A 57,671-nucleotide genomic window follows, 5' to 3' on the forward strand; every position below is an offset into this window, starting at 1 on the left:
CGACAAAGCTTTAGCAAACTCGTATGCCCTATCCCAGCAAACGAATTAAAGTATTCTTCATAGCTTAATTTATTTTGATACTCTTTAGACAAAAAATTATATGCAATAGGAAACGGTATACGCGCCTGACCAATGGAACCGCAACTCCTCTCTCCCATATTTTCAGCTTCACGCAAAATACTAAAATAGTTAAGAAGGGTATCTTCGGGGGTTCTAGTCAATTCTGTAGGCACTTGGATTTCTTTTTGGGTTTTATTATAATAAGGAGCAAAAAATTCCCAATTGCTAAATCTTAAATTTAAAGCTTTCAAGCAAGATGGACGAAAATATTTTTGAGGATAAGAAGTTATGTCCTGTTGATTATGTTTTAGCATTTTTATCACCCTAGTTTCAGTTTATGGGTGACTTAAGGGTTTGTGAAGAACTGTATCTCCTTCTAATAAAATAAAAACATTTCATAAAAGACATCAGATACTTTTCGAACACTAATTCTTTTTTTTCATAAAAAAACGCCACCTCTAAATTCATTCCAAAAGGAAAGAAAATATAGACGACGTTTTAACATATTTTAGATGGTAATATGTTGGATAAAGATGTATTAAAAAATCCGTTTAACCTGCAAAGTTTTTTACGCTTCTCTTACTGCACTTTGCATCGGAACGGGTTCTTCTTTTACTTTCACTTTACGCTGCGGCACCATATTAAACACGATATTTAACAATACTGCTGATGCACTTCCAAGTACAATTCCGTTATCTGTTAAGATTCGAATGTTTTCAGGAAGCTGTGAGAATAACGTTGGAACGACTGTAACACCAAGTCCGATTCCGACAGAACATGCTACAATTAATAAGTTTTCTTGTTTACCAAAATCAACGCTACTTAACATTTTAATACCATAAGCCATAACCATACCAAACATTGCTAGCATAGCACCGCCAAGTACTGATTTCGGAATGATTGTTGTAATAGCTGCGATTTTAGGAATAAATCCAAGAACGATTAACATACCACCACAAGTATAAATAATAACGCGATTTCTTACTCCAGTTAATTGAACAAGCCCTACGTTTTGAGAATACGTTGTATATGGAAATGCGTTAAAAATACCACCTAACACCATCGCTAACCCTTCTGCACGATAACCTTTTGTTAATTCCTTTTCACCAATTTTTTTATTGCAAATATCAGATAATGCAAAGTATACACCTGTTGCTTCTACAATCCCTACACAAGCGACGAGAATCATCGTAATAATTGGCGTTAATTCAAATGTCGGTGTACCGAAGTAAAATGGCTGAATACCGTGGAACCAATCAGCCTCTCCAACCGCTTGGAAACTTACTTTCCCCATAAAAGCTGCAACGATTGTACCGAACAAAAGTCCTAGTAAAATAGAGATTGAACGGATAAATCCGTCAAAGAAACGATACATAATGATAATAAACAATAATACTCCAAATGCTAACGCTAAGTTTTCAAGACTTCCGAAATCTTTGCTTCCTACTCCTCCAGCCATATCATTAATCGCTGCTGGAACAAGTGTAACTCCAATTACTGTAACAACAGATCCTGTTACAACAGGCGGGAAAAGCTTTACAAGTTTCCCGAATAGCTTTGCAAAAATAACAACGAATAATCCAGCAGCAATAATCGCTCCATATATGGAAGACACGCCGTATTGTTTGCCAATTGCAATCATCGGCCCAACCGCTGTAAATGTACAACCAAGTACAACAGGAAGTCCAATACCGAAAAAGCGATTTGATAATGCTTGTAAAATTGTCGCAACGCCGCACATTAATAAATCAATTGAGACTAAATATGTTAATTCTTTTTGATTTAAACCAAGTCCGCCGCCGACAATAAGCGGAACTATAATTGCACCCGCATACATAGCAAGCATATGCTGTATACCAAGCGATGCGATTTTAAATGGATGTTGCTTCATCGTTTATTTCACCTCCGCAGTTTCTTGCTGTACAAATGTAACTGTGCCGTTATCAAGTGATGCAATTTCTGCTAGTGATTCAACACGAACGCCTTGTTCACGAAGCTTCTTTCCTCCATCTTGAAATGCTTTTTCAATAACAATCCCAATTCCAGCAATACTTGCTCCTGCTTGCTCTACTAAACTCATTAAGCCTAAAGCAGCTTGGCCGTTTGCTAAAAAGTCATCAATGATTAAAACGCGATCACTTTCATCGATATGATTTCGAGATAATGAAATTTCATTCGTTTCTTGTTTTGTAAATGAATATACGTTTGCAACATACATATTATCTTGTAACGTTAACGATTTACGTTTTCTTGCAAAGATTACTTTTACACCAAGCTCTAATGCAGCCATAACCGCTGGTGCAATGCCTGAAGATTCAATCGTCACGATTTTTGTAATGTTATCTTCTTTAAAACGTTTAGCAAATTCTTTTCCAATCTCTTGCATAAGTACTGGATCAATTTGGTGATTTAAAAACGCATCTACCTTTAATACATCACCAGATAAAACCTTTCCTTCGTTCAAAATCTTTTCTTGTAATACTTTCATGTTTGTTCCCCCTCTTATGCAATAAAAAAACTCCAAAAGCCGCCACCACTCGTTACAAGTGAGAGACGCGCTTTTGGAGTTTCGCAAAAAAGAATGCTAAACAAGCAAATATATTCGTCCTCACTCATAGTCAAAGTATTTACGGTACTTCGGTAGAAACTTGCAGGCCATATCCCCGCGATTATATGAGTGTAGCTAACTATTTATTTTATAGAAGGATTATAACGCACTTTTTGTACTTTGAAAAGCATTTATTAATAAAACACGTACAAATTTTACAAAAACACCATTTTCGTTCGAGTTTTGCAAACTCTTACATTCCATCTCAAAGCGTCGTTAAAATGATTGGTCCATCTTTTGTAATCGCAATTGTATGCTCATATTGAGCTGATAATTTCCCGTCCATCGTTCTTGCAGTCCATCCATTTAAATCCACTTTAGAATATCGCATCCCTACATTTACAATCGGCTCAATTGTAATTACCATACCTTCTTGTAACTGAGGTCCTTGTCCTGGCTTTCCAAAATGGAAAATTGCTGGTTCTTCATGAATCTCTTTCCCAATCCCATGCCCCGTAAAGTCTCTTGCAACAGAAAAACCTTCATTAGATACATAACTTTCAATTGCATAACCAATATCTCCTACATGATTACCAATTATCGCCTGATCAATCCCTTTATATAAAGCACTCTCTGCTACTAACAATAAACTTTTCGCTTCATCAGAACTATCCCCCACTATATGAGTCCATGCAGAATCTGAAAGCGCACCATTTAAGTTTACTACCATATCAATTGTCACAATATCTCCCTCATTTAAAGGAACATCGGCCGGAAACCCATGACACATTTCATCATTTACAGATGCACATGTTGCGTATGGATACCCGTTGTAACCTTTCTGCTCAGACGTTGCACCATGCTTTTCTAAATACGCTTCAACAAACGTATCAATTTCTTTTGTAGTTACACCTGGTCTCATTATTTTCGCAATTTCTCTATGACAAGAAGCTAGTAATTTCCCAGATTCATGCATCAAATCTATTTCATTTTTCGTTTTAATTGTAATCATGCTACCTCTCCTTACTAAACTTGCTATTTGCTACTAAAATTCAATCATACACATCCTCTTCCAAAATTTCAAAACTTCTAATTACAACAAGTATCATTTATTTCTAGGTCAAAATAAAAAACAGAAGAGCCCTTCTGCTTTTTTACTCATTCTTACATATATAATTCATTTTCAAAAATTCAAAACAACTGCCATTTGTTTTCTGTATAAACGTTCCAACTGCTTCGAATCCTGCTTTTTTATATACTTTAATCGCTCTCTCATTAAATGCTGCTACTGATAATGTTATATAGTCACAGTCGTAGTTTTCTTTACTAAAATCTAATCCAGTTTTTACGAACTGTAAACCTAATCCATTACCTGTTATATTAGGTCTCATCCCAAGCCCTATATCAACCGTTCGATTATTTATTTTACAGAAGCTAAAGAACCCAATGAGAATACCATTTTCCTTCACAGAAAATGTATGATCTCCTCTACTCTCATCACGTAAAAACTCAGCTAAATCTTCTTGATCTGCCTCCATATCGTAAAAAGAATATTCCCCTTCATAATGCCAGTTGTATGCAATTTCCTCCGCTTCTTTTTGCGTCATTATTGTATATGTATAACCCATTTTTCCATCCCCTTCAAAAAAGAGCTGCAATTAAGCAGCTCTCTTTTACAACCCATAAATTTCTTTATACTTCGCTTCTAAATAATCTGCTAAGTAGTTTGCATTTAATCCTTCACCTGTTACATCTTCTAAAATTTCAAGTGGTTTTTTCGTTTTACCATATTGGTGAATATTTTCTGTTAACCATTCACGAATTGGTGTTACGTTTCCTTCTTCTAATAATGCATCAAAGTTTGGAATATCCGTTAGCATCCTTTGTTTAAATTGCGCTGCGTACATATAACCAAGCGCATAAGATGGGAAGTATCCAAATGAACCGCCAGCCCAGTGAACATCTTGCAATACACCTTGTGCGTCATTTTCCGGACGAATTCCTAAATATGCTTCCATCTTATCATTCCAAGCTGTTGGTAAATCCTTCACTTGTAATGTGCCATCAAATAATTCTTTCTCTAGTTCATAACGAACCATAACATGAAGCGGATATGTAAGCTCATCTGCTTCTATACGAATGAATGATGGCTTTGATTCGTTAATCGCATCGTAAAACTCATCGACTGATATATCGTCAAATTGACCATCGCTATACTCTTTTAATAAATCATAATTTTTCTTCCAGAATGATTTATTACGGCCAATAAAGTTCTCAAAGAATAATGATTGTGACTCGTGAATTCCCATAGATGTGCCACTGCAAAGTGGTGTACCTTCAAATTTCTCTGCAATATTTTGTTCATATACAGCATGACCACATTCATGAATTGTTCCAAACACAGCCATCCGGAAATCTTTTTCATCATAGCGTGTCGTAATACGAACATCCCCTCTATTTAATGTAATTTCGAAAGGATGGACTGTTTCATCAAGACGACCTGCTTCAAAGTCATAATTCAATTGCTTTAATAGCTCTAATGTAAAGTTCTTTTGTTTTTCTTTTGAAAAACGTTCAGCTAAAGCATTTGTTTTTAATTCTTTTTTAGACTCAGAGATTTCTTTTACAAGCGGAACGATACGCTCACGAAGTTGACCAAATACGTGATCTAATACTTCTACTGTGATTCCTGGCTCATACATGTCTAATAATGTATTATATTTATATGTTTCGTAACCCCAATATGTAATAAATTTCTTTTTGAATTCAACAATTTTCTCTAAATACGGGCGGAACATTTCGAAATCAGATTTTTCGCGTGCTTCTTCCCACACACTTTCCGCTTTCGCTTCTAATTTCACATATGCTTCGTATTCAGCTTGTGGAATCTTCTTATTTCTATCATATTCTTTACGACACTCTTCAACCATTTTCTTCGTCGTTTCAGAAAGTTTATCTTCACGTATTAAAGCTTCCAGCTCTGTTAAATAGTTTCCCATCTCATCTGAAGTCGACATTACAAACACTTCTGATGAAAGCATGCCGATTACTTCTGAACGCTGGTCCACACCTTTTTTAGGCGCACCTGTTCTTAAGTCCCAAAACATTAAGCTTAATGCTTCTCCGTAATTCTCTATCTTCTTCACATATGTTAAAAATTGTTTTTCTACTTCATATGTAACAACTGTCATAGTATAAAAAACCTCCTTTTTCTACCTCAAACTTAATTCGACATGGCGACTTAAATTCCTTTTATAATAGAAAAAAAGCTTGGCAAGTACCAAGCTTTTTCCTTATAATTCTTTACCTTCTACTGGCAGTACATTTTTCACTGCTGCAATCACTTTCTCATCTTCTGTATCAGATAAGAAGATTGATATAGCACCTTTATCGTCACTCGTACGAATTAAACGTCCAATTCCTTGACGAAGACGTAAAATCATATATGGTACATCTACATCCCAGAATGGATCGTTTACGTGCTTGCGCTTCGCTTCAAACACAGGATCGTTTGGAGGGAATGGTAGTGACCAAATAATAACATGTGATAATGATGAACCAGGAATATCTAAACCTTCCCATAAATGAACGGCACAAAGTACAGTCTCTTCTTCATTTTGGAAGCGAGAAACGAGCTGACTAATTTCTTGATCCCCTTCATATAGGAACGGAACTGACATTTGCTCTTTACTTACATATTCTTTGAACGCTGCAAGCTCTTGCGTTGTACGGAATAATACAAGTGTACGTCCATTTGTTTTCTGTATATTTTCAAGTGTATATTGGCACTTTCTTTCCCATTCATTTTCTTTCGTATGCGATAGTAAGTTTACTGCCATTTGTTCTTCATATTCAAATGGTGAGGCAACTGAGAATGATAAATAATCTTTTACCCCTAAACTATTTGCTGTAAATGCGAATGAATCGTTATCAGATAATGTTGCAGAAGAGAAAATATAAGGGATTTTCTTCGAGAATACTTTCTCTTGTAACACTTCTTCAACTGCACGCGGCATAATCACTAATGTGAAGGCACCATCACCTTCTTCACCCCATGTAATTACATTTTTCTCATGCATGAAAAGACGAAGTGAATGTTCTAACACATCTAAATGCTCATCAACGATATTTAAATCATATGTGTTTACTGTATGCATTTCACTTTCAAACACTAATGCATCACCGACTTCACCAATTTTCGCATAAAGTCGCTTCGCTTCAGCTGTTACCTTTTCTGTCACAGTAATTTTCAAACGATCAGAACCAGCAATTTCCTTTTTGTTCTCTTGTAATACATCAAAGAATCGCTCTGTTTGCCAAATTGTTTCTTCTACTAAATGTGCAAACTCTTCACGAATATCATTTTGCAACAATCTCGTTAAAAGTTGCTCCATCATCGTTTGTTTTAAACGATACGTTAAAGCTTTTTGAGCTGCATACTCTACAAGGTGACCTTCATCGAATACAACACAGCTACTTTCAGGTAATAACGGGATTTGCCCTTCACGCTTACGAGCATCATATGTCCAAATATGATCCATATAGAAATCTTGAGAACAAATGATTAAATCTGCCGCTTTACGATAATGTTCACGTGAAAGAGTTTGACCACAACGATGACGAGAATCACATGTGAAGCAATCTTGGAAGTAATCCCAGTTTACTTTTGACCATTCCTCATCATTTAAAAGTGGAAATTCTTTTCTATCACCATAGTGAGTAAAGTTTTGCATCGTACCATGATCAAATACAAACTGTGGTAATTCATAATATACATCTTCAATTACTTCTGGAGCTCGTCCACTCATAACGTCTTCAAGTTTACGTAAACATAAATAATTATCCATCGATTTCGCAAGTCTTACATCAACAGATAGTCCTAATGCTTCAGATAATTTAGCAATATCCCCTTCTTCTTTTACAAGCTGCTCAATTAACGTTTCATCTGCACAAGCGATAATAGCAGGCTTCCCTGTATAACGCGCATAACAAATTGCATATAAAAGATATACAATTGTTTTCCCTGTTCCTACACCTGCTTCTGCGAACATAACTTTCTTCTCTTGAAAAGCACGCTCTAATTGAAACGCCATAAAAATTTGTTCATCACGCTCTTCAAAGCCTTTTTCCGGAAGGATGTCGTAAAACACATCTCCAATCCACTCATTCAACTTATCATAAAAATTATCTTGTTTCCCTACTTCAAATGGTAATCTCTTCTCAGTAAACATCCTTAGCCTCCAACCAAAAAGTTTTTCTATAAAAAGACACAGTAACTGCTACTCATATGTATGCAGTTACTTTCCCCTGTTGCAATACATAGAAATACACGAAAAAAAATTTCCCTTTCGAAAAAGGAAAATTTTTTTCTATATTAATGACTTTAAATACCGTTTATCAATCGCTATTTCATGTGAAAGAGCTGATAAATATTCTTCTTGTGCTTTTTGTATTTCATCTACAATTGCACCTTGACTATCCACTTCTTTTCCGATCTCATCATACGTACGGTGAATAGCTTTTTGAATCATTGATAATTGAAAACTATCCATATCAGTTCCTCCTTTACGCATTACATAATAGCCAGTATATGCGTGCTGGAGGAGTTTTATACTATGAGTTACGCGGTGGACGTTTTCCGAAGTATTGGTAGTAGTCTGTACGGATAAAACCGTTAAACAACTTACGCTTTTTCGACGCATCTTTTCCGTAACACTTTTCAAATGCTTCGTAACTTGTTAATACATATGCTGACCATGTATCTAATGGGCGGAATACTTGTCCCATTTCTTTATACAATTGCTCAACAAGTGCTTTTTCACTTAAACGTTCTCCGTATGGAGGATTCGTTACAACGTAGCCATAATCCTCTTTTGTTGTGAAATCTTTTACTTGCATTTGTTTAAATGTGATTAAATCACCTAAACCTACTTCTTCTGCGTTATCTTGAGCAACTCGAATCATACGATGATCAATATCTGATCCGATGATTTGTAATGGTTGATCATAGTTCGCTAAATCTTCAGCTTCTTGACGAGCTTCACGCCAGTTTTGTTTACCTACCCAGCCCCACTCATCTGATGCGAAGCCACGGTTAAATCCTGGTGCGATATTTTGTCCAATTAATGCTGCTTCAATCGGAATTGTACCTGATCCACAGAATGGATCGACAAATGGACGATCTGGCTTCCAGTTCGTTAATTTAATTAAAGATGCAGCTAATGTTTCTTTTAGAGGAGCTTCCCCTTGATCCATACGGTATCCACGTTTATGAAGTCCAACACCACTTGCATCAATTGTTAACGTTGCGATATCCTTGAGCATAGCAATTTCAATACGGAATAAAGGACCATCTTCTTCAAACCAAGTTGTACGTTTATATGTTGTTTTTAATTTTTCAACGACAGCTTTTTTAACGATACGTTGGCAATCCGAAACACTGAATAACTCGGATTTTAAAGATTTACCGATAACCGGGAACTCCCCATTCTCTGGAATATAATCTCCCCAGTTTAATGCTTTCGTTTTTTCAAATAGCTCATCAAATGTTGTTGCTTTGAATTCGCCAACTTTAATTTTCACACGATCCGCAGTACGTAGCCATAAGTTCGTACGACAAATCGCCTTTTCATCTGCTTCAAATGTTACTTTGCTATTTTCTACTTGACATTCATAACCAAGATCGCGAACTTCTCGGGCAACTAACGCTTCAATACCCATTGCCGCTGTTGCAATTAAAGTAACTTTTCCCATTTGCATTCACCTCTTATGTATAATCAAACAATAATTAATAACATGTTGTCCTATTAATTATTACATATTACGAAAAATTTTCTCATTTACCATTTTAACTCACAATTTATAACTTCATACAAATAAAAAGCCCTCCTCTAACAAAGGAGAGCTGAGTTATTTCATAGTTGGTTCATAACGTTCTGTAAGCCATGTTCTGTTCCTTTGTACTGCAAACGGCCCACGCCTCGTACTCCGGTGGTAATCATCTATCTACAGGTTACGAAAACCTGTCCTTTCCCATCGTTCATTTCCTTGGAAAAGATTCCCCTACCATTATTTGGGTTTCTCGCTCGTGGGGTTTACCTCGTTCCACTCCTATCATTTCTTCAAGGACTTCGTCACTGTGGCACTTTAAAGGTAGTCAAACCATATCCGAAAGGACTTAGGTTTTTTCCCTGCCGTTAAACCAGCCTTACAGCCAGAATACCCTAGCTTATGACTTGGCTAGGCACGAACACTACAGCCATCTCAGGCCGTGCGAGCATGGACTTTCCTCTACAACGTTGGCGTTGCAGCGATTACCCAAACGTTATGACAAACATTAGTATAGTGGAAACAAAAAGATTTTGCAATGTTTTTTTCTATGTAAAATCCTTTAACCTTTTTACCACCTTTAATTACTCGTATAACTTACTTCCAAATACAGCTTTTTCTAAATTAGATAGACGTTTTAAAATATCCGTATTTGTATTGTTATATACAGGTTGTGCAACTGGTGTTTGTACCGGTTGTTGCGGAACTTGTGTTGCCGCTACTTTCTGTTCTTCTAATTCACGTTTCAAACGAGCATTTTGTTGCTTTAATTGATCAAATTCCTTATGAAAGGCTTCATAATCTTTAATAATCATATCAAGAAACTTATCTACTTCTTCTTGTTGATAACCTCTCATACCTGTTTTAAATTCTTTTTCTAAAATATCTTTCGCTGTTAATTTAATTTTATCCGAAATCATTTTCTTCACCTCAAATTTTTGCCAAAGCTTTCATTAACTAAATTTTTTCAGAAACAATGCCTTTTGTCAATCAAATATACAAACACTATATGACATATTACAGATTTCGTGATACCAAAAATCCCATATTGGACTTTAGTCCGCCTTTAGCTGTGGGAGTGTCAATCTGCATTATTCCACTGTTCCTCTTCCATTATATCTTGTAAATCAGAAAAAAGAATGAAATAACTGTGATAATTTTCTATTTCTCCTTTTTTCTTAGCTACTTCTACAATATATTTAGGGCTCCCAAGCTTTTCTTCATCATATACAGCTAAAAGTGCATCGCTTTTTTCAATAAAAAATTGATTCTTTAATTTAAATTGCTCTGGGCTTTCGTACTTTCGTTTTGTGATACTATCAACATGATCTGCTTGCGAGAGAATAAATTCGTAATATTCACGACTATCTTCTTTCCAATTTTCTTCTTGTTCTAAAAATGGAGTAAATACCGCTAATTTTAAATCTGGATATTCTTCTTGAATTTCAAAAACAACTTCAGCAGCCCATAGTTCGACTCCTAACTGGCCGCTTATAATCACCCACTCTAAACCATCTTCTACAAAAGCAGTTAATTTACGACGCAGCGCCTTTTTTATACATTCTACTCCTGGATGATCATTTTTAAATATCCCAAGTTCAAATGGCTTATATCCTGTTACAGCAACAACTTTCATATCCACACCTCAATTACAAAAAAAGAACTAGCATTTCGCTAGTTCTAACATATCATTTACTTTTTAAACATTCCACCAACGTTTGGTCCTACATTAGGTCCGAATGGTGACACGTTCGGCCCTGGTCCAAATGGTGATACATTTGGTCCTGGTCCAAATGGTGATATTTGATGACCATGATGTCCATGGTGACCATGACCACATGGTCCACACCCACCACCAAATCCACCAACAAATCCTGGATCACCAGGGTCTACAACATTTACGTTCGAGTTTGTTTGTGGGAAGAAGTTTTGGTTTTTAATTTGTTGATGGTGTACATGTGTTGTATGCGTTGGGAAAATGTGTGGCACCACCGTTGTTGAAAAAGAATGTGTTACACACTGTTTCGTCGGATGAATGACAGGAGCAGTTGTACAAATAGGTCCTACAGGCTTATGCCCTCCAAAACAAGGATGACAATGATGCATAGTTTTTTCTCTCCTCTCTCATTAAAAAAATCTGATTACACTTTACAATATGAGAAAAGAGATGAAGCCGCTTGTTATATACACCCATTTATTTCATGGAAATTTGTCTAGAACTATGCTTCATTCATAATATGCATAATGGACAACAATCCATCATCATTTACCAAAAAAACCCCCAACTTGCTTAACGATTCCTGTCACTTGATTCATCGCATTCATCATTTGTCCAGCTGTATTCATCATTTTATTCACATCATAGTTTCCATCTGATGTTTTAAATTGGGAAACAAAACTAGAGAACTGACTTGGTTGCTGTTGTTGCTTTTGTTTACTCTGCGTCGGATACGGTTGTTTTGGTGGATAAAACATCGCTTGTTGATTCCCATAGGGAGATGGTGGCGGCATATAATATTGTGAATTCATATAAGGTTCCTGCTGTTGATTCATATAGGGTTGCTGCTGTTGTGATTGGTTCATGTAGGGTTGTTGTTGTTGCTGTTGATTCATAAATGACACTTCAAATGGCTGGTAATAATTTTGATTTCCATAATGAGGCTCGAAAGGATACATATTATACCGTAAATATGTATCCGTATTATATTGGTACATATTTTGCTGTGCATATGGATTACCTTGCTGATATACGTTAGGTTCTTGAAACATGCATTCTCTCCTCCTTCACATAAGTTTCTACATATATAATATGTACCTGTAAAATAATATGTGTGACGGAGTATCTGTCTATTTTTGTCGGAAGTTTAAATTTTTAAAAAATTAAGAAAGAAAACCCTTCCATGCTATGATAATTAAGAAGAAGATTCTCATTGGGGAGGAATCAACATGGTATTAGGGGATTTAAAACAAACATTTTCTCAAAAGAAGGGGTATTCCACAGAGAATGTAAATGAATTGTTAGACTTTGCAAGACATTGTTATCTCGAAGGGAAAATATGTATATCAGATTACCGAACATTAATTAAAGAATTAGAAATAAACGGTGCAACAAAACCTACAACAATGACAGAAGCTTAAAGTGAAACTTTAAGCAGTGGTGGGGTTTTGTTCATCCCACTACTTATTAGCCTTTACTGATCGGGCTTTTACGGGTAGTCCGCCCCCCACCTCAAAACTTTGTTTCAGCAAAGTTTTGAGGTGGGGGTCTTACTGTCCGCAAATAGCGAAATAAAAAACAAGAGAGTTTCCCCTCTTGTTACTTACATTGCTCAACTATATTTTGCAAAGTATACGAAATGGCTTGATGTGTTTCAAAGAATCGCTTACCTTTACCTTTATTTACAAAACATTGCAACACATTTGTTTGTAAATTATCGTACACTTGATCAATTTGCTGTACATGTATATACTTCGGTTTTTCTTCCTTAATCCATCTATAAGCTAATTCTTTCCACACATTTAATTCCTCATCTACCATGTTTACAAATGGCTTCATATCCTCATAAAAATCGTATTCGATCATTTCTCTTTTTTTCACATTCGCTTCATTATTATACTGCATGAGTTTTTCAGAAGACTGTATTAACGCTTCATACCTCATTTCATTCCCACCTTACTATGCACTCACTACGACGTTTTGAAACGTTTTCACCCAATTCCCTTTTTCTTCGTGATGCACTAATTTATTTTCCATATGCTCAATATGCATTTCTGTTATTTCTATCTTATTGCATATTTTTTCACCCTTGTCCTTCAATGCATGATTCATTCTAATCCCTATATTCATTTCCAGCAAATCGAGAGAACTTAACATTTGATCCATTTTTTTCATTACATCTTCCTTCTGAACCATCGCCATATACAAAACGCCTCCTTCTTTGCTTTTCCTTTGTCATGTAATTTCGCCGAACGATTTATCACTCCTGCTCACATGACAAAACTAGTTGTTATTCGTCAAAGAAATCATTTTGTATGTCATTTATGAGAATGGTAACAATACAAAAAGGAGGTGTATTAAGATGGCAAAGAACAGAAACGAAAAAAAGAAGAAACAAAACAAGCAACAAAATAAACCCGAAACTGGCAATCCAAAGCTAGACGGTCCAAACTTTCCTGCTACATAAAGTGAAGCTTTAACGATTAGAGTAGCTAATTTCCAAACTATCTTTAATCTCTTACTTTCTTTAAGTTTTGAGATTAAGTCCTTAGCACACATGGTAAAATTACTTCACATCAAGAAGTCCCGTCTTCAAAACTGAAGACGGGACTTCTTTTTTATTATATCATGAACTCATCTATCCTTTTAACAAAACGATTTACGATAGAAACAGCATGAATGTTCTCTCTCTTTCTTCTATACCATTCTGTTATATGAACTTCACCCTTTGGTTCTTCGAATAGAAACAGCACATTCATTTCCACGTCTTCGTAAAACCAATCCTTCATACTTATTTCCTCATGCGCAACAACAGAACAAACATCTCTAAGTACCGGTGTATAAGACCTTCTAGTTTCCCTTAAGTAATATTCATAATCCTCCCTTGAACCTGTATGTGTTGTTTCCAATGCAAACGTATAAAATAAATTTTTATATTTCTCATGAAACAATAGCCACGCTAATTTTTTCCCAAGTTCTATACGCTTTTGTAACGTTTCAAATTGATAAACTGAAAACCCATACAGCCTTCCTTCAATTGTTGGGAAAATAACTGCACTAATATGAAACATCTCTTGCACTTTAAAAAGTGCAGTATGAAATACATGCTTTTTAAAATATGTATTCTCAATTACGGGTTTTTGAATTTTATTTTGTTCATTTATAATAAGCGCTGTCATAAGCCTATTAATATCTCTTCTCTCCCAGAAAAATGTCCATTCTTTTTCCATAAAAATTGATACATTGAAAAATTGTAACAAATGAAAGAGAGGTATACGTCTCCTCTTACTCTCTTCATATAGCAATAGCTGCGGAAATGCATCTAAGAAAATAATCCAATTAGCCTGTTCATACATAAGAAAAAAATGTTTTTTCACTGATTGAGGTAAAACAGTAGCATAGTATCTTCCTTCTAAATCGGTCATATTCCAGCCGGCATTTCTCGAGACCATACTCGCTAAAAAAGACCACCGAATTTCACTATTTCTTATGTAAAATTCTTGATATGATTGTGTCCGAGAAATGTTGTCAACATTAGCGATTTCTGTATTCTTTTTAATATTGCAAACTATAGCTTTTTCTTCTTCTGTACAAACAATATTTTTACGATATTGTTTAATTTTCATATAATCATTCGGTGTAAACATGGATAAGTCCTCATACCTTTCTTGAAAAAACTCACATCTTCTTTCATTTTTTGATATAATCACCTTTGTAAGTAATTCTTAGCAAGTTGGGAGTGGACACACTATGACCATTCGTTACCCAAATGGAAAACGGTACAACCAAGCTTCACAACCTCATAAAACACCTATAAAAAAACATACTTATAGTAATAGAGGTATGTCCCTTGAAGAGGAATTGAATGAGACAAATGAATATTACTTAACCCATAATATTGCATGTGTACATAAAAAACCTACACCTCTTCAAATTGTAAAAGTAGATTACCCCGCTCGAAGTGCTGCAGTGGTAAAAGAAGCGTATTTTAAACAACCTTCTACAACAGATTACAACGGTGTATATAAAGGGAAATACATCGATTTTGAAGCGAAAGAAACAAAAAATAAAACTAGTTTTCCACTTCAAAACTTCCACCTTCATCAAATTGAACATATGAAGCAAGTAATCGCTCATAATGGAATTGCATTTGTTATTATTAGATTTACACTTTTTGATGAACTTTATTTACTCGATGCGAAACATATTATTGCATTTTGGAATCGTCAAAATACTGGTGGACGGAAATCAATTACTAAAGAAGAAATAGAAGAGCATGGATCTTTATTGTCATGCGGTTACCACCCTCGGATTGACTATATCCGTGTACTAGACACGGTTTATTTTTCGTGATAGAGTCATCACTAAGGCTCTTTTTTCGACTTTTGGGGGAGAGAATGAAAGGTAGGAGAAAGTATAATGTCAGATAATTATCGTTCTCGTACAGAACGAAATCATGTGAAAAATCAAAAGAAAGAAACAAATAAAGAAGAAAAACCAAAGAAAAAAGGCTCCTTTTTTAAGAAATTCCTTATAGGTTGTCTACTTCTTGGTATCGTCGGTCTCGTAGCTGGCGTTTCCGCTTTCTTTGTTATGATAAAGGACGCTCCAAAATTAGACAAATCAAAACTTGTCAATCCTTTATCAACAAAGTTCCTTGATAAGGACGGAAATTTCTTCTATGAATACGGTGCTGAAAAACGAACCCATGTTACTTACGATCAAATTCCAAAAGTAGTTGAAAATGCATTCCTAGCAACTGAGGATTCACGCTTCTATGATCATAATGGAATTGATTTTAAACGAACTACTAAAGCGGTTATGGAAAATATCACTGGTGGTTTCGGTTCACAAGGTGGTAGTACGATTACGCAACAAGTAGTTAAAAACTATTTTCTAACGATGGACAAAACCGCAAAACGAAAAGTGCAGGAATGGTACTTATCTTACAAATTAGAGCAACAATACTCTAAACACGAGATTTTAGAAATGTACTTAAACAAGATTAACTTAGGTAACCGTTCGTACGGTATTGCAACAGCAGCTAAAAAATATTATGACAAAGATTTAAAGGATTTACAATTACATGAAGCTGCAATGCTTGCTGGTTTACCCCAAGGTCCTAACATATATGATCCAACAAAACCAGAAAATGTTGAACGAGCAACAAATCGTCGTAATGTCGTATTATCATTAATGAATCGACATGGTTATATAACAAAAGAAGAAATGAATAACGCAATGAAAATCCCTGTAACTGAGGGTCTTCAACCATCTTCAGAAGTAACTGAAATGAAGTATCAAGCATTTTTAGATGCTGTTGTAAAAGAAGTTGAAAAAGAATATCCGGATGTAAATATCGGTTCAGATGGTTTAACGATTCATACAACACTTGATCAAGATGCTCAAGATTACGCTGATAAAATTATGGATGGCAATCTTATTAAATATCCGAACGATCAATTCCAAGGATCATTCGTATTTATGGATACACAATCTGGAGAAGTTCGAGCAATTGGTGCTGGGCGTAAAGAAAGTAAGTCTACTTTCAAAGGTCATAATATGGCCATTGATTTAAAACGCCAAGTCGGTTCAACAATGAAACCAATTTTCGACTACGGCCCAGCAATTGAGAATTTACAATGGTCTACATACCATCAATTAAATGACTCAGAGTATACGTATTCCAATGGTAAAAAAATACGAAATGCAACAAATAGTTACAAAGGTGACGTTTCACTACGTGAAGCTTTGAAAAAATCATTAAACATCCCTGCTTTAAAAACAGCCCAAGCGGTTGGTATTCCTAAGTCACAAGCTTTTGCTGAAAGCTTAGGTATGACATTTAAAGACGGCAAAGCATATGAATCAACAGCAATTGGTAGTAACGATAGTTCTCCATTAGAATTAGCAGGGGCGTATGCCGCATTTGGTAATGACGGTGTGTATAACAAGCCTCACTTCGTAAAAGAAGTTATCTTCCCAGATGGGAAAAAGAAAAGCTTTAAACCGAAAGAACAACGTGCAATGCACGACTATACCGCTTACATGATTACTGACGTTCTTCGTGACGTAGTAAAGCCTGGGTCTGGCGGTACAGGTCCAACAGCATATGTTTCAGGTATTGACGTAGCAGGTAAAACAGGAACACAGAACTTTGATGAGTCAGTTATTAAAAAATATGGCATCCCAGCTGATGCAAACAGAGATAGCTGGTTCGCTGGCTATTCACCTCAATATACAATGGCTGTGTGGACTGGTTACGAAAAGGACGGCCCAGAAAATTACATTGGCGATCGTTCTACTAAAATTGCACAACAAATGTTCCAAGTTATGATGAGCAAATTCGCTACAGATACATCTCGTTTCGAACGTCCTGCTTCTGTACAAGAACTAAACGGTGAGTTATACGTAAAAGGTGCGAAAAAAGATGCAATTAAACAAATTAAAGTAGATCCACCTAGTGGCCTGAATGTCACTTTCGATGGCGCTAGCACAGTGACACTAAACTGGTCTGGGCCAGCAGAAGTTGATGCATATGCGGCTAGTTATAAAGCCTCTGACGGTTCAAGTGGTAGCTTATCAATAAATGGTAAGACAGCTACTCTTGGTGGCATTAAACCAGGTGTTACTTACAGCTTCTCTGTAGTAGCGAAAAAAGGTACAGGAACAAGTCCTGCAATTGGTGCATCCTTCACTGCTCCTGGCGGAACTCCGGATGCAAAGCAAGCTGAGGACGCGGCTAAGCAGAAAGCTGAAGAAGAAGCTAAGAAAAAAGCTGAAGAAGATCAGAAAAAGGCTAATGAAGATAAACTAAAACAAGAAGAAGCTAAGAAAAAAGCTGAGGAAGATCAGCGTAAACAACAAGAACAGCTACAGCAGCAACAAGAGCAAGAACGTAAACAGCAAGAAGAAGCTCAAAAGAAAGCTGCTGAAGAAGAAGCTAAGAAAAAGGCTGAAGAAGAAGCTAAGAAAAAAGCTGAAGAAGAAGCTAAGAAAAAGGCTGAAGAAGAAGCTAAGAAAAAAGCTGAAGAAGAACAACAACAGAATACCGGAGAAGATACACCTCACGCAGACGGAAATGTTGTTACAACAGCGTCTTAATAAACAAAAAGAAGTCCTTTCTCTTAACGAGAAACGGACTTCTTTTTTGTTATCATTTTCTTTACATATAGCTTTTCTATTTCGATATACAACTGTGCTAATTGAATATAAGAATGATAATTACTCGGTTTCTTTATAATAAATGAATATCGCTCCATAAAATTAACAGGCTGCACTTCCAATTTATTCGTATTTACTTGTATTTCATTCAAACTATGAACAGGCTGGCCATTTAACCAATATACAATCGATAGCAAGTGCGCTGCAAAAAGAATCATTGGTTCTTCAGCTTCTTGTTTTTTTCTGTTTTGAAATAGTATAGCAATTTCTTCATGCTTGCTTTTCCATACATGCAACATCGCAGGAACACTTTTTTCAATTTCATTCCATGGCTCATATTGTCTTTCTATATCAAATATAAAGTACGTATTTTGTATTATTTCTGTAAAAGATTGGTCCGTGTGATACGTAATCGAATTTGCACTCTCTTTAAAAAATGGTACGCACCGAAACTCTTTCGGTATTTCTATAACTCGCTCCATCCTTTATTTCCCCTTCATTCGTTTCTTTCCTTCTCGACATATTTCTAGTAATCGGCACTCTTCACATTGTGGTCGCTGTGCTTTACAATAATAACGTCCGAAGAAAATCATACGGTGATGCGTAACTCCCCACTCATCCATCGGAACTTTCTTCATTAACGTTTTTTCCACTTCTAATACAGAGTCTTTCCACCTACAAATCGCTAATCGTTTACTCACGCGTTCCACATGCGTATCAACAGCAATTGCTGGAATTCCAAATGCTACTGATACTACAACATTTGCTGTCTTCCTTCCTACACCTGGTAAATTCGTAAGTTCATCGCGATCTCTCGGTACTTCTCCATTATAATCATCTAATAACATTCGGCATAACTTTTGAATATTTTTTGCTTTATTTCTATACAATCCAATAGAGCGTATATCTTGTTGTAATTCTTCTAGAGAAACACTTAAATAATCTTCTGGTGTTTTATATTTTTGAAATAAATTTTTCGTCACCTTATTTACCAATACATCTGTACATTGTGCAGATAATGCCACGGCAATTACAAGTTCAAATGGATTATCATGAATTAATTCACAATGCGCTTCCGGATACATATCCGCCATTGTATCTAAACAATAACGAATTTGCGTTTTATTTAACATATACTTCCTCCTACATTACTGCTCCAACCAATTATAAAAAGGCACTTTACCAGTAAATTTCGTCTCTTGTTGTGTCGTTTGTTGCGTTCGTTGCTGATTCGCTCTAAATTTCCGTCCTTGATTTTGAGCTTGATCTACTGTTTTAATACCATTCTTTTTCCACTCAAATAAAATACGATCAATATATCGGAAATTCAACTTACCACTCATCACAGCTTCCCTGAGAGCAGCTTGAATTAAATTCGGATGATGTTGATCTTGGTCCTCCCACATTCCTAACGTTTCACATTCAAATGGTGAAAGTGGTCTTCCGAATTCTTTTTCAAATACTGTATATAAATTTATTTGTAGCTGTTTTGTTTCTTTTTGTTCTTCCTCTATTGATTCATCCATTAAGAAATGCAATATTTTTTCCCATAACGGTTGTAGAGAATAACTTTCGCACATCATCGCCTCTGATCTTTGTCCACCTTCTAGTGATAAAAAACCTTTTTGAATCAACGTCTGAATTACTTCCATACATTTCATTTCCGTTATTGTCATCCGTTCTGAAATCTCTGAAGGAGTCGGAAACGAATTACCTGACTCTAAAAATGTGTGCACATGAAGCACAACCATAAATTCCATTTCATTTAATCCTAATTTTTTATAGTGCATCATAAGCAATTTTGGAATTGCAATGCTTCCCTGCTCAAACCACTGTAACATCATTTTCTTTTTCATCACCAAACACCTCGCTCTCTAGTATAACACACCTTTCGCTATTTCAATTTGCTACAATTCGTCAAAAAAACCTCCCTATTATGTAGGGAGGTTTTTTGTATTACATGAATGAAATATTCAATTAAGCTTGCACTTTACTTTTCATGAACGTATGAATGCGTTCTAATGCTTTCTCTACTTGTTCAAGAGATGTTGCATATGATAAGCGAACGTTATTTGGTGCACCAAATCCAGTACCTGGAACAAGAGCCACCTTTTCCTCTTCTAATAATGCTTTTGCCCACTCATCAACTGTTTCATACCCAGCTAGTGCTACAGCTTCTTTTACATTTGGGAATAAGTAAAAAGCACCTTGTGGCTTGATACAAGTGAAACCAGGAATTTGGATTAACTTATCATAAATAATATTTAATCTTTCTTCAAACGCTTGACGCATCGTTTCTACAGGTTGTTGCGTGCCTGCATACGCAGCAATTGCACCGTACTGAGCAATGGAAGTTGGGTTTGACGTACTATGACTTGCTAAGTTCGTCATCGCTTTAATAAGCTGTTTATTTCCTGCTGCATATCCAATGCGCCACCCTGTCATAGAATGAGACTTAGATACACCATTAATAATAAGTGTTTGTTCTTTTAATGCATTAGAAAGCTGGGCAATTGAAGTATATTCTGCGTCACCATAAATTAATTTTTCATAAATTTCATCTGAAACGATTAAGATATCATGTTCTAAACATACTTCTCCAAGCTGTTGTAATTCTTCTTTGCTGTAAATCATTCCTGTTGGATTGCTCGGTGAATTAATAATAACTGCTTTCGTTTTCTCTGTAATTGCCTCACGCAGCTGCTTTGCTGTAATTTTGTACTCATTGTCTTCTAAACCTTCTACATAAACTGGGTTACCACCAGCAAGTTTTACTTGTTCAGGATAACTTACCCAATAAGGAGTTGGGATGATAACTTCATCTCCTTCATCAAGTAACACTTGGAATAATGTATATAATGCATGCTTTGCACCATTACATACAATAATTTCAGACGGATCATACGCAATGCCTTGATCACGAGTAAATTTCTTCACAATTTCTTGTTTTAACGCTTGTAATCCACCCGTTGGTGTATACTTCGTATGTCCTTCTAACATCGCTTTATGCGCAGCATCCATAATATGCTCTGGTGTATTAAAATCAGGTTCTCCTGCTCCTAATCCAATTACATCATGACCTTCCGCTTTTAATGCTTGAGCCTTTGCTGTAATTTCTAAAGTTGCAGATGGTGTTAAAGCAGCTACTCGCTTTGCTAATTTCATTTGTAGTTCCCCCTACATCTATTTTTCAATGCTGTAGTGTCCAGCATATACCCCATTTTGAAATTCTAGATAATAATACGTATAACGATCTTCCTGATCAATATATGTAATTTCCCACAACGGAATATCGTTTTCAGCACCTAATTTTACTTTTACAATTTGCTTTGGCTTCGGTTTCGGCTCATCGCCTTTTCCTGTTGCTTGTTCCGCCAACCTTTGTAAAGCTTCTTTCTCAGAAATACCTTCACTCTTTTTCTTCACGAGGACATTTCCTTTTTTATCAGGTACCCAAACAATAATTTGTTCTTCTTTTTCATCTACACCTTGCACGACTGTATATGCAGATCTTCCGTTATAATAATCAACAGATTTTACTTTTGTAAGCTTTGCTTTTTCTTTAGCAATTTCTACAGATTTTGATTCTTTTGGAATTTTCTTGTCCATTGCTTTATTATAAACATACGCCCCATATATTCCGCTAGCAACGATAACAATAATGATTGCAAAGATCCACTTTTTCATTGTATCACTACGTTCTGTAAATGGTAAATACAGCTGTTTCTTTGTCTTTTTCGTCTAATGCTAATCCGAACATGAGGTCCTGCTCTTTTAACGTACGATTCAAACTATCAACAATTTTATACAAATCAGACGAATATTTAATACGTGTTGTTGATAGTACTTCGATTTTCTTCTCCATGAAAAAACTCCTCCGTTACACAAAAATTTCTAATTATAGAAGAACGCAATACGGTTACAATAAGAGTACATTCTTTACAACCCCTGCTTCATCACCCATCTATTATAGCAGGACATGTACAGCAAAAAAAGGTTTCAAGTCGAAAACCAATACATTTTGTATACAAGAAGTAAGAAAAATAAAATTCCTCCTACCCACATTTTTTACGCCTGAAGTTTATAAATACTTCAGGCGTATTTTTCTTCCAAATTTTATTAACTTGACGGTTCTTCTAATTGTACTAGTAATTCTTCTAACGGTCCCTCATAAAGAGGCACGCTAGGAATTGATTGTAAAAATCGTTTTCCATAAGAAGAACTCGTCAAACGACGATCTAATACTACTACGGTCCCCGTATCTGTATTTGTTCGAATTAAACGACCAAACCCTTGTTTAAAACGTAATATTGCTTGTGGGAGCGCTAATTTAGCGAAGACGTCCTCACCTTGATTTCTTAGCCATTCACCCTTCGCTTCCATCATTGGCTGATGAGGAGGTGTAAACGGAAGACGGACAATGACAAGACAACTTAAGGCATCTCCTGGAATATCGATTCCTTCCCAAAAACTACTCGTGCCTAACAAAATCGATTTGTCAAACTCTTGAAACTTTCGAATTAAGCGGCTTCGACTTCTATTATTCACACTTTGTGTTAATAATAAATAACCTTCTAGTGCATCATTATTTTTCAAATTCGCATACGCTTCTTTCAACATTTCATACGAAGTGAATAAAACGAGCATTCTGCCTTTTGTAGCTTTCGCTATTTTTGCAATATGTTCCGAGACAGACTTAATATATTCTTCATTACTCGCTTGCTTAATAAAAGGCACATCCGTTGAAACCATTAATTTCACTTGTTTATCATAGCGAAATGGTGATGAAACCTTTAAAGTATCTGGAGCGAAATCATGTAATCCGAGCTCCTCTTTTATATAATCAAACGTATCGTTAACTGTTAATGTTGCAGATGTAAAAATAACACTCTTTTTCTGCGTTAAAAATTCATCAGCAAATCTTTCACCAATATGAACAGGCTGCGCATATAAAACTGTTGAATGAATCGTTCCCTTCGTTTCGGTCTCCATCCATGTCACATATGAATTTTTTTCTAAAATGAGTAATTGTAAAGATTGTGCCATCTTTCTCAGCAACTCAATTAAATGCATAAATTCACCTGTAACAACATGCATCTCCCATTCTATCTTGCTTTGTAATATATCCACTTGTTTCTCCATATTAGTCACTAATCTTCTTAATTCATATACAAAACGATTTGTTAATTCAACAATACTATCCCACAACTTACCCTTCTCTACTTCCGTGTTATATCGATAAATGAGCGGCATATTGTTCGTTCCTTGTTCTTGTTTTGTTTGCTTAAATATAAAAGTGCGTAACATTTGGAATAGTTCATCCGCATCAAATTTTAGTTCCTTCAAGCTATGGCTGATCATACGGAAAGTCGAACGAGATGCTTGCTCTGATTTTTTCATCATTTTATATACTTTGGACAGCACATCATCTGTTTCGAGTGTACCAAGGCGAGATAAAATCAATTGAAAATACATACAGGAGAACTGTTCGCCCAATGTTCTACTCGCAGCTTCTTCAATATGATGAGCTTCATCAAAAATAATATGTTCGGATGAAGCAAACAGTGGTTCTTCACTTGAAAAATCTTGAAATAATAACGCATGATTTGTAATAACGATATCTGCAAATAAAGCTTTATTCTTTGCTCGCTGGTAAAAACAACGACTAAACCAATTACTTTGCATACCGCCTGGACTATACGCATCACTACATATGCGATTCCAAAGTAACTTTCCCCCCTCAGGAATATTTAATTCGTCACGATCACCCGTTTCAGTTTGCAATAGCCAAACTAAAACCTTTGCCTTCGTAAGTGCCATATCATAATTTTTCTCTTCCTCTTGCATAGCATACTCAAATTTATGTAAACAAAGATAATGCTTTCTTCCTTTTAGAAGAGCTATCTCAAATGAAAATGGCATTATTTTCTGTAATAACGGAATTTCTTTTTCCAATATTTGTTGTTGTAGTTGTACCGTTTGTGTACTTATAATGACAGGTTCTTCTTTTTTCTTTGCAAAATAAAGACTAGGAAGTAAGTAAGCAAGAGTCTTTCCCGTCCCTGTACCCGCTTCAATAAGAGAAAAACGAGAATCTCTTAACGCCGTATATATCTCTTTCATCATCATTTGTTGACTTTCTCTTCTTTCAAACTTTGGCATATGTAATTCAAGTTTATCCATCGTTTTATTCAAGAAAGCATCGAACTTTGATGAACATGTTTCTCCTATGCTTAAAGAATAGTTCCGCTTTCGTAGCGCAATATTTCGATGTACTTCATACTCTGCTGTCGCTTCTTTTCCATGCATTACTTTCTTTAAAATATTTTCAGAAAGTACATCAGCTATATCACTTTGAAAAACATCGCTTAATTCATATAGCGATTGCAATGTGACAAGTGGTAACTTTTCAATTTCATTTAAAAATTGTAAAAACAATTCCGCTGTTGCAAGAGCATCACTATCTGCACGATGCGGTTGATCGTGCTCTAGTTCATGTTTCTTAGCTAAATCACGTAATTTATAACTATCAGCTGTCGGCAAAAGAATTTGCGCCAACTCAACTGTATCAACTTTTGGACAATGTACTTCTGTATATCCAGCCCGCCTTAATTCTTCCGTTAAAAAATTCCAATCAAAGTGAACATTATGTGCAACGAAAACTGCACCTTGTAATAGCTCAACAATCATCGGGGCTACATCTTGAAATAACGGGGCTTGTTTTACGAGATTTTCATCAATCCCTGTTAATTCGGTAATAAATAAGGGAATCTCTCTCATCGGGTTAACAAAAGATGAAAAAATTTCCAATACCTCTCCATCTTCTACTACAACAGCTGCAATTTGGGTGATTTTATCTTTCCCATCTTTCCAGGAGTTCCCGGTCGTCTCTAAATCAACAACGACATAACGCTTACTCATATATGTAACACCTCAATTTCTTACCTTTCAAACAACAATAATTCATATATTGTTACTATACCACGTTTTATCTGATCTTAATGAAAAGATGCACAAAAAAGCTATCTCCTGAAATAGAGATAGCTTCCCATTTTATAAAATTGTACCGGCCTTTTCAGCGCCTAACATTTCAAGAATTTGATTATGATCGTCTAACACCGCAATTTTTGGTTCTTGCTTATGAACCTCTTCTTCCGTAACTAGACCATAACAAATAATAATCACTTTATCCCCCGGTTGTACAAGCCTTGCAGCAGCACCGTTTAAACAAACAACACCGCTACCACGTTCTCCTTTAATAACGTATGTCTCTAAGCGAGCACCATTATTGTTATTTACAATTTGAACCTTTTCGTTTTCTACAATATTTACTGCATCCATTAAATCTTCATCAATTGTAATACTCCCTACATAATTTAAATTTGCCTCCGTTACAGTTGCGCGATGTAACTTCGCTCTCATCATTGTGCGAAACATAGATGCTCCCCCTTATTTAACCGTTAATGTTATATTGTCAATTAATCGTACATTTTCAAACTTAACTGCAATTGCTAAAATGATCCGTCCTTCAATTTTATCTATTGTAGTCAATGAAGGATATGCATATAAATCAGCATAATCTACAGTGCCTTTCGTATACGTCTCAATATGCTCTTTCACAAGATTCATAATGATTTCTGGATTGTGTTCGCCTGCCTCAATTCGTTCCTTCGCTATACATAGACTGCTGTATAAATGAGGAGCCTCTTCACGTTCTTCTTGTGATAAATACACGTTACGAGAACTTTTCGCTAATCCATCCTCTTCCCTTACAATATCAACTGGTACGATTGTAACTGGAATATTAAAATCAGTTACAAACCCTTCAATTACAGCAACTTGCTGTGCATCTTTCATACCGAAATAAGCACGAGTTGGTAATGTAATGTTAAATAGTTTCATTAGCACAGTCGCAACTCCAGAAAAATGACCAGGTCTTTGTTTACCACATAATACGTCGGTACGCTTCACAACTTCTACTGTTGTCGTTTGTTCTGCCGGATACATTTCTTCTACACTCGGATAAAATAAATAATCCACACCGTTTTCTTTTGCTACATTTTCATCTCTATCAATATCACGTGGGTATCGATCTAAATCTTCATTTGGTCCAAATTGTAGTGGGTTTACAAATACACTTAAAACTACAATTTCATTTTCTTCTCTTGCCTTACGCAATAATGTAGCATGCCCTTCATGTAAATATCCCATCGTTGGAACAAAACCGATACTTTTTCCACTTGTACGAAGTTCGTTTGTAATTTGTTGCATCTCTTGCACTGTAGTTATGATTTTCATTATTGTTTTCCTCCGTATAACGCTAAGCATTCTTCCTCTTTCATTGTGAACGAATGTTTTTCTTCAGGAAATTGCCCTGTCTTTACTTCAGTAACGTATTGTGAAATCCCTCGCACAATCTCCTCTTGAACAGACGTATATTGCTTCACAAATTTCGGAACACGATTTACGCCGTACGAGATAAGATCATGGTATACAAGAACTTGCCCATCTACTTTTTTTCCCGCTCCAATTCCAATTGTAGGAATTGTTAATTGCTCTGAAATAAGTTCTGCTAATTGCATTGGCACACACTCTAACACAAGTGCTATCGCACCAGCTTCCTCACATTTCTTTGCATCTTCTATTAATTTTTTTGCGCTTTCAGCATCTTTCCCTTGTACTTTATACCCACCTAGCACTCCTACAGATTGAGGAGTTAAACCTAAATGCGCCACAACAGGAATTCCCGCATTTGTTAAGTAGTAAATCGTTGATATAACTTCTCCAGCACCTTCTACCTTTAATGCATGTGCCCCACTCTCTTGAACAATACGACGTGCATTAACCATCGTATCTTCTAATGAGACGTGATAAGACATAAATGGCATATCAGTTACAATAAACGTCTCTTTCGCTCCGCGGCGTACAGCTTTCGTATGATGAATCATATCCTCTACTGTTACTGGAACTGTTGAATCATATCCAAGTACAACCATTCCTAGAGAATCACCAACTAAAATCATATCGACCTTAGCTTCTTCTGCTAATTTAGCAGATGGATAATCATACGCCGTTAGCATTGTAATCGGCTCACCTTGCTCTTTCATCTTCAAAAAGTCTGTTTTTGTTTTCAAAAACTACTCCTCCTTTATGCAGGAGAGAGGAGATGGCCGAAATCATATAAAAAACCCCTCTGGCCATAAAAGGGCAGAAGGGTTGTGTGTTAGTCGGCATTATTCATCCCTCTGTCCCAGTCCGTTATTGGATCAAGGCAGAATCCAAGTTATTATTTTTTCGTATTGCTTCGAATTATGGTGCAGTTCGCTCCGATACTGCCCATATTCGAACTAATTATAGCAAATTACAAAAAGAAATTACTACATTTTTTTGAAAAAATAATTTTTATCCCTATTACGGTATGTGAAATTTCCATAAATAACTCAAATTATAAAAAGATAAATAGTTTGTTTACATGCATAGTATAACTCTTTCAATAATGATGCAGGTTAATTGAGGAAACATACTTACAAAAGGAGAATTGCGAATGTCTATGAACAAATGGTTATTTCGATTCATCTGTTTGCTTGTGATGATTATAGGGATAATAACTTTTAGCTCCTTCCATGCATTTGCCTCAGTTAACGTCGTAACACAACCTACTGATTCAACGAAAGTGATTGAAGTCGAGCTAAACGATGATTACTTTAATCCAAATGTCATCACGATTCCGATTGAAGAATCAACAACATTACTATTGAAAAATAAAGGTAAACACGAGCACACCTTTACAGTGAAAAAACTCGGCATTGACGTCGTAGTCGAGTCAGGAAAAGAAAAAAATATTACTGTGAAACCTAAAAATACTGGTACATATGAATTAATATGTCGGTACCACCTCCTTAAAGGAATGGAGGGAAAAGTAATCGTCAAATAACATGCAAGGCCAGCTAGACAGACGATAATAAAATTTATTATCAATTTACGAATTCAACTTAAAAATATTGAAATAAAAAGAAGTTCCAAAAGAGGAACTTCTTTTTACTTAATTTCGATATCTGCAGAATGAATATGATGTACTTTCCCTTCATGATCCTCCAGAAGTAATACACCATCCTCTGTAATTCCTTTTGCTACCCCCGTAATCGTCTCTCTCATCGTTCGGGCGGTAATTTCTTTTCCGATGCTTACAGCGTAACTTTCCCAAAGAATTTTAATTACAGAGAAACCATTTTGTAAATACTCTTCGTATAGTTTTTCTAGTTGTAAATAGATTTGTTGCATAAGCTCTGCACGAACAATCGGCTTACCTGATTCAATCGCTAATGAAGTAGCAATGTGCTGAATTTCTTCGTCAAAATGTTCTTGCTTTTGATTCGCATTAATACCAATGCCCATAATGACAGCATTAATTTTATCAGGATCCGCTTGCATTTCTGTTAATATACCTACAGCCTTTTTACCTTCAATTAATATATCATTCGGCCATTTTATTCCTACGTTTACACCTGTACATTTTTCGATTGCTTGCGCAACACTAACAGCCGCTAACAAAGTAAGCTGCGGTGCATGATGAACCGGGATCGATGGACGTAAAATAATACTCATCCAAATTCCTGTTCCTTTTGGTGAATACCATTTTCTGCTTAAACGACCTCTTCCCGCTGTTTGTTCTTCTGCCACAACAATCGTTCCTTCTTCTGCACCTTCATAAGCAAGTTTTGCCGCAATATGCTGCGTAGATTCAACAGTTTCTTCAAAATACACTGTTCTACCAATTCGCTTCGTTTGTAGCCCTAACTGAATTTCATTAGCAGTCACTTTATCTGGCTTACTCGCAATTCGATAACCTAATCGACGCACAGCTTCAAGTTCATACCCTTCATTTCGAAGATCCTCCATATGTTTCCATACAGCGGTTCTTGAACAACCAAGCTTATCACTAATCGTTTGGCCAGATACAAACTCTCCATCCGCTTCAGAAAAAACTTGCAATAACTGTTTTCTTATAGTAGATTGCATCCTTGCAGCCACTCCCTTATACTCTCTTTCTCATTAACTACATTTCCTTGTACGATTGCTTCTTCAATTTTTTGAATCATTTCAGCAACCCACGGACCAGGCTTTTTATTTGCCCAGCTTAATAGATCATTCCCAGTCACATTCATTTCTTGACGACCCTTGATTGGCAATGCACGAAACATTGTTTGTACTCGTTTAACAGATGTACGATCATAGCTTTCAATCATCGCTTCATATACTCTCTCTGCCATTTCAGCAATATGAATTCCCGTTTTATAAAGAAGGACTGTATCCCACTCCTTCTCCTTTCTAGTACGGATTGTTAATAAAACTGCAACAATATCTTTTATTTTTTTATTCGAAAACTTCCATTGACGTAAAAAGACAGATGGATGCTCTTCTCCGATACAATATAAGAAAAATGCCCATGCCTCAATATCCGTTTCAAAAGAATCCCATTTATACTGCGTAGCTTTTAACAGTCTCTCTTCTGACATTTGTAAATATGGTAAATGAGAAAATAGCTTCGTCTCTACTAACTCTTGGAGGCCCTTCACACAATATGTACCCGTTAACAGTTTCTCAAACTCCACTGTAATTCGCTCAATTGCTATATGTTCCAGCAAATGTCCATACGTTTCAATCGCTTGCTTCGTTTTTGTTTCTAAAGAAAATCCTAACGTACTTACAAATCGAATACCGCGCATCATTCGTAAGGCATCTTCTTGAAAGCGATCAGCTGCATTTCCAACTGTTACAATTTCTCTCTTTTGAATCGCTTCCTGCCCAGCAAATAAATCAACCATTTCGCCTTCTTCTGTCATGGCAATCGCATTCATTGTAAAATCACGCCGCTTTAAATCTTCTTCTAATGAACGAACAAATTGAACACTACTAGGTCTTCGAAAATCTTCATATTCGCTTTCTGTTCGAAAAGTGGTTACCTCATAAGGTTCACCATTTTCTACAACAATTACAGTTCCATGCTCAAGACCAACAGGAACATGCCTTGGAAATATTCCCATGACTTCTTCTGGTAAAGCAGATGTCGCGATATCAATATCTCCAATCGGCCTATCGATAATAAGATCTCGTACGCTCCCGCCAACAAAGTAAGCTTCATGTCCTTGTTGTTTTAATGTCTCAATAATAGAACTAGCTTTTTTAAATCTTTCCATTTTTGTCATCCCTTAGTACGTCATAGTAAATCGTTTCATATTGTGAGACGATTTTTTCTGAGCGGAACTGCTCGTAAACACTTTCTCTTGCTCGCTCCCCCATATTACGGTGAAGTTCCTCATCCTTTAATAGCTGAATGGCTTGATTTGCCACTCCTGTTGTATCGCCAAATTCACATAAATAGCCTGTTTCACCATGTTGAATGACCTCTGGAATACCTCCAACCCTTGTTCCGATACAAGGTACACCACACGCCATCGCTTCTAATAAAACAAGACCAAAACTTTCCTTCTCTGATAGAAGCAACATGAGATCACTCATCGCAAGTAACTCTGCAACATTATCTTGTTTTCCTAGGAATAAGACGCGATCTTCAATATGTAAATTTTTCACTAACTGTAAGATCGTACAAAATTCTGGTCCGTCCCCAACAAGAAGCAACTTCGCATCTACTTCTTTAACAACTTTAGCAAACGCCTGCACAACATCCTGTACACGTTTCACTTTACGGAAATTTGAAATGTGAATAAGTATCTTTTCACTCTCACTTATACCGTATTCTTTCTTTAATTGGGACATATCACGCTTGAAATATACACGTTCGTCTATAAAGTTATATACCGTTTGAATTTCTTTATTTGGTTTTACAAGCTCATGCGTTTCGTTAATTAATGAATGCGAGACAGCCGTAACAACATCAGACTGCTCAATACCAAAGCGAATTAAATTATTTAACGAAGGGTCGGAACCTAGCACAGTAATATCTGTTCCATGCAAGGTTGTAACAATTTTAATACGCTCCCCAATCATTTGTTTCGCTAAATAAGCACAAATTGCATGTGGTATTGCGTAATGAACATGTAAAATATCAAGGTTTTCTCTTTGTGCAACCTCTGCCATTTTACTCGCTAACGCTAAATCGTATGGTGGATATTGAAATACAGAGTATTGATTTACCGTCACTTCATGAAAATAAATGTTTGGATACACTTTATTTAACCGGAATGGTAAACCCGATGTAATAAAATGAATTTCATGCCCGCGTTCCGCCAATTGCTTTCCTAACTCTGTTCCAACAACTCCAGAACCACCTACAGAAGGATAACATGTAATACCTATTTTCAATTTCATTTACATCCCCCTATTAAATCAGCATGTAATAAGACCGGTTTCTTACTCATAAATCCTTCGGCATACATTACTCCAACTTCTTTCCCAAACATCTTTTCACGAGCGACCACAGTTTCAACGTACCCTTCTGTTAACGGCGTCTTAACACCATCACTCCCTGTTGAAAACTGACTTTCATACGCTTCTAACGCTTCGACTTTTTTAGAAAGGTACTCACTAATATCTATACAAAAATTCGGTTTATGAAAACCATTAATCATATAATTATAAAAAGACTCTACACGATGCGGTGGAAACTCTGGCATATATTTACGGATTCCCGCTGAAAAAATGGCCTCTTCCACAAGCCTTGCACAATTCGCATGATCCGGATGGCGATCTTCATAATACGGTGCAAAAACTAGTTTTGGTTTATATGTACGGATCACCTTTACAATTTCACGTATATATTCTTCTTTCATATACAAACCACGGTCCGGCATCGCTAAATTCAGTCTCGTCTTTACTCCCATTATACGAGCTGCAGCCATCGCTTCTTCTTTTCTCAACTCTATCGTTCCATTTGAAGAAAGATCAGCTTCTGTTAAATCACAAATACCTACTTCATACCCTTGCTTCGTATATTTAGCGATGGTACCCGCCATGCCGATTTCGACATCATCAGCATGAGCACCAAACGCTAATATATGTAATCCACTCATAATTGTTCCCCTCATTTTCTTAACTTGCGGTAATCTAAATCTCCTCGCTCTAACGCGTGCATTAACATTTCAGCACTTGCCATATTCGTTGCAAGTGGAATCGCATATACATCACACAAACGAAGCAACGCATTCACATCTGGTTCATGTGGTTGTGCTGTTAGTGGATCGCGGAAGAAAATCACCATATCCATATCATTTTTTGCAATCATTGCACCAATTTCTTGATCGCCTCCAAGAGGACCTGATTGATATCTTGTTACAACTAGACCAGTCGCTTCCATAATACGAAGTCCTGTCGTTCCGGTTGCAAATAATTCATGTTTTTCAAAAATTGGTTTATATGCGTATGCAAACGAAACCATATCGTTTTTCTTATTGTCATGTGCAATTAAGGCAATTTTCATCCGTTGTTTCCCCTTTAGTCGATAATATTTTCTAAACCATACACAAGATGATCGAGGTCCATTACTGTCTCAATTGATAGTTTTACACCTGACATAAATGATGCACGATTGAATGAATCATGACGAACTGTTAACATTTGTCCATCCCCGCCAAACATTACTTCTTGGTGCGCAATAAGGCCTGGTAAACGTACACTATGAATGTGAATACCGTCTACATTCGCACCACGTGCTCCTTCTAATTGTTCCGTTTCATTAGGGTGTCCTTGCTCTTTTGGCACACGATTTTGACGGATTAATTCTACTGTTTTTACAGCCGTACCAGATGGCGCGTCTAATTTTTGATCATGGTGTAATTCAATTACTTCAACATCTTGGAAGTACTTCGCTGCCATTTGTGAGAATTTCATCATTAGAACTGCACCAATTGCAAAGTTTGGAGCAATAATTGTTCCAACTTCTTTTTCTTTTGCATTTTCTGTTAATTGCTTTAGTTCTTCTTCAGTAAATCCAGTTGTACCAATAACAGATCGAAGTCCACGTTCAACTGCAAGTGTCACATGTTTCTTTCCAACTTCTGGTGTTGTTAAATCTAATAATACATCTGCCTCTACTTCATCTAAACAAGTATGTAAATCTGCGTAAACTGGTGTGTCTAACATCGGCATACCAGGTAAATCCGAAATCTTTTCTCCACCATGCTTATAGTCTACTGCTGCTACTAAATTGAAATGTTCTGTTCTTTCCATAAGAAGGACTGCTTCATGTCCCATACGTCCTCTTGGTCCAGCGATAATTACTTTAATTTCTTTCATTATTCTTTCTCTCCCTCATCAATACGTGTCCAGCGATCTTTATCGCGTGTATTAAATTTATTCATTACAATGTTATGCGCTGTTTCTAAATCAATATTTAAACTATTTGCCATACAAATCATAACAAATAATACATCTCCAAGCTCTTCTTCAATACTGCGTTCTTTTTCAGTTGTTTTCTTTGGTTTCTCACCATAATAATGGTTTACTTCCCTCGCAAGTTCTCCCATTTCTTCCGTTAAACGAGCCATCATTGCAAGCGGGCTGAAATAACCTTCTTTAAACTGACCAATATATGCATCTACTTCTTTCTGCATATCTTTCATCGTTTTTGCTTCCATATAATTCACCTCTAATCCTTCCTCTTTCATGTTAGCCAATTCATCGCGATTTGACAAATATTATTCCCCGCCAATCACCTATTTGCGCCCCTTTTTTGGATAGACTATAATAAAGTGAAACTTTCTTTTGCGCTTTTTGCAAAAGATCAGCCCACACCAATCGGGTTCTTACGGCTGGTTCGCCTTTCTTCAGGGCTTTATCTCCTACCAGCCGTTGGAACGGGGTAAAGTGAAACTTCTTTTGCCGGTTTTACAAAAGATTAGCCTGAACCAATCAGGGTTCTACAGCTTTTACTATTTTCACTAGCAACCAGAAATTACTTACCATTATGTTTTACCGTTTCAGCGGAGCAATGCAATCTACATAATTAGGGGGATTTCTATATGAAAGCAAACTTGAAAATTCGAAATATCATTTTCATTTTAATTGGTTCCGCTATTTTCTCTTTCGGTATTGTAAATATCAATATTGAAAACCACCTTGCAGAGGGTGGCTTTACCGGTATTACGCTATTATTATATTTTCTATTTTCGCTTGACCCTTCCTACACAAACTTAATTTTAAATATTCCCATATTTTTCATCGGTTGGAAGTTACTCGGCCGAACGACATTTTTGTACACTTTAATAGGTACATTTAGCGTATCTTTATTCCTATGGATTTTCCAGCGCTACGAAGTACTCAACTTACATTTAAACTTACAAAATGATATGACACTGGCTGCTTTATTCGCTGGGGCATTTATCGGTATCGGGCTTGGAATTATATTTAAATACGGCGGTACTACTGGCGGTGTTGATATTATTGCAAGGCTAGCTCACAAATATTTTGGATGGAGTATGGGAAAAACGATGTTTATGTTTGATGCCGTCGTTATTGTCGTCTCTATTCTTACATACTTATCATATCGCGAAGGCATGTACACGTTAGTTGCTGTTTTTATCGGAGCTAAAGTTATTGATTTTATGCAAGAAGGAGCTTATGCAGCGAAAGGAGCGACTATTATTTCGGATAAAAACGATGAAATTGCTTCAAAAATTTTATCCGACATGGAACGCGGAGCAACCTTTTTAAAAGCTGTTGGATCGTATACAAAAGTGGAACGGAACGTATTATATTGCGTTGTTGCTAAAAATGAAATCGTGAAATTAAAAAATATTATTACTTCTGTAGATCCCCATGCCTTTGTTGCTGTAAGTGATGTACATGATGTCGTCGGCGAAGGATTTACATTAGATGAAAATAAAAACCCGTTACATAATTAATATGACTAGAAAAGCTGCTTAGCTTTTCTAGTTTTTTATTGATATATGTTGCTTCAGTTTCTCTAAATCCTCATAAATCAACTCCAATAAACTCCGGTTATAAAAAATTGAAGCTGGATGAAAGGTCGGAAAAATAGAATATTCTTTTTCTGTCCATATAAATTCTGTACCACTACTATCTTTCAGTTGTTGCACTGGTTGCTTTAACAATTTTCCATGAACATCCGTAATTTTATTATTTTTACCAACTAAACGCTGTAATGCAATATTACCAAGTGTGACGATAAGCTTCGGGTTTATTTTCTCTAATTCATAATCTAACAAAGGGGCATGGGCAATTATTTCTCCTTGGTTTGGCGTCCTATTATACTTTTTCTGTATGATTTCACCATCTCGTTCTTTTTTCTCTCGCCATTTATAAGGCCTACTCCGAACAGCGCTCGTAATATATACTTCTTCCCTTGTAACGTCAATCCGTTCTAAAAAAACCATCAATTGTTTTCCCGCTCTCCCGCTAAACGGAATCCCATTATGAATTTCTGTTTCACCAGGCGCTTCTCCTAGCAACATAAATTTTGGATTTTCAGGACCTCGTCCACTTAAAAAACCTTCTAACTGATAAGAAGCGCTACGCTCCTTCACTTGTTTTACTAAATGATCTGGATATTTAATTTCACCCACCACCTTTCCTCATCACTTCTATTATTTCCATTTGTAACACGTTATAAGATTTAATCTACAAAACAAAAAAAGACTATCATAATTGATAGTCTTTAGTCGTCGCTACGCTGCATACCAGTATACATTAATACGAGACGTAATAATTCAAATACCGCTACAGCTGCAGCTGCTACATATGTTAATGCTGCTGCATTTAATACTTTACGAGCTTGGCCATATTCATCTGTTGATACGATACCTAACGCTTCAATTTGTTGCATTGCACGCTTTGAAGCATCGAACTCAACTGGTAATGTAACGAGTTGGAACACAACACCTGCTGCCATTAAAACAATTCCTAATAACAATAGTTTTGACATTGTCGCAAATATACCAATCATAATAAATACCCATGATATATTCGATCCAAAATTCGCCACTGGAACTAACGAATGACGGATACGCATAAAGTTATAATCTTGTGCATCTTGAATTGCGTGTCCTACTTCGTGTGCTGCAACTGCTGTACCAGCAACTGAATGACCATAATAGTTATCTGTTGATAATCGAACCGTTTTGGCAGTTGGATCATAATGGTCTGATAAGTGACCTGGTGTTTCTTCCACAGCTACGTTGTATAATCCATTTTCATCTAAAATTTTGCGAGCCACTTCCGCTCCTGTCATACCTGATGTTGAATAAACTTGTGAATACTTGCTATAGGCACTACGTACTCTTGACTGTGCATACAACGGTATGATCATTATGATCGCGAAGTAAATTAAATAAAACATCATGAACCTCCATTGAAGTTTTAATTATAGTACTTCTCATTCTATTTTCTTCTGCCATTATTGTCAATGAATAAACCTTACAATCCGTATCTTTATTTATCTGCATTATCTATTTTTAGAATGGACATTACTTTTTCTTTTCTCTCGCTCTCCTTTATACTTTCTCCATCCAACATAAGTTAATGTGAATAAAATAAGCCCTCCAGTAATTGTCATAAACCAAATGAGAGAGGGAGCAATTTCATCCTTTTTTACTGTGTGAAATATCTTTTGTAAATCCCCTTTAATGATTCCTAATTGCATTTGACCGCCTTTCGTTTTTAACATAACGTTACGAAATTCGTCCAAATAAGATAAATGAGCATTTACACGTTGCACCTCGTTTTCCGGCAAAGCAATCATTAGGCTTGGGTAAATAATATTAAATTCCTTTAAAAATGTATTTAACGTTTGTTGAAACTGCCCAGCATCTTCTTTTTTCATCGCTTTTTCCATTTGAGAAAAGGCCTCCATTACTTTCCCTTCTCTTTCCATCCAAAGTGGTTGATATTTCGATACTTGCGCATCAACAGCAAGTTGCAGTGCCAACACATTATCAATTTTAACTTGCTTACCTAAATTTTCTTCCGAGAGAGATTGTTTCGCCTTGTCATAAGCTAAAGAAATAACTCTAAATTGATTTGGTGTTACTTCTTGCTTCTTTTCATTCCCCTTCATTACAAACTGCTCCGAGAAATACTGTAATACTTGTACTGCTTTTTCATCTTCATTACGTTTCACTAACTGTAACGAGTCGTCTAACAATCCTGTTAATTCACTCCACTCTTCAGCATATATACGTAACGGAAACATTATAATTAGAAATGCTATCAATCCAATTAATGTTCTCTTCATCCCGGTCCCCCCTATAACTACTAGTACAAAATATGTTAATTTGGACAAGAATAGAACAGAACTGGACCGAAAAATATATTATCATTTTAAAAACAAAAAAATTCTCTTTAAGCAGAGAATTTTTTCTTTGAAACCCTTTTCTTTTTTACGAAATATCTATACAAACTGTAACAAAGTATACTACCACTTAAAATGAATAATAAAATAGCACACGCAGCATGCATAAAGAATTCTTCTGGTAACATTAATATAATCGGATCCGTTTCAATATCAAACATCCAATAATCATTACTAAATAAAAGCTTATGGAATAATACAAAACTCTTTTCAAAATTAATAGCGATTGGTAACATCAGTGCTATCGGAAATATGATTGTTAAAATCGATCCGTGCAGTAAAAATTTTTCATTTTTTCTTTTTAATAAATACACGCCGCCTATTACTACGATCATAATTGTCGCATACATCACATATTGAATCTTCACTAAAATATTTTTAACATCTACAAAATGAATACGACCATTTGTAGACATATCTAATGTAGGAAACTGTAATGCTCCGTCATAAAACGGAGATAAATATGTAATCAGCACATCATAATTTCTCTTAATTTCATCCTTCGTCATATCCGCTAAATCTGGGATGTTTAAAAAATCAATTTCAAAATAATACAGCCATTTCCCGTATACAACCGCCATCGTTGCGAGTGCAAAAATAGAAAATGCTATGCTATATGAAACAACTAAAGTGATTAATCGATCCAATATTTTTGTGCCACTCTTATTTTTCTTCATTTTCTCCCCCTAAATGTCCTCAACATCATAAAGAAAACTGTTTTCGGTTCTCACGTAAGCAATAATAATATGTAATGCACAATACAGCAATACTTAGCCAAAACGTAAAATAACCAATTTTCTCTGCAAACAAATGCATAATTCCGTATCTCGGCATTTGCCAAAATAAATAATCAATTACATCATTATGTAATGTCCATATACCTGCTACTACAAAATGCCATTTTTTTATGCGGTAAAACGGAGCATATAACACTCCCTGCACAGCCATTGCAAAATGCGACAGCATTAACATGTACCCCATAAGACCAATAGGACCTTTTACATAAATCAAAACCCCATTTACAACAACAGCCCATATACCATATTTTATTAAAGTAACAATTGCCAGAGCCTCTATTAATCCCCAGTTTCTCTTTATTAAGAAACCAATTAAAACAAAAACAAAAAAGAGACTCGCCATAGGGCTATCTGGTACAAACGGCCAAAATATAGGTGAAGTTTCTTTTAATTGATTTCCATACCATATAAATCCGTAAATTGTACCTAATATGTTAACAATCAATAAAAATAATAGTACCGAACGTTGCCTTAACATTGCATACAAGTAAACCAAGCTGTCTGTCCAACACCTTTCAAACAAAGTCATTCTTTCATCGAACTCTACTCTATTATATAGTAAACTTTCTATCATCAAAATAAAAAGCTGACTACAAATTTTGTAGTCAGCTCTCTCTTACTTCTTATTATACTTTGCGATAAATTCTGAAAGTTTTTTCACTTCTTCATCTGTTCCCTTAAATACACCTTTAGGCATTGCGCCTTTTCCGTCTTTCGCAATTTTAGCGATTTCTTCTGGTTTTAAAGTTAAGTTTTGCAAAGCCGGTGCTGCTGCCCCGCCCTGTAAATTGTCACCATGACATGTTAAACAAGTATTTTTTTGCATTAGTTTATAACCGTCATCATTTTTATCCACTGGTGCTGTTTTTACAATTGCTCCTTGTTTTTTTGCAGCTTCCCAATCGTGGTGTGCTACAGATTCCCAAGTTAAAAAGATAATCGACGCAATTGCTAACAGCATAAATCCAGTTGCTACAGGACGCTTCAATGGGCGTCTTTCTGGGCCTCGATCAAGAAATGGAGCTAACAGTAATGCTCCAAACGCAATCCCTGGCATAATAAATGCTCCAATTACAGTAAATGAGCCTGAAGCATAAGAATACTTTAATAACTGATACAAGAATAAGAAATACCAATCTGGAAGTGGTATATATCCTGCATCTGTAGGATCCGCCATCCTCTCAAGCGGTGACGGATGCGCCACTGTTAAACATAAATAACCGATTAAAAAAACTGCACCAACCATCCATTCTTTTAACAAGAAGTTCGGCCAAAATGCTTCTGTTTTTCCTGGGTATTCAGAATAGTCTTTTGGAATATTTGGTTTCCGAGCTACTGGTACCCGAGAATCTCCTACAAACTTCATCCCTTTGCCGCGATGCATAATCTCCCTCCTTTAGTTCTTTCCCCTTTAATTTAGCAATCTCTTATAGTGGACCGGAAATACCTTGTTTGCGAATCATGATGAAGTGGAAGGCCATTAAACCTAGAAGTGCTGCTGGTAAGAAGAAGACATGAATAGCAAAGAAGCGAGTTAATGTTTGAGCGCCAACAATTTCGGAATGACCAGCGAGTAATGTTTTTATATAAGGACCAATGAGCGGCGTTTGCTCTGCGATTTGAATCCCTACTTTTGTAGCAAATAATGCTTTCATATCCCACGGTAATAAATATCCGGTAAAACCAAGACCTAACATAACAAAGAAAATAAGAACACCAACAATCCAGTTTAGCTCACGAGGCTTTTTATATGCACCTTGGAAGAAAACTCTGAGTGTATGTAAAAACATCATTACAATTACGAGACTAGCACCCCAGTGGTGCATACCACGAACAATTTGCCCGTACGCAACTTCATTTTGTAAATAATAAACCGATTCCCAAGCATTTTTAATATCCGGCACATAATACATTGTCAAAAACATTCCAGACAAAATTTGAATTACAGTAACGAAAAAGGTAAGCCCTCCAAAGCAATAAACGAATGCAGAAAAGTGATGTGCCGGGTTTACATGTTCAGGTACTTCATGATCAGCGATATCGCGCCATATTGGTGTAATATCTAACCGCTCGTCTACCCAATCATAAATTTTATTTAGCATCTACTTTGCACCCCCTCTTGGCTTCGCTTTTCCTAAATACAATGTTCCATCTTTCACTTTAGACTCGTACACATCAAGCGGAGCAAGGGGCGGTGTGCCTTTAATGTTAACCCCATCTTTTGTGTAACGCCCCCCGTGACACGGGCAAAAGAATTGATTCGGATGTGCTTTGTCTGAATTCCAGTTCACTGTACATCCTAAATGTTTACATACTGGAGAGAACGCAACAATGTCTCCGCTTTCATCTTTATGAACCCAAGCTGATTTTGGCTCGTCAGACTTGTACCAACCATCAACCTGCTTCACCTTAAAGTCGAAACGCTTCGGTTCTGTTGTAATATCCTTCACTTGTGCAACAGCAACCATATCCGTTCCTGCTTCTTTTCTTAACACCGGATCAAGCGCAAATCGCGTCATCGGCATTAAAATACCCGCTGCCATAAAGCCTCCTACCCCTGTAAGTGTGTAATTTAAAAACTGTCTTCTTGACACACGATGTTCCTTCTCGCTCACGAAAATTTCCCCCCTCTATCAGAAATTGTCCCCTCGTGAAAAATAATATAAAAAATAAAAACTAGGACACTATCATGATATAATACCCACATGCACAGGTCAATATCATACTACTCATAATAATGAGAACTTTCTGTTTATTGTTATTTTCCCCATTTTTCTTCTAACATTACCATTATATTTTTTATATGAGCGTGAATGACTTCTCTCTTCGCTTGATCACTAAATTGTTCTAACGCTAATGAAGGAAACCAAAATAAATCTCCCTGTAATTCTTGCATATCTTCTTTCCATGAAAAATCACTTGTAACGTAAGCAACGTGCTTAAAACCTTGGCTTTGTAAATGATCTGTCCATTCTTGCAAACGACCTTTTTCATTCTTTTGACTTTCTACTAAATACGTAAATGCAGGTAATAAAAGCACTCTTCCTTTATATTCTCTTTCCAATTCCATACTCAACAATTCGATAAATTCACCTTGTTCTACAACCATTTTCATTTCTTTTGCTGCCGAAATTGATAAAAGTGGTATAACTCCTGTATCGACATACTCTCTTGCTTGCTCAAACTGTTCCACATCTTTTACAATCCATTTCAAGTCTCTTCCCTCCCTCATTTTAAAATAACAGAACTTTCACTTTATATATATTAAACCATACTAAAAGGGGTAAAAAAAGAAAAACTACCTAATATCGGTAGTTTTTCTTAATAAAGTCTGAAATTTGTAAAAATTTAATAATCCAAATAAATTCTATAAAATCTTTAACTCCGCCGTTAACCTATGAAACGCTTCTTTATCTTGCTTATCCAACGCTTCATCAATTTGTTTCAAAAGACGTTCTCTTCTAAATGAAAATACACTTTCTTCTAAAAATCTCTCTGCAAGTAAACGATCTTTTTCATTTACTTCAATATGCTTTGGTAAATATGGGTTTTCTTCTAATACAGCTACATAATTTGCATTTTGGAACGATGATTTAAAGTTGAGTTGAATATAAATATCTTCATCTCGATTTAAACGAATATCATGAAACGATTTTTCAGCATCTGTTGTCATAACATTTTGTTTAAAAAAGTGAAACGGTGTATCTTTCACACAATTCGCTGACATCACTAAGCCACGCGGACAATATTTTGCATGCTCTACGAAGTGGACTTTATGCATTAATTGGTCGTGACTCATTAAATAATTCAAAATCCATACACATTCACGCTGTTTCAGTTGGTAATTATTCAAAAACCATTTTACAAAATCCTTCTTCTCGTTTACAGAAACAGGGGTATTCATAGCAATTAAGTCCCTCCTCTGTCTTTCTCTTTTCTTTTTAGATTCAAGAAGCGGCATTCAGTTTCCTTCCAACTTATGAAAAATCCTATAAATTATATAATAACTCTTCAATATGAATTTGTGTCGGGTCTAGTTGTATCAACTGAGTAAATACTTCTTTCGCCTCTTTTCGCATTCCTTCTTCCAATAAGAAATAACCGTACTCTTCCAAGAAGTCTGGATGATTCTTAAAAGAAGTATATGCACTTTCATAGTGTTTTAATGCATCCGAATACATTTCTAATTGTTTTTTTGCAAACGCAAGATCCCAAAGTAGTTGTGTATCTGGCTCTCCGCTATCAATTGCACGCTCTACAACTGCAATTAACTCTTCATACTTTTCTTGCTCTTTTAAAATATAAGCATATTTCAATGTTGCACCTAAATGTCCTGGATCTAACTCAAGCGCTTTTTGAAGCACTTCTTCTGCTTCCGCTACTTTCCCTAATTTTGCTGCAATGTTAGCTAATTCTACATAAAACGGAACAGAAAGCTCATCTACTTTAATTCCTTCATGAAGTGTTTCATAGCTTTCTTGAAGCATTCCTTCTTTTTCATAGCTTTTCGCTAAATACATGTACAATGATGCATACTCAGGGTCTAATTCTTTTAATTCTTGCCAAGCACCAATTGCTCTTTGATATTCTTCTCCTTGGTATAGTGTGAAGGCATATCCAAATAATGAATGAATATCTTTTTGCTCCTCTAAGCCTGCTTCATAGTAAGAGATTGCCTCTTCCCAGTTTCCAATCGCACTTAACGTTTCCGCAAGGCGCAACGCAATGACAACACCACCCATTACTTTATGTTCTGCTAATAGCGACTCATAATAAGTAATTGCCTTTTGTTCTTCACCTTTACTACTATATAATTCTGCTAATCCAAACGTAATAACAGGTTCGTCAGGCATCATTTCTTTCGCCTTTAATAGTTTTTGCTCCGCTACATCATCAAAGCCTTGCATTTGGAATAAATCTGCAACAAGTAATAACGATTGAACATATAAATCATCATTTTCTGGAATATCATGAAGCACTTCAATCGCTTCATCCTCTTTGTCTAGATCAATATATAATTCTGCTAAAAATACCGTAAATTCACTTTCTTCTGGATACAGTAAACGTAAGTCTTCAGTAATTGCTAGCGCCTCATCCATAAATCCAAGTGTATGGTAATAGCGAGCAATATCATACTTCTCTTCATCATTCGCAATTTGTAATTGTTCTTTTAATAATTGTAACCCTTTTTCCGCTTCTCCATTTTCAATATATGAAACAGCTTGTTCAAACTTTTGCATAAACGTCTCCTTTAATTCTAAAAAATATTCTCTTCTGTTCATTTATCATAAGCAACTCACTGTAAGAACGCAACCTTTAGAATGAGCATACTTCTTCTTGTACTTTCTCTTATAGCACGGCTCGTTGTTCCAAAGGTTCTCATATGACACCGATACCGCATCCCTACTTTCTATTGTACCGTTTTCTTTCATTACCGTGCAAATAACTTCTCTCGTTGATTATTAAGTTATATAAAGCCAACCTGACTAGCACACTTCAATCTTTGTTAAAAAGTGGAGCCTCGTTACCTTAAATAAAAAAGGCTCCTATAATAGGAGCCTTCACAATTTCTTAAGAATATGTTTCCTCTTTCTTTACCTTCTCATTTACAAGCTCTTTCAGTAATTCTATAATTTCATCATTCTCTTCTTTTAAACCGACTGTAATACGAATACCGTCATGTATGCCAAATGCAGCACCAGAACGAACAATGTATCCTTTTTTCATTAATCGCTCGAAAGCTTCATTACCAGGAATACCAAGTTTTAAGAAAATGAAATTTGTTTGAGATGGATAATAGAATACGTTATATTCCTTACAAAATGCATAGTATTGATTTAAACCTTCAGTATTCTTCTGCACACATTCTTCTAGAAACTTTTGATCTTCTAATGCAGCTATTGCTACAGATTGCGCGACAGTCGATGTATTGAATGGTAACCTTGCTACTTCTAGTTGCCCAATTAACTTCGCATTACCAACCGCGTATCCGATACGAAAAGCAGCTAAGCCATATGCTTTTGAAAACGTACGTAAAACCATAAGATTTTCATACTTTTCAAGAAGTGGTAATGTTTGCGGATAGTCTTCCGCTCCCACATATTCATAATATGCTTCATCCATAATAACGAGTGCTGACTTAGGAACTGATTCTAAAAATGAAAGTAACTTTTGTTTCTCTACATATGTACCTGTCGGGTTATTCGGATTACAAATCCATACAATCTTCGTTTTGTCATCTACTTGCTGTAGCATTGCATCTAAATCGTGAATACCCTCTTTAAGTGGCACTTCACGAATTTCTGCTCCTTCAATGACAGCATGGTGATGGTATTGCGAGAACGTAGGATTCGCCATTACAACATTTGTTCCTTCATGTAGTAATGCGCGGCTAATCATTTGAATGACTTCATCTAATCCACTACCAAATAACAGTTGTTCCGCTTTTACACCTAAATGATCTGCTACTTTTGTCCGAATCTCGAAGGCATATCCATCCGGATAAAGAGCATATTGGCTCGCTAACGACGTTAATGCTTCTGTCACACGCGCTGAGCAGCCAAATGGATTTTCGTTCGATGCTAATTTTACAATTTTTGATAATCCGTATTCCCTTTTTACTTCTTCAATATTTTTCCCAGGTACATATGCTCTCAAAGTTAACAATTGCTCTTTCACTTTCATTTTTCTTCCCCCAGTCATTTTATTGAATTCGATTACAGTAAGAGATTATAATCTCTTACTGTAATCTTTTATCATAACCGTCACTATTACGAAAACACCTCTACATAAGCAATTCATAGCTGTTCCCTATATTTTTAAACCATATCCTTTTGAAATGCCTCTAACGCAATATGAACAGTCTCATCAGGAATAGATACGACATTCACTACCCCATATTCCTGCATAAGCACCATATGAATTGTTCCTGCATTTGCTTTCTTATCTTGTTTCATCAATTGAACAAGGCGCTCTACATTCAAATCACTTGGCATTTTTGGATAGCCGTACTTCAAGAACCACTGCTTCATCTCTTCATAGGCAAGATCAATCTTGTATACTTGTTCACTTAAAAATATAGCGAATAACATGCCAACAGCTACTCCGTCACCGTGAGTAATATTTCCATACCCAATCTCTTTTTCAAGAGCATGTCCTAACGTATGTCCAAAGTTCAAATGGGCACGTACACCTTTTTCTGTTTCATCTTGCGATACAATATTTGCTTTTACAGGAATCGCCTTCGTTAATATGTGAATTAATTTTTCATCACGAAGATCTGTTAATGTTTGCACTTCTTCTTTTAACCAATGATACAGCTCTACATTACCAATAAGAGCATGCTTGATTACTTCTGCATAACCTGATCGCCACTCTTTCTCAGGAAGTGAATGTAAAAATGGCGTATGATATACAACAGCTTCTGGTTGATGAAACGCTCCAATCATATTTTTTCCTAACGGGTGATTAATTGCTACTTTCCCGCCTACTGCGCTATCGTGGGCTAATAAAGTTGTTGGAACTTGAACAAAGCGAATACCACGCATAAACGACGCAGCAACAAAACCAGCCAAGTCCCCAATCATTCCGCCTCCAAGTGCGATAATTAAAGAATTTCTATCTAATTTATTTTCAAGAGCCGACGTATGAGCCGCATAGAAATTTTCAAAAGACTTCTCTTTTTCACCACTCGGTACAACGAATGAAAATACCTTTTGTTCCACTTGTAATGCATTAACAACTGTCTGTAAATGTAAAGAAGCAACAGCTTCATCTGAGATGATCATTACGTTAGATACAGCCGGTTGCATATTTTGAACAATCGTTGTCAAATGTGATAATGCCTCTTTCCCAACATGTACATCATATTCTTTTGATTTCGTTTGAATATGTATGTTTTCCATTAAAATCCCCTCGCATATTCATTATGTTTCTCAATATTTTCACGTATAAGATCGATACGATCTAATCCAAATTGTTCAATTAAAGCTGTCGCGAGCTCCCAAGCCACAACAGCTTCAGCCACAACGCTAGCTGCTGGTACTGCACAACTATCTGAACGCTCAATACTCGCTGTAAAAGCTTCTTTCGTATCAATATCCACACTTTGAAGCGGTTTGTATAATGTAGGTATCGGTTTCATCACACCACGCACAACAATTGGCATTCCAGTCGTCATGCCACCTTCTAATCCACCTGCATTGTTCGTTCTTCTTGTATAGCCATGTTCCTCATTCCATAGAATTTCATCATGAACTTCACTTCCTGGTCTATGTGCTGCTTCAAAACCAATTCCAATCTCCACACCTTTAAAAGCATTAATACTCATAATTGCAGCTGCTAATTTTGCATCCAGTTTTCGATCATAATGTACATAGCTACCTACTCCGATTGGCATTCCCTCTACAACTACTTCAACGATTCCGCCAATTGAATCACCATTTGCTTTTGCATCATCAATTGCTCGCATCATTTGTTTACCAGCTTCTTCATCTAAGCAACGTACAGGTGATTCTTCTGTTATACTTTTTAATTCTTCAATTGAACTATAAGTAATCTGCTTAGCTTGTACACCACCAATCTCAATTACATGTCCTGCCACTTTAATACCAAGTTCCGCTAAAACTTTTTTAGCAACTGCACCAGCAGCAACACGTACTGTCGTTTCACGTGCCGAAGAGCGTTCAAGTACATTTCTCATATCTCTATGACCATATTTAATCGCACCATTTAAATCAGCATGTCCAGGCCTTGGTTTTGTCACTTTCCTTTTCATTTCTTTTTCTTCTTGCTCCGTTAAAGGCTCTGCGCCCATAATTTTTGTCCAATGTGCAAAATCACGATTTTCAACAACAAGTGCAATGGGAGAACCTAATGTTTCTCCGTGTCTAACACCACTTACAATTTGCACTTGATCTGTTTCAATTTGCATGCGTCTACCACGCCCATATCCCTTTTGCCTTCTAGCTAACTCTTCATTTATATCATCCGCTACTATAGGCAGTCCTGCTGGAACACCTTCTAAAATCGTTGTAAGTTGTGGACCATGAGATTCACCAGCTGTAATATATCGCATACGTTATTCCTCTTTTCGTATATGTATTTATCCCGCCATATTAAGCAACGATATTATTTATCATCATTCAAAAAATCAAAGTAGTTATTTAGTAAATCTACTACTCGCTCTATCCTTTCCGATAGACCTTTTACTTTACATACCAATATATCATAACAACCCTAGCTTCGTAACTGACCGAAATAAAAAAAAGTGCAAGAAGAATACCCCTATTCTCCTTGCACTTTTTACTATTATCACATTTATTAAAGCGTTTACAAATTATTTCAAAATAATTAGTAAATCCATTGATTCATTAATTTTGAGTAGTCAACTAATTCTTCTTCCTTAAAGAAAATAGCAATCTCGCGCTCTGCACTTTCTAAAGAATCCGAACCGTGGATAATATTTTTCGCAACAGTTACACCGAAATCTCCACGAATTGTTCCAGGAGCAGCTTCATGTGGTCGTGTTTTACCCATCATATTGCGTGCTGTATCTACTACACCTTCACCTTGCCATACCATTGCAAATACAGGGCCAGATGTAATAAAGTCTACTAATTCACCAAAGAAAGGTCTTTCTTTATGCTCACCGTAGTGTTCTCCAGCAATTTCCGGAGTGACTTGCATTAATTTTGCACCAACTAATTGAAAACCCTTTTTCTCAAAACGAGCTACGATTTCCCCAATGAATGCACGTTGTACACCGTCTGGTTTTACCATTAGAAATGTTTTTTCCATAAAAAATCTCTCCACTTCTGAATTATGTATGTAATTGTATATCCCCACACACATATTAACACCCTTATCACAATTGTGCAATAGTTTTGAAAAGGAGAGATTTTTTTATTTTTTAGAAAAAACACTAAAATTTTCGTTTTCCAATATACTTTGCTACATTTTGTAATGCATACTTTGCTTGTCCGCGCGGGAGTGGTTTTATTATCTCCAATGCTTTATGTAAATAACGTTCACTAAACGCAAACGATTTATCAATAGCTGCACTATTTTTCACAGCATCAATAATTTCTTTCATTTCACCCGCTGTTGTATTTTCATGTACAGATGTGATTTTCTTACGAAGTATTGGATCTTCCATAGCGTATAAAGCAGGAAGCGTAATATTCCCTTGCAATAAATCACCACCAGCGGGTTTTCCAAGTTTCTCTTCCGTTGAAACGAAATCTAGAATGTCATCAATAATTTGATAAGACATCCCTACAAAATACCCATACCAAAACAGACGATTTACCGTATCACGATTAGCACCCGCAGCAATTGCTCCTAGCTGACAACTCGCAGCAATTAATAATGCTGTTTTTCGCTTTATCCTTCTTAAATACGTTCTTAAATTCTGGTCATAGTTATATTTATCTTTAATTTGTTCAATTTCACCTTTACAGACTTCTAAAATGGTATGCGACAACGCCTGATGTGCCTCTGGAATTTCGATATTTGTTATACATTCAAGAGACTTAGCGAACAGATAGTCTCCTGTATACATCGCAATACGATCTCCCCATTTCGCATTCACAGTCGCACTACCGCGTCGTAAAAATGCAGCATCAATAACATCATCGTGAACAAGAGAAGCCATATGAATAAGTTCTAACGCAACAGCAACATGCTTAATTGCATCTAACTTATAATCTCCAAATTTCCCTGCAAGTAACACAAATACGGGACGGATTCGCTTCCCACCAGCTTCAATAAGTTGTAATGCCGCTTCTTCTACTAATGGCTGTTCAGATGCAACCGTCTTTTTTAATTCTTTTTCTATCACATTAATATCCGATCGTAAAAAAGAGTACATAAGTTGTAACTTCATATTGTTCACCTTAACCTAAAACGTCTTTTTTCTATTTTAATTCTGGTTTAATACCTAAGTGCATCGCTGCTACCCCAAAAGTAAACGGCTTCACTTGTACACGTTCAAGTCCAGCTTCCTCAAACATATGAGCCAATTCTTTCATCCCTGGGAATGTACTAGCAGATTCCTGAAGCCATGAGTATTCTTTATAACTTTTCGCAAACATCTTTCCAAATAACGGCATAATATATTTAAAGTATAAAATATACCCTTGTCGAAAACCAATCATTGTTGGCTGCGATGTTTCTAAACAAATTACTTTTCCACCTGGTTTTACTACACGCGCCATTTCTTTTAATACGTGCATATAATCTGGTACATTACGTAAACCAAATCCAATCGTTACGTAATCAAATGTATTATCTTCAAATGGAAGTTCCATTGCATTCCCGTGTAAAAGTTCCACTTGTTTTAATTGTAAAGCCTCTACCTTTTGCTTACCGACAGATAACATATTTTCACTGAAGTCTAAGCCAACAACCTTCCCCTGCTCTCCTACCGCTCCAGCTAACGCAATTGTCCAGTCCGCTGTCCCGCAGCATACATCAAGCGCTTTACTGCCCGGTTGTACATCCATAATACGCATCGTCTCTTTACGCCATGCCTTATGTCTTTGAAAACTGATTACAGAATTCATCACATCGTATTTATCAGAGATCTTTTCAAATACATCGTGTACTCTTTCTTCTTTTGATTGTTGCATGCTCGTACCTTCTTCCAATGTAAAATTGCTTATGTCTTCGATTTATCTCTTAACACAGAATTTATCTCATTTATGTCTGTGTGATTTTCTAAAAATTGATTTTCTTTCTTTCTCAATTCCATCATCCAGCCATTAATAATCGTTTCTGCATCTGCTTCATCCCCAAAAACCCCTTGAACTGCTTGAAAAACAGGCGAATGTTGTTTATCAACGTGCAATTGACATTCGTTTTGAAGACGATTTTTTCCTAACACATACGTTATAAATGGCTTCCAATGTGATAAATGAAAATGATCACATGTTTTCTGTAATAGCGCAGACTCAATCGTTATTACGCTTTCTAATATGTCATCAATCGTTTTATGCGCTTTTTGATATAACATAATTTTATGTTCATTGATTTCTTTAATTCCTTCAGCAAGCGCACGAATTAAAACAATATCACGATTCATAGACAATAAATAATAATATAGCCCACTATAGTAATCACCTGCAAGTACTGTTAATTGGCGACATTTATGTGATTCAATCGCTTCTTCATCTGCTTTATTTGATACTCTTTCATGTGTATCAAGCGCAATTTGCACAAGCATAATTGTTACTACATAATGCTCAATTTGTTCTATATGTAAATTTTCACTCTTTAAAGCCCCATATAGCAATGCTATTTTTTCTTCATCAATAAATGGTTCTTCAATATAGTTTATAAAATAAGGATGGCGTAATTTCTCCATCAATTTCTCTTTTATACCCGCATACCCTCCGTAGATGTCACACACAAAAAATCACCCTTGTTTTCTAATTCATAAAACTTATTATAACACATACAGTCTATTTTCTATAACCAAAACTTGGCTATCCCTTCCAAACTTCCACTGAATTAAATAATATCTTCGCTTCATTTAAATAATCTTTCTATTCTCAATCTGCCCAACTAAAACTATATCATTTATTTACAAAAAAAAAAAAGAAAAGCAGTTTCCCGCTTTTCTTTACTTCGTTTTAATGAAAGATAAAATTTCACTACGTGCTGCCGCATCATTTTCTAACACGCCACGCACAGCAGTCGTTACTGTTTTCGCACCAGGCTTTTTCACACCGCGCATCGTCATACACATATGCTCTGCTTCTACCACTACCATTACACCGTGCGGCTCTAGTACTTCCATAATAGAGTTAGCTACTGTTGATGTAATACGTTCTTGTAGTTGCGGACGACGTGCAATTGTGTCTACAGTACGAGCTAATTTACTCAGTCCCGTTACTTTTCCACCTTGCGGAATATATGCAACGTGAGCAACTCCATAAAAAGGAACAAGATGATGCTCACACATCGAATAGAATGGTATATCTTTTACTAGTACAAGCTCTTCGTGATCTTCTCCGAATACTTTGTGTAAATGCTCTTTTGGATCCTCATGCATCCCTGAGAATACTTCTGCGTACATTTTCGCAACACGCTTCGGTGTATCAAGTACTCCCTCGCGATTTGGATCATCTCCGATTGCCTCTAAAATAAGACGTACCGCGTGTTCAATTTGTTCTAAATTAACTTTTGCCATCCGCTAGCCCTCCCGAAAAACCTAAAAGTGATACGAACACATTCTAGCATATTTATGTTTTTAAAAGCAAAAAGAAGAGTTTCCAAAAAGGAAACTCTTCTTCCCTGTTAATATGTAAGGATTATTTAACCGCATCTTTTAACGCTTTACCAGGTTTGAATGCAGGTACTTTACTTGCAGCGATTTCAATCTCCTCACCTGTTTGTGGGTTACGACCTTTACGAGCCGCACGCTCACGAACTTCGAAGTTACCGAATCCGATAAGTTGTACTTTATCACCTTGTTTTAAAGCTTCTAAGATAGAATCAAAAACAGCGTCCACTGCTTTTGTTGCGTCCTTTTTAGAAAGGGAACTTGCTTCTGCAACAGCATTGATTAAATCTGTCTTGTTCATGCCATTCACCTCCTCCCAAAGATAAGACTGTATAATGATCATAAAATGAGTCTTACTTTCATTTGTAGGCAATTTTTGCAAATTCTATACTACAAAGATGTAGATAAATCATTATCAACGCCTATATTATACGATTCTCCTTTATAATTCAATATTTTTAAGGAAATTGTTACTCTTAAAATGTGAAAATCTGATGAAACTTGACAATTTACAACAATATATTAGATAATGACTGTTTATTTTTCTATTACATATGTAAAAAGAAAAAATCCCTCTACAATGAGAGGGATTTTTCTCTTACAATATAATCGCAATTAATCCGCCAGATCCTTCATTAATAATTCTTTCTAGCGTTTCTTTTAATTTATATCTAGCATTTTCTGGCATTAAAGATAGTTTCGCTTGAATCCCTTCTCGAACAATCGAGCTAAGCGAGCGTCCGAATATATCGGAATTCCAAATTGATAACGGATCATCTTCAAAATCTTGCATTAAATAACGAACTAATTCTTCACTTTGCTTTTCAGTCCCAATGATCGGCTCAAACGTGGACTCCACATCCACTTTAATCATATGAATAGACGGCGCAACCGCTTTTAATTTGACACCGAATCTTGAACCGTGACGAATAATTTCTGGCTCATCTAAGCTCATATCAGCTAATGCAGGCGCTGCTACTCCATAACCGGTTTGCTTTACCATACGCAGGGCATCCGCCACTTGGTCATACTCTGTTTTCGCATGAGATAAATCGAGCATAAGCTTTAATAAATGATCTTTCCCTCGAATCTCTACTCCTACTACTTCTTTTAAAATTTGATCATACAATTCATCTGGCGCATATAAATCAATCTCTGCCACACCTTGCCCCATATCGATGCCAGCTAGACTTGCTCGATCAATAAATTCATATTGACTAAACTGCCAAACAACACGGTCCACATCACGAAGACGTTTTATATCCTTTACAGTCTCTTGAACTGCTTCCTGATAACTTTGGCGTAACCAATGTCCTTCATTTAGCACCATTACCCAGCTCGGAAGGTTTACATTCACTTCTAAAACCGGGAACTCGAATAACGCTTCTCGAAGTACATTATACACATCTGTTTCTCTTAAACTCTCTACACTCATCGCAATGACTGGAATATCATATTCTTCTGATAAACTTTGACGTAACTGCTCTGTATCTGGATGATATGGCTGTACCGTATTAATAATCATAATGAAAGGTTTTCCTACTTCTTTCAACTCATTTACAACGCGTTCTTCTGCCTCTATATAATCTCTTCTTGGAATTTCACCAATTGTTCCATCTGTTGTAATAACGACGCCAATTGTTGAATGCTCTTGAATTACTTTACGTGTTCCAATTTCTGCAGCTTCATGGAATGGAATAGGCTCTTCATACCAAGGAGTATTAATCATGCGCGGACCATTCTCATCTTCATAGCCTTTCGCTCCTGGAACCGTATATCCAACACAATCTACTAATCGAATATTTACTTCAAGACCTTCATCTACTTCGATAGAAACCGCTTGGTTTGGAACAAACTTCGGTTCCGTCGTCATGATTGTACGACCAGCAGCACTTTGAGGCAGTTCATCCTGCGCTCTTTGACGGTCTGACTCATTCTCAATATTTGGAATAACAACAAGCTCCATAAATTTTTTAATGAATGTTGATTTCCCTGTTCGAACAGCTCCTACAACTCCAAAGTAAATATCACCGCCTGTGCGTTCCGCAATATCTTTAAAAATATCTACCTTTTCCAAGTGATTCCCTCCCTCAATATTTTTGGGAATAATTCCGCGTTTATAGTCAACTAATACCTTCTCTAACGTTGCCTATAATATCTGATATAATATAATGGTATTCTAGAAGTTCGGACAATATATCATATAATTTTGTCCAATTTCATATGACTATTTAAAAATATCTTTTGTTTGCATCGCAAGTTGTATAACATAAAAAACCTTTCTTCTAGAACTTATTCACTAAAAGAAAGGTTCATGACTTATGATTTTAAAAAAATTGGTTCTCCATTTTTCACTGTGTACGGTAAAGAATATGCAGGAACAAACGGGGAATCTTTCAAAAGTATATTCCGAATATCTTCCCCCTCCTTAAATTGCCCCTCATTTTTTTTCAAAGCTTCATATAAGTCGATTCTATAGTCAACAAAAATTTCTCCTTTTTCATTAATTACAAACGGCAGCCCTTTACCAGAATATGGACTTGTCACTTGCGGTACATCTTTATATCCTAGTTTTTTGAAATCCAGCTCATACACACCATCTGAAATCACTTTTTTAAAAGGTGGATATTGATGTTCATCACGATACATCCTAAGCTTTAATGATAATTCCTGAATTTGTTCAGCCATCCTAACATCAATTAACTTCACTGTCGGGTTTGTTTCAACATCTATTAATACGTATTGATATACTCCGCCACTTTCATACGCATTTCCTGGTGCCTCTTGTATGTATCTCGGAGCAATTTTTTGAAAATCGATTGGATATTTTTGATAAATCGGCGTACTCATATCACGCGTCTTAATTGGTAATAAACCATTCGTTTGTTCCTGATATGTAGTAATAGCTTTTTGAACAACTTGTAACTGATCTTCATAAGGAATAGCGTTTTGCTTCATATTTTCTTTCGGATACATACACCCCGTTAAAATGCTTATGCAACAAAATATTAAAATAATATGGATTTTTTTCACTAGTAATCACCTTTTCATGCTAGTATTCCTTACCACTTATGTAACATTTACTACGTAAACCTCTTTTTATTGCTCCACAGGTCCACTAAATACAACAAGAAAAATAACAATTCCGGACACAATCATAAGAGTGTATGCTACTAACGCTGTAATCCCTTTCAAAAACTTATTCTTTATTTTATGTCTACTTAATAAAATAAAAGCTACTGCAACAAACATAAATCCCATTGCCCCTAAGGAAAACCACATTTTTATAAGCCCTTCTGACATATACACACCCCTTTTTATCAATCTATTTTTATACTATTTTAACAAATTAAAATCTTTAAACAAATAAAAAAATAACATTTTACTACGAATTAATGAAGTGGAACTTTAATCAGTGAGGGTTTTGTCCATTCCCCATTGATTTCTAACCCTCGCCAATCTAGATAAAAAATAAAACCGAAGCGATTGCGCCTTTCGCTCCGGTTGACCAAATATGCCCAAAACAGCTCTATTCCCATTCTTTCATGACTATCATATGCAACCCTCAAACTCTTTGTTTCTCATATTTTATTTTTTAAACATTTTGCTTAACGAGCCAAAATCTGCTGGCATATTATTATTAATAATCGCTTTTACAATTTGATCCTCTTGTTCTTTCGGCACTTCACGCCCTGCCATAAGAGCAACTTGATGAATCAATTGACGAAGCACTGTCTCATCACGCAAATTCGCATTTTGTACAGACGATGCTAATTTAAAAATATCTTCTTTATTCACTTTCGCTTCTTTTTCAATGTTACTAAAAATGTTATTATCCATTCTTTTCACCCTCTCCTCAAGTTACTCTTCATCCTATGCAAAAATAAAAAAATGGTGAAAAGACCCAAGGAAAATATAAAAAGCGGCAGAAGTACACTTTGTACTTCTGCCGCTTTTATTTAAAGTAAATCAGGTATAGTTTCCACTTCATGTTTTTTCACGCGTCCCATCAATGATCCTACTGCATCTTTCACATTATTCCCATTGAACAGCACGTCATATAAAGCAGCTGTAATCGGCATTTCAACTTCCATCTTCTCTGCTAATTCATGAGCAGCTTTCGTTGTTCTAACACCTTCCACAACCATACCCATGCTTTCTAACACTTCTTCTAAAGAGTGCCCTTTTCCAAGCATATTTCCAGCACGCCAATTTCGGCTATGAACACTCGTACAAGTTACAATTAAGTCTCCCATACCAGTTAGGCCAGCAAACGTTAACGGATTTCCGCCCATCTTTCTTCCTAAACGAGCAATCTCTGTTAAACCACGTGTCATTAATGCCGCTTTTGCATTATCACCTAACCCAAGACCATCCGTTATTCCAGCAGCTAATGCGATAATATTTTTTAACGCACCACCAAGCTCCACTCCAACGATATCTGGGTTTGTATATACACGGAAATAGCTATTCATAAACAGATCCTGTACTTCCTCAGCCGCTTCCATACGCTTTGCTGCAGACGTAACAGTCGTCGCTTGGCGCAAACCTACTTCTTCAGCATGACTCGGTCCAGACAATACAACAACATCTTTAATCAAGTTCTCTGGAATTTCTTCCTCAATCACTTCCGAAATACGTTTTGACGTACCCGGTTCGATTCCTTTACTTGCATGAATCCAAGTAACTGGTTCTGTAACAATTTCTTTCATCTTTTGTAATACATCTCGGTACGCTTTCGTCGGTACTACTAGCAGTACTGTATTTACATCTACTAATGCTTCTTCTAAAGAAGAGTAGGCTACGATTGTGCTTGGCAATGTAATTCCTGGAAGATATCGACTATTCTCATGTTTCGTATTAATCTCATCCATAAGTTCAGAACGATTTCCCCAAATACGTACATCATGTCCATTGTCAGCTAATACCATCGCTAACGCTGTTCCCCAGCTACCTGCTCCTATTACTGTGATTTTTGTCATAAAATCACATCCTCTCCATTAGTCTCTTGCTCTAGCGATAATGTGAATCGGCGTCCCTACAAAGCCGAATGCTTCACGTAAGCGATTCTTTAAGAAGCGCTCATATGAGAAGTGCATTAATTCTGTATCGTTTACAAACACAACAAATGTTGGCGGTTTTACCGCAACCTGTGTTGCATAGAAGATTTTCAGACGGCTACCATTATGAGTCGGCGTTGGATTCATCGCTACCGCATCCATAATTACATCATTTAATACGTTCGTTTGTACGCGGATGCTATGGCTTTCATTTACTTCATTAATAACTGGTAATAATGTTTGTGTACGTTTTTTCGTTTTCGCAGATAAGAATACAATCGGCGCATACTCTAAAAATTGGAAATGAGCGCGAATGTTTTCTTCAAATGCTTTCATTGTTTTTTCGTCTTTTTTCACTGCATCCCATTTGTTTACGACGATAATAACAGCACGTCCTGAATCATGAGCATACCCAGCGATTTTTTTATCCTGTTCAATAATTCCTTCTTCTCCGTCTAAAACGACTAAAACAACGTCAGAACGTTCAATCGCTCTAAGTGCACGAAGCACACTATATTTTTCTGTGCTTTCGTATACTTTCCCTTTTTTACGCATACCAGCTGTATCGATGATTACATAATCTTGATCATCTTTGCTATATGGTGTATCAACAGCATCACGTGTCGTTCCAGCTATATTACTTACAATTACACGTTCTTGACCAAGAAGTGCATTTACAAGTGATGATTTCCCTACGTTTGGACGTCCAATTAAAGAGAAACGGATTGTTTCATCGTCATACGCTTCTTCTTCAATCTTTGGAAAATGCTTTGCAGCTTCATCTAACAAATCACCAAGTCCTAAACCGTGTGTTCCTGAAATCGGGAATGGCTCGCCAAATCCTAATGCATAAAAGTCATAAATATCACTACGCATTTCTGGATTATC

Annotated in this window: 63 protein-coding genes, 1 other RNA gene, 1 pseudogene and 1 riboswitch (1 of these 66 running past the window's edge); of the genes and pseudogenes, 5 read left to right on the forward strand and 60 right to left on the reverse strand. The window is 36.2% G+C overall.

Annotated features, from left to right (window positions below):
* From COC96_RS08240 to COC96_RS08305, 14 genes and pseudogenes are all read right to left on the reverse strand, one after another.
* Nucleotides 1–374, reverse strand: a pseudogene (locus COC96_RS08240) (hypothetical protein); the annotation flags it as partial.
* A gap of 254 nt (nucleotides 375–628) precedes the next feature.
* Entirely contained in the window at nucleotides 629–1,951 is a 1,323-nt protein-coding gene (pbuX, locus tag COC96_RS08245) for a xanthine permease PbuX (RefSeq protein WP_098267259.1), read from the reverse strand.
* A 3-nt stretch (nucleotides 1,952–1,954) separates the two neighbouring features.
* On the reverse strand, nucleotides 1,955–2,548 hold the full coding sequence (locus tag COC96_RS08250; protein ID WP_097902268.1) for a xanthine phosphoribosyltransferase: 594 nt from the start codon (nucleotides 2,546–2,548) through the stop codon (nucleotides 1,955–1,957).
* A gap of 107 nt (nucleotides 2,549–2,655) precedes the next feature.
* Nucleotides 2,656–2,757, reverse strand: a riboswitch (purine riboswitch).
* Nucleotides 2,758–2,873: 116 nt separating this feature from the next.
* Complete coding sequence (locus COC96_RS08255) at nucleotides 2,874–3,620, reverse strand: type I methionyl aminopeptidase (RefSeq protein WP_098267258.1); 747 nt, start codon at nucleotides 3,618–3,620, stop codon at nucleotides 2,874–2,876.
* A 142-nt stretch (nucleotides 3,621–3,762) separates the two neighbouring features.
* Complete coding sequence (locus COC96_RS08260; RefSeq protein ID WP_098267257.1) at nucleotides 3,763–4,236, reverse strand: GNAT family N-acetyltransferase; 474 nt, start codon at nucleotides 4,234–4,236, stop codon at nucleotides 3,763–3,765.
* 45 nt (nucleotides 4,237–4,281) lie between these two features.
* Nucleotides 4,282–5,799 (reverse strand): carboxypeptidase, encoded by a 1,518-nt coding sequence (gene ypwA / locus COC96_RS08265; RefSeq protein WP_098267256.1) that lies wholly within the window; start codon nucleotides 5,797–5,799, stop codon nucleotides 4,282–4,284.
* A gap of 102 nt (nucleotides 5,800–5,901) precedes the next feature.
* On the reverse strand, nucleotides 5,902–7,839 hold the full coding sequence (locus tag COC96_RS08270; protein WP_098267255.1) for an ATP-dependent DNA helicase: 1,938 nt from the start codon (nucleotides 7,837–7,839) through the stop codon (nucleotides 5,902–5,904).
* Nucleotides 7,840–7,977: 138 nt separating this feature from the next.
* Nucleotides 7,978–8,160, reverse strand: coding sequence for a DUF3921 family protein (locus COC96_RS08275; RefSeq protein WP_098267254.1), 183 nt, complete (start codon nucleotides 8,158–8,160; stop codon nucleotides 7,978–7,980).
* A gap of 61 nt (nucleotides 8,161–8,221) precedes the next feature.
* Nucleotides 8,222–9,361: a THUMP domain-containing class I SAM-dependent RNA methyltransferase gene (locus tag COC96_RS08280; RefSeq protein ID WP_071723219.1), complete on the reverse strand. Its 1,140-nt coding sequence runs from the start codon at nucleotides 9,359–9,361 to the stop codon at nucleotides 8,222–8,224.
* Between the two features lie 180 nt (nucleotides 9,362–9,541).
* Nucleotides 9,542–9,933, reverse strand: an RNA gene (rnpB, locus tag COC96_RS08285) — RNase P RNA component class B.
* 87 nt (nucleotides 9,934–10,020) lie between these two features.
* The gene (gpsB, locus tag COC96_RS08290) at nucleotides 10,021–10,356 is read right to left on the reverse strand and encodes a cell division regulator GpsB (protein WP_000622426.1); all 336 of its coding nucleotides are present in this window, start codon (nucleotides 10,354–10,356) and stop codon (nucleotides 10,021–10,023) included.
* 161 nt (nucleotides 10,357–10,517) lie between these two features.
* A complete protein-coding gene (locus COC96_RS08295) occupies nucleotides 10,518–11,072 on the reverse strand; it encodes a DUF1273 domain-containing protein (RefSeq protein ID WP_097902274.1) in 555 nt (184 codons plus the stop codon).
* A 56-nt stretch (nucleotides 11,073–11,128) separates the two neighbouring features.
* Entirely contained in the window at nucleotides 11,129–11,542 is a 414-nt protein-coding gene (locus COC96_RS08300; RefSeq protein ID WP_098267253.1) for a CotD family spore coat protein, read from the reverse strand.
* Between the two features lie 156 nt (nucleotides 11,543–11,698).
* Nucleotides 11,699–12,205 (reverse strand): YppG family protein, encoded by a 507-nt coding sequence (locus COC96_RS08305; protein WP_098267252.1) that lies wholly within the window; start codon nucleotides 12,203–12,205, stop codon nucleotides 11,699–11,701.
* A 177-nt stretch (nucleotides 12,206–12,382) separates the two neighbouring features.
* On the opposite strand from COC96_RS08305, the gene COC96_RS08310 reads away from it, so the two are divergent.
* Entirely contained in the window at nucleotides 12,383–12,574 is a 192-nt protein-coding gene (locus COC96_RS08310; RefSeq protein ID WP_097902277.1) for a YppF family protein, read from the forward strand.
* A 178-nt stretch (nucleotides 12,575–12,752) separates the two neighbouring features.
* Here the strand turns inward: COC96_RS08310 and COC96_RS08315 are convergent, their stop codons facing one another.
* The 3 genes from COC96_RS08315 to COC96_RS08330 all read right to left on the reverse strand — a co-directional run bounded on the left by COC96_RS08315 (nucleotide 12,753) and on the right by COC96_RS08330 (nucleotide 14,800).
* Nucleotides 12,753–13,097, reverse strand: coding sequence for a YppE family protein (locus COC96_RS08315; protein ID WP_098267251.1), 345 nt, complete (start codon nucleotides 13,095–13,097; stop codon nucleotides 12,753–12,755).
* A 15-nt stretch (nucleotides 13,098–13,112) separates the two neighbouring features.
* Nucleotides 13,113–13,355, reverse strand: coding sequence for a hypothetical protein (locus COC96_RS08320; protein ID WP_141436212.1), 243 nt, complete (start codon nucleotides 13,353–13,355; stop codon nucleotides 13,113–13,115).
* A gap of 419 nt (nucleotides 13,356–13,774) precedes the next feature.
* Entirely contained in the window at nucleotides 13,775–14,800 is a 1,026-nt protein-coding gene (locus COC96_RS08330) for a DUF2515 domain-containing protein (protein ID WP_098267249.1), read from the reverse strand.
* A gap of 103 nt (nucleotides 14,801–14,903) precedes the next feature.
* Between COC96_RS08330 and recU the strand changes: the two genes are divergently transcribed.
* Together recU and COC96_RS08340 are read left to right on the forward strand one after the other, a co-directional pair.
* On the forward strand, nucleotides 14,904–15,506 hold the full coding sequence (recU, locus tag COC96_RS08335; RefSeq protein ID WP_097902282.1) for a Holliday junction resolvase RecU: 603 nt from the start codon (nucleotides 14,904–14,906) through the stop codon (nucleotides 15,504–15,506).
* A 66-nt stretch (nucleotides 15,507–15,572) separates the two neighbouring features.
* The gene (locus tag COC96_RS08340) at nucleotides 15,573–18,257 is read left to right on the forward strand and encodes a PBP1A family penicillin-binding protein (protein WP_098267248.1); all 2,685 of its coding nucleotides are present in this window, start codon (nucleotides 15,573–15,575) and stop codon (nucleotides 18,255–18,257) included.
* 23 nt (nucleotides 18,258–18,280) lie between these two features.
* On the opposite strand, the gene COC96_RS08345 is transcribed toward COC96_RS08340, so the two are convergent.
* The 10 genes from COC96_RS08345 to panB form a co-directional block, all read right to left on the reverse strand.
* Nucleotides 18,281–18,799, reverse strand: a complete 519-nt coding sequence (locus COC96_RS08345; RefSeq protein WP_098267247.1) for a YpoC family protein — start codon at nucleotides 18,797–18,799, stop codon at nucleotides 18,281–18,283.
* A 3-nt stretch (nucleotides 18,800–18,802) separates the two neighbouring features.
* Nucleotides 18,803–19,450, reverse strand: coding sequence for an endonuclease III (gene nth, locus COC96_RS08350; RefSeq protein WP_098267246.1), 648 nt, complete (start codon nucleotides 19,448–19,450; stop codon nucleotides 18,803–18,805).
* A 15-nt stretch (nucleotides 19,451–19,465) separates the two neighbouring features.
* A complete protein-coding gene (dnaD, locus tag COC96_RS08355; protein WP_098267245.1) occupies nucleotides 19,466–20,173 on the reverse strand; it encodes a DNA replication protein DnaD in 708 nt (235 codons plus the stop codon).
* Nucleotides 20,174–20,294: 121 nt separating this feature from the next.
* The gene (gene aspB / locus COC96_RS08360; RefSeq protein WP_098267244.1) at nucleotides 20,295–21,482 is read right to left on the reverse strand and encodes an aspartate transaminase AspB; all 1,188 of its coding nucleotides are present in this window, start codon (nucleotides 21,480–21,482) and stop codon (nucleotides 20,295–20,297) included.
* An 18-nt stretch (nucleotides 21,483–21,500) separates the two neighbouring features.
* Nucleotides 21,501–22,004, reverse strand: a complete 504-nt coding sequence (locus COC96_RS08365; protein WP_098267243.1) for a cell wall elongation regulator TseB-like domain-containing protein — start codon at nucleotides 22,002–22,004, stop codon at nucleotides 21,501–21,503.
* A 7-nt stretch (nucleotides 22,005–22,011) separates the two neighbouring features.
* Nucleotides 22,012–22,182, reverse strand: coding sequence for a YpmA family protein (locus COC96_RS08370; RefSeq protein ID WP_000412179.1), 171 nt, complete (start codon nucleotides 22,180–22,182; stop codon nucleotides 22,012–22,014).
* 254 nt (nucleotides 22,183–22,436) lie between these two features.
* Complete coding sequence (gene dinG / locus COC96_RS08375; protein ID WP_098267242.1) at nucleotides 22,437–25,238, reverse strand: ATP-dependent DNA helicase DinG; 2,802 nt, start codon at nucleotides 25,236–25,238, stop codon at nucleotides 22,437–22,439.
* A gap of 132 nt (nucleotides 25,239–25,370) precedes the next feature.
* Entirely contained in the window at nucleotides 25,371–25,754 is a 384-nt protein-coding gene (gene panD, locus COC96_RS08380; protein ID WP_097902290.1) for an aspartate 1-decarboxylase, read from the reverse strand.
* Nucleotides 25,755–25,766: 12 nt separating this feature from the next.
* Nucleotides 25,767–26,615: a pantoate--beta-alanine ligase gene (gene panC, locus COC96_RS08385; protein ID WP_097902291.1), complete on the reverse strand. Its 849-nt coding sequence runs from the start codon at nucleotides 26,613–26,615 to the stop codon at nucleotides 25,767–25,769.
* Complete coding sequence (gene panB / locus COC96_RS08390; RefSeq protein WP_098267240.1) at nucleotides 26,615–27,451, reverse strand: 3-methyl-2-oxobutanoate hydroxymethyltransferase; 837 nt, start codon at nucleotides 27,449–27,451, stop codon at nucleotides 26,615–26,617. The genes panC and panB overlap by 1 nt, the downstream gene beginning before the upstream one ends.
* A 410-nt stretch (nucleotides 27,452–27,861) precedes the next feature.
* Here panB and COC96_RS08400 point away from each other — a divergent pair, with 410 nt between their 5' ends.
* Nucleotides 27,862–28,251 (forward strand): cupredoxin domain-containing protein, encoded by a 390-nt coding sequence (locus COC96_RS08400; RefSeq protein WP_098267239.1) that lies wholly within the window; start codon nucleotides 27,862–27,864, stop codon nucleotides 28,249–28,251.
* A gap of 104 nt (nucleotides 28,252–28,355) precedes the next feature.
* Here the strand turns inward: COC96_RS08400 and COC96_RS08405 are convergent, their stop codons facing one another.
* From COC96_RS08405 to COC96_RS08435, 7 genes are read right to left on the reverse strand one after another with little or no spacing between them, the layout of a single operon-like run.
* Nucleotides 28,356–29,336 carry a biotin--[acetyl-CoA-carboxylase] ligase gene (locus COC96_RS08405; protein WP_098267238.1) on the reverse strand — a complete coding sequence of 327 codons (981 nt, stop codon included), beginning with the start codon at nucleotides 29,334–29,336 and terminating at the stop codon, nucleotides 28,356–28,358.
* Complete coding sequence (locus COC96_RS08410) at nucleotides 29,321–30,514, reverse strand: CCA tRNA nucleotidyltransferase (protein WP_098267237.1); 1,194 nt, start codon at nucleotides 30,512–30,514, stop codon at nucleotides 29,321–29,323. Before COC96_RS08410 ends, COC96_RS08405 begins: the two co-directional genes overlap by 16 nt.
* Nucleotides 30,501–31,646: an N-acetyl-alpha-D-glucosaminyl L-malate synthase BshA gene (gene bshA, locus COC96_RS08415; RefSeq protein ID WP_098267236.1), complete on the reverse strand. Its 1,146-nt coding sequence runs from the start codon at nucleotides 31,644–31,646 to the stop codon at nucleotides 30,501–30,503. Before bshA ends, COC96_RS08410 begins: the two co-directional genes overlap by 14 nt.
* The gene (gene bshB1 / locus COC96_RS08420; RefSeq protein WP_098267235.1) at nucleotides 31,643–32,347 is read right to left on the reverse strand and encodes a bacillithiol biosynthesis deacetylase BshB1; all 705 of its coding nucleotides are present in this window, start codon (nucleotides 32,345–32,347) and stop codon (nucleotides 31,643–31,645) included. Before bshB1 ends, bshA begins: the two co-directional genes overlap by 4 nt.
* Nucleotides 32,348–32,358: 11 nt before the next feature.
* A complete protein-coding gene (locus COC96_RS08425; RefSeq protein ID WP_097902298.1) occupies nucleotides 32,359–32,754 on the reverse strand; it encodes a methylglyoxal synthase in 396 nt (131 codons plus the stop codon).
* A gap of 14 nt (nucleotides 32,755–32,768) precedes the next feature.
* Nucleotides 32,769–33,569, reverse strand: a complete 801-nt coding sequence (gene dapB / locus COC96_RS08430) for a dihydrodipicolinate reductase (RefSeq protein ID WP_098267234.1) — start codon at nucleotides 33,567–33,569, stop codon at nucleotides 32,769–32,771.
* Entirely contained in the window at nucleotides 33,569–33,910 is a 342-nt protein-coding gene (locus COC96_RS08435) for a nucleotide pyrophosphohydrolase (RefSeq protein WP_002108639.1), read from the reverse strand. The genes dapB and COC96_RS08435 overlap by 1 nt, the downstream gene beginning before the upstream one ends.
* 384 nt (nucleotides 33,911–34,294) lie before the next feature.
* Here COC96_RS08435 and COC96_RS08440 point away from each other — a divergent pair, with 384 nt between their 5' ends.
* Nucleotides 34,295–35,176: a YitT family protein gene (locus COC96_RS08440; protein WP_098267233.1), complete on the forward strand. Its 882-nt coding sequence runs from the start codon at nucleotides 34,295–34,297 to the stop codon at nucleotides 35,174–35,176.
* Nucleotides 35,177–35,203: 27 nt separating this feature from the next.
* On the opposite strand, the gene COC96_RS08445 is transcribed toward COC96_RS08440, so the two are convergent.
* The 26 genes from COC96_RS08445 to der form a co-directional block, all read right to left on the reverse strand.
* On the reverse strand, nucleotides 35,204–35,848 hold the full coding sequence (locus COC96_RS08445) for a uracil-DNA glycosylase (RefSeq protein WP_098267456.1): 645 nt from the start codon (nucleotides 35,846–35,848) through the stop codon (nucleotides 35,204–35,206).
* 101 nt (nucleotides 35,849–35,949) lie between these two features.
* On the reverse strand, nucleotides 35,950–36,633 hold the full coding sequence (locus COC96_RS08450; protein ID WP_097902302.1) for a zinc metallopeptidase: 684 nt from the start codon (nucleotides 36,631–36,633) through the stop codon (nucleotides 35,950–35,952).
* A gap of 102 nt (nucleotides 36,634–36,735) precedes the next feature.
* Complete coding sequence (ypjB, locus tag COC96_RS08455; protein ID WP_098267232.1) at nucleotides 36,736–37,524, reverse strand: sporulation protein YpjB; 789 nt, start codon at nucleotides 37,522–37,524, stop codon at nucleotides 36,736–36,738.
* Nucleotides 37,525–37,631: 107 nt separating this feature from the next.
* Entirely contained in the window at nucleotides 37,632–38,318 is a 687-nt protein-coding gene (gene lit / locus COC96_RS08460) for a lipoprotein intramolecular transacylase Lit (protein WP_098267231.1), read from the reverse strand.
* A gap of 25 nt (nucleotides 38,319–38,343) precedes the next feature.
* Nucleotides 38,344–38,934: a DUF1405 domain-containing protein gene (locus COC96_RS08465; RefSeq protein ID WP_098267230.1), complete on the reverse strand. Its 591-nt coding sequence runs from the start codon at nucleotides 38,932–38,934 to the stop codon at nucleotides 38,344–38,346.
* 120 nt (nucleotides 38,935–39,054) lie between these two features.
* Entirely contained in the window at nucleotides 39,055–39,822 is a 768-nt protein-coding gene (qcrC, locus tag COC96_RS08470) for a menaquinol-cytochrome c reductase cytochrome b/c subunit (protein ID WP_097902306.1), read from the reverse strand.
* A gap of 43 nt (nucleotides 39,823–39,865) precedes the next feature.
* A complete protein-coding gene (gene qcrB, locus COC96_RS08475; RefSeq protein WP_000932700.1) occupies nucleotides 39,866–40,540 on the reverse strand; it encodes a menaquinol-cytochrome c reductase cytochrome b subunit in 675 nt (224 codons plus the stop codon).
* Nucleotides 40,541–41,053, reverse strand: a complete 513-nt coding sequence (gene qcrA, locus COC96_RS08480) for a menaquinol-cytochrome c reductase iron-sulfur subunit (protein WP_001290417.1) — start codon at nucleotides 41,051–41,053, stop codon at nucleotides 40,541–40,543.
* Nucleotides 41,054–41,196: 143 nt separating this feature from the next.
* Nucleotides 41,197–41,670 carry a YpiF family protein gene (locus tag COC96_RS08485; protein ID WP_098267229.1) on the reverse strand — a complete coding sequence of 158 codons (474 nt, stop codon included), beginning with the start codon at nucleotides 41,668–41,670 and terminating at the stop codon, nucleotides 41,197–41,199.
* Nucleotides 41,671–41,805: 135 nt separating this feature from the next.
* Nucleotides 41,806–42,342, reverse strand: coding sequence for a ReoY family proteolytic degradation factor (locus COC96_RS08490; protein ID WP_002086615.1), 537 nt, complete (start codon nucleotides 42,340–42,342; stop codon nucleotides 41,806–41,808).
* Between the two features lie 85 nt (nucleotides 42,343–42,427).
* The gene (locus COC96_RS08495) at nucleotides 42,428–43,678 is read right to left on the reverse strand and encodes a tetratricopeptide repeat protein (protein WP_098267228.1); all 1,251 of its coding nucleotides are present in this window, start codon (nucleotides 43,676–43,678) and stop codon (nucleotides 42,428–42,430) included.
* 331 nt (nucleotides 43,679–44,009) lie between these two features.
* On the reverse strand, nucleotides 44,010–45,122 hold the full coding sequence (hisC, locus tag COC96_RS08500; protein ID WP_098267227.1) for a histidinol-phosphate transaminase: 1,113 nt from the start codon (nucleotides 45,120–45,122) through the stop codon (nucleotides 44,010–44,012).
* Between the two features lie 134 nt (nucleotides 45,123–45,256).
* A complete protein-coding gene (aroB, locus tag COC96_RS08505) occupies nucleotides 45,257–46,342 on the reverse strand; it encodes a 3-dehydroquinate synthase (RefSeq protein WP_098267226.1) in 1,086 nt (361 codons plus the stop codon).
* A complete protein-coding gene (gene aroC / locus COC96_RS08510) occupies nucleotides 46,342–47,514 on the reverse strand; it encodes a chorismate synthase (protein ID WP_097902312.1) in 1,173 nt (390 codons plus the stop codon). The genes aroB and aroC overlap by 1 nt, the downstream gene beginning before the upstream one ends.
* 275 nt (nucleotides 47,515–47,789) lie before the next feature.
* Nucleotides 47,790–48,236, reverse strand: a complete 447-nt coding sequence (gene ndk, locus COC96_RS08515; RefSeq protein WP_000415882.1) for a nucleoside-diphosphate kinase — start codon at nucleotides 48,234–48,236, stop codon at nucleotides 47,790–47,792.
* Nucleotides 48,237–48,360: 124 nt separating this feature from the next.
* Nucleotides 48,361–49,323 (reverse strand): heptaprenyl diphosphate synthase component II, encoded by a 963-nt coding sequence (hepT, locus tag COC96_RS08520; RefSeq protein ID WP_098768650.1) that lies wholly within the window; start codon nucleotides 49,321–49,323, stop codon nucleotides 48,361–48,363.
* Nucleotides 49,324–49,354: 31 nt separating this feature from the next.
* Complete coding sequence (gene menG, locus COC96_RS08525) at nucleotides 49,355–50,068, reverse strand: 2-heptaprenyl-1,4-naphthoquinone methyltransferase (RefSeq protein ID WP_097902314.1); 714 nt, start codon at nucleotides 50,066–50,068, stop codon at nucleotides 49,355–49,357.
* Between the two features lie 29 nt (nucleotides 50,069–50,097).
* Nucleotides 50,098–50,847, reverse strand: coding sequence for a heptaprenyl diphosphate synthase component 1 (locus COC96_RS08530; RefSeq protein WP_141535952.1), 750 nt, complete (start codon nucleotides 50,845–50,847; stop codon nucleotides 50,098–50,100).
* A gap of 213 nt (nucleotides 50,848–51,060) precedes the next feature.
* Entirely contained in the window at nucleotides 51,061–51,630 is a 570-nt protein-coding gene (gene folE / locus COC96_RS08535; protein WP_001151482.1) for a GTP cyclohydrolase I FolE, read from the reverse strand.
* A gap of 121 nt (nucleotides 51,631–51,751) precedes the next feature.
* Nucleotides 51,752–52,024 carry an HU family DNA-binding protein gene (locus tag COC96_RS08540; protein ID WP_001043860.1) on the reverse strand — a complete coding sequence of 91 codons (273 nt, stop codon included), beginning with the start codon at nucleotides 52,022–52,024 and terminating at the stop codon, nucleotides 51,752–51,754.
* A 297-nt stretch (nucleotides 52,025–52,321) separates the two neighbouring features.
* A complete protein-coding gene (spoIVA, locus tag COC96_RS08545; RefSeq protein WP_000416521.1) occupies nucleotides 52,322–53,800 on the reverse strand; it encodes a stage IV sporulation protein A in 1,479 nt (492 codons plus the stop codon).
* Between the two features lie 242 nt (nucleotides 53,801–54,042).
* Nucleotides 54,043–54,756, reverse strand: coding sequence for a hypothetical protein (locus tag COC96_RS08550; protein WP_097902315.1), 714 nt, complete (start codon nucleotides 54,754–54,756; stop codon nucleotides 54,043–54,045).
* A gap of 66 nt (nucleotides 54,757–54,822) precedes the next feature.
* A complete protein-coding gene (locus tag COC96_RS08555) occupies nucleotides 54,823–55,026 on the reverse strand; it encodes a DUF2768 domain-containing protein (RefSeq protein WP_088231586.1) in 204 nt (67 codons plus the stop codon).
* Between the two features lie 285 nt (nucleotides 55,027–55,311).
* Entirely contained in the window at nucleotides 55,312–55,563 is a 252-nt protein-coding gene (locus COC96_RS08560) for a stage VI sporulation protein F (RefSeq protein WP_141436217.1), read from the reverse strand.
* A gap of 119 nt (nucleotides 55,564–55,682) precedes the next feature.
* Nucleotides 55,683–56,705, reverse strand: a complete 1,023-nt coding sequence (locus COC96_RS08565) for an NAD(P)H-dependent glycerol-3-phosphate dehydrogenase (protein WP_098267223.1) — start codon at nucleotides 56,703–56,705, stop codon at nucleotides 55,683–55,685.
* A gap of 18 nt (nucleotides 56,706–56,723) precedes the next feature.
* Nucleotides 56,724–57,671 carry the 3' portion of a ribosome biogenesis GTPase Der gene (gene der / locus COC96_RS08570; protein ID WP_097902318.1) on the reverse strand. The gene runs 363 nt beyond the window's last position, so only the last 948 of its 1,311 coding nucleotides appear in the window; its start codon lies beyond the right edge, outside the window; the stop codon is at nucleotides 56,724–56,726.

It is taken from the genome of Bacillus cereus, from assembly GCF_002577405.1.
Classification (GTDB): domain Bacteria; phylum Bacillota; class Bacilli; order Bacillales; family Bacillaceae_G; genus Bacillus_A; species Bacillus_A cereus_AU.

Coding starts and splice junctions, on each gene's coding strand:
- nth (WP_098267246.1), bottom strand. CDS start 19,450: ATGTTAAATAAAACGCAAATTCGTTATTGTTTAGATACAATGGCGGAT.
- folE (WP_001151482.1), bottom strand. CDS start 51,630: ATGGCAAAAGTTAATTTAGAACAAATTGAACACGCGGTACGTCTTATT.
- panD (WP_097902290.1), bottom strand. CDS start 25,754: ATGTTTCGCACAATGATGAGAGCGAAGTTACATCGCGCAACTGTAACG.
- COC96_RS08440 (WP_098267233.1), top strand. CDS start 34,295: ATGAAAGCAAACTTGAAAATTCGAAATATCATTTTCATTTTAATTGGT.
- dinG (WP_098267242.1), bottom strand. CDS start 25,238: ATGAGTAAGCGTTATGTCGTTGTTGATTTAGAGACGACCGGGAACTCC.
- COC96_RS08450 (WP_097902302.1), bottom strand. CDS start 36,633: ATGATGTTTTATTTAATTTACTTCGCGATCATAATGATCATACCGTTG.
- recU (WP_097902282.1), top strand. CDS start 14,904: ATGACCATTCGTTACCCAAATGGAAAACGGTACAACCAAGCTTCACAA.
- COC96_RS08250 (WP_097902268.1), bottom strand. CDS start 2,548: ATGAAAGTATTACAAGAAAAGATTTTGAACGAAGGAAAGGTTTTATCT.
- lit (WP_098267231.1), bottom strand. CDS start 38,318: ATGAAGAAAAATAAGAGTGGCACAAAAATATTGGATCGATTAATCACT.
- COC96_RS08405 (WP_098267238.1), bottom strand. CDS start 29,336: ATGCAATCTACTATAAGAAAACAGTTATTGCAAGTTTTTTCTGAAGCG.
- ypwA (WP_098267256.1), bottom strand. CDS start 5,799: ATGACAGTTGTTACATATGAAGTAGAAAAACAATTTTTAACATATGTG.
- hisC (WP_098267227.1), bottom strand. CDS start 45,122: ATGAAAGTGAAAGAGCAATTGTTAACTTTGAGAGCATATGTACCTGGG.
- COC96_RS08305 (WP_098267252.1), bottom strand. CDS start 12,205: ATGTTTCAAGAACCTAACGTATATCAGCAAGGTAATCCATATGCACAG.
- COC96_RS08540 (WP_001043860.1), bottom strand. CDS start 52,024: ATGAACAAGACAGATTTAATCAATGCTGTTGCAGAAGCAAGTTCCCTT.
- ndk (WP_000415882.1), bottom strand. CDS start 48,236: ATGGAAAAAACATTTCTAATGGTAAAACCAGACGGTGTACAACGTGCA.
- gpsB (WP_000622426.1), bottom strand. CDS start 10,356: ATGATTTCGGATAAAATTAAATTAACAGCGAAAGATATTTTAGAAAAA.
- ypjB (WP_098267232.1), bottom strand. CDS start 37,524: ATGAAGAGAACATTAATTGGATTGATAGCATTTCTAATTATAATGTTT.
- pbuX (WP_098267259.1), bottom strand. CDS start 1,951: ATGAAGCAACATCCATTTAAAATCGCATCGCTTGGTATACAGCATATG.
- dapB (WP_098267234.1), bottom strand. CDS start 33,569: ATGAAAGAAATTAAAGTAATTATCGCTGGACCAAGAGGACGTATGGGA.
- hepT (WP_098768650.1), bottom strand. CDS start 49,323: ATGAAGTTACAACTTATGTACTCTTTTTTACGATCGGATATTAATGTG.
- aroB (WP_098267226.1), bottom strand. CDS start 46,342: ATGGAAAACATACATATTCAAACGAAATCAAAAGAATATGATGTACAT.
- aspB (WP_098267244.1), bottom strand. CDS start 21,482: ATGAAATTAGCAAAGCGAGTAGCTGCTTTAACACCATCTGCAACTTTA.
- qcrC (WP_097902306.1), bottom strand. CDS start 39,822: ATGCATCGCGGCAAAGGGATGAAGTTTGTAGGAGATTCTCGGGTACCA.
- COC96_RS08365 (WP_098267243.1), bottom strand. CDS start 22,004: ATGAAAAAGTGGATCTTTGCAATCATTATTGTTATCGTTGCTAGCGGA.
- COC96_RS08255 (WP_098267258.1), bottom strand. CDS start 3,620: ATGATTACAATTAAAACGAAAAATGAAATAGATTTGATGCATGAATCT.
- bshA (WP_098267236.1), bottom strand. CDS start 31,646: ATGAAATTGAAAATAGGTATTACATGTTATCCTTCTGTAGGTGGTTCT.
- COC96_RS08435 (WP_002108639.1), bottom strand. CDS start 33,910: ATGGAAGCAAAAACGATGAAAGATATGCAGAAAGAAGTAGATGCATAT.
- COC96_RS08345 (WP_098267247.1), bottom strand. CDS start 18,799: ATGGAGCGAGTTATAGAAATACCGAAAGAGTTTCGGTGCGTACCATTT.
- aroC (WP_097902312.1), bottom strand. CDS start 47,514: ATGCGATATATTACAGCTGGTGAATCTCATGGTCCACAACTTACAACG.
- COC96_RS08330 (WP_098267249.1), bottom strand. CDS start 14,800: ATGTTTACACCGAATGATTATATGAAAATTAAACAATATCGTAAAAAT.
- dnaD (WP_098267245.1), bottom strand. CDS start 20,173: ATGAAAAAGAAAATGATGTTACAGTGGTTTGAGCAGGGAAGCATTGCA.
- COC96_RS08370 (WP_000412179.1), bottom strand. CDS start 22,182: ATGGAGAAGAAAATCGAAGTACTATCAACAACACGTATTAAATATTCG.
- COC96_RS08270 (WP_098267255.1), bottom strand. CDS start 7,839: ATGTTTACTGAGAAGAGATTACCATTTGAAGTAGGGAAACAAGATAAT.
- COC96_RS08410 (WP_098267237.1), bottom strand. CDS start 30,514: ATGGAAAGATTTAAAAAAGCTAGTTCTATTATTGAGACATTAAAACAA.
- COC96_RS08320 (WP_141436212.1), bottom strand. CDS start 13,355: ATGGCGATGGTTCAGAAGGAAGATGTAATGAAAAAAATGGATCAAATG.
- COC96_RS08280 (WP_071723219.1), bottom strand. CDS start 9,361: ATGGGAAAAGTTACTTTAATTGCAACAGCGGCAATGGGTATTGAAGCG.
- bshB1 (WP_098267235.1), bottom strand. CDS start 32,347: ATGAGTGGATTACATATATTAGCGTTTGGTGCTCATGCTGATGATGTC.
- COC96_RS08310 (WP_097902277.1), top strand. CDS start 12,383: ATGGTATTAGGGGATTTAAAACAAACATTTTCTCAAAAGAAGGGGTAT.
- COC96_RS08485 (WP_098267229.1), bottom strand. CDS start 41,670: ATGAGGGAGGGAAGAGACTTGAAATGGATTGTAAAAGATGTGGAACAG.
- COC96_RS08555 (WP_088231586.1), bottom strand. CDS start 55,026: ATGTCAGAAGGGCTTATAAAAATGTGGTTTTCCTTAGGGGCAATGGGA.
- COC96_RS08315 (WP_098267251.1), bottom strand. CDS start 13,097: ATGAGGTATGAAGCGTTAATACAGTCTTCTGAAAAACTCATGCAGTAT.
- COC96_RS08425 (WP_097902298.1), bottom strand. CDS start 32,754: ATGAAAATTGCCTTAATTGCACATGACAATAAGAAAAACGATATGGTT.
- COC96_RS08260 (WP_098267257.1), bottom strand. CDS start 4,236: ATGGGTTATACATATACAATAATGACGCAAAAAGAAGCGGAGGAAATT.
- COC96_RS08300 (WP_098267253.1), bottom strand. CDS start 11,542: ATGCATCATTGTCATCCTTGTTTTGGAGGGCATAAGCCTGTAGGACCT.
- panC (WP_097902291.1), bottom strand. CDS start 26,615: ATGAAAATCATAACTACAGTGCAAGAGATGCAACAAATTACAAACGAA.
- menG (WP_097902314.1), bottom strand. CDS start 50,068: ATGCAACAATCAAAAGAAGAAAGAGTACACGATGTATTTGAAAAGATC.
- qcrB (WP_000932700.1), bottom strand. CDS start 40,540: ATGCTAAATAAAATTTATGATTGGGTAGACGAGCGGTTAGATATTACA.
- COC96_RS08275 (WP_098267254.1), bottom strand. CDS start 8,160: ATGGATAGTTTTCAATTATCAATGATTCAAAAAGCTATTCACCGTACG.
- COC96_RS08400 (WP_098267239.1), top strand. CDS start 27,862: ATGTCTATGAACAAATGGTTATTTCGATTCATCTGTTTGCTTGTGATG.
- COC96_RS08295 (WP_097902274.1), bottom strand. CDS start 11,072: ATGAAAGTTGTTGCTGTAACAGGATATAAGCCATTTGAACTTGGGATA.
- COC96_RS08340 (WP_098267248.1), top strand. CDS start 15,573: ATGTCAGATAATTATCGTTCTCGTACAGAACGAAATCATGTGAAAAAT.
- COC96_RS08490 (WP_002086615.1), bottom strand. CDS start 42,342: ATGAATACCCCTGTTTCTGTAAACGAGAAGAAGGATTTTGTAAAATGG.
- COC96_RS08565 (WP_098267223.1), bottom strand. CDS start 56,705: ATGACAAAAATCACAGTAATAGGAGCAGGTAGCTGGGGAACAGCGTTA.
- COC96_RS08560 (WP_141436217.1), bottom strand. CDS start 55,563: ATGGATAATAACATTTTTAGTAACATTGAAAAAGAAGCGAAAGTGAAT.
- COC96_RS08495 (WP_098267228.1), bottom strand. CDS start 43,678: ATGCAAAAGTTTGAACAAGCTGTTTCATATATTGAAAATGGAGAAGCG.